Source organism: Streptomyces changchenzhani (assembly GCF_039766235.1).
In the GTDB taxonomy this organism is placed as follows: Bacteria; Actinomycetota; Actinomycetes; order Streptomycetales; family Streptomycetaceae; genus Streptomyces.
The window spans coordinates 1-57,671 of the sequence record NZ_JBDHNH010000021.1 but is presented as its reverse complement, the minus strand read 5'-3'; the positions used below and the strand labels follow the sequence as shown (position 1 = coordinate 57,671).

Here is a 57,671-nt window from a genome sequence, read left to right as displayed (position 1 = left end):
GGTAGTGCCTCGCCGGATTCGGTGCGACGGCGTACCGCGCTGCTGCTCCAGGAACGGCAGCACGTGCGTCAGCCCCTGGGGCAGGCCGCCATACGCCAGCACCAGCCCCTCGCCGTCCGGCCAGGACAGCGTGACCCGGGGCCGTGCGGTGACGGCGGCATCGGCCAAGGTGTGGGCCCGTACGATGCGCGGGTCGGCGCTGTTGTTCCAGACGTACCGCCAGGTCGGGGGAATCACCCCTCCTCCACCGTGTCCCCGGCGGTCAGTCCGTAGCCGGCGGGAGCGGAGGCGAGGGCGGAGGCGAGGTGCACGACCCGGTTGTGCTCGTCCACGAACACCACGTTGGGAGCTAGCTTGGCCGCGTCGCCGTCGGGCACCGTCGCGTAGGCGATGATGATGACGAGGTCGCCGTTTTGGACGAGGCGGGCCGCGGCGCCGTTGACACCAATGACACCGCTGCCGCGGGGACCCTCGATCACATAGGTCTCGAACCGGTTGCTGTTGTTGATGTCCACCAGGTGGATAAGTTCGCCGGGGAGCAGATCGGCGGCGTCCATGAGATCAGCATCGATGGTGAGGGAGCCGACGTAGTTCAGATCGCACTGGGTGACCGTGGCGCGGTGGATCTTGGATTTCAGCATCGTACGGAACATGGATGTCCCCTCTCGGTGTGGTGGTCCTGTCGGGTCGGATCTACGCGTGGGCGGCCGCGAGCAAGGTCTTGGCAAGGTCGTCCGCCGTGGCGGCGCGCGTGATGTGCTCGTCCCGCAGGGGGGCGAGCAGTTCGTCGCTGTAGTAGCCGGAGGCGTGCACGATCACGTCGGTGTCCGCCGCGACCAGGCCGCGTTCACGGGCCACGAGCACACCGGTGATCGCCTTGACCACGGACCACTCGCGGATCAGGGCAGGGTCGGCGGCGATCGTGATGCGGGCCTCGGCGGCGAGCGAGCGCACCTCGTCGAACTTGTCGAGGCACTCGCGGCGGGACACCACGACACCGCCGCCGCCGTGCCGCGCGACGATCTCGTTGACCTGCGATCGCGTCGGCGGCTCCTTGGTGTAGAAGGTGGCGTCGATCACTTCCTGCGGGTGGTCCGTGACCGCGGGGAACTCGACCGCCGCGGACTGCCGCCAGACACCGGACTCCTCGTCGTGGGTGTACTCGGGAACCTTCGTGCCGAGCAGGCTGGTCACCATGTCAGCCGTGGCGAGCTGCTGGACTAGGAAGAAGCCGGGGTGCCAGGCGGGCGCCGGAAGTCCGGTCAGGCCCTCAGCAAGCAGCTGATGCCCGAGGTGGTAGCCGATCAGTCCGAAAGCGCTGGAGACGGCGTGGGCGTGTACGCGCGGTGCGGACCGCTCGGTGATGGACAGCAGTTCGGCCTCCACAAAGGCGCGCGTCGCATCCGCGATGCGGTAGTTGTCGAGGTCGAGGGTGTACCAGATGCGGAAGCCGGTGGTGTCAAAGATCTCCGCGGCATACCGCTCCACGACCTCGCTGCTGAGCAGCTTCACGTCGCCCGGCTGCTCGACATCGGCGAGGACCACGGGGTTCGCCGTCCGCAGCGACCGCTCGGCGGTCAGCGGGCAGTCGCGCAGCTTGGACTGCGACGCCTCGGGGGCGAGCATGACGATCCGCAGCTCGTCGGGTGTGGCAAGGCCGGTCTCGTAGGCGCGGGCCACGGCATCCCGCAGTGCCGTCCCCTTGTTACCGGACGTCGGCGTGACCAGCAGCACCCGCTCGCCGGTGCGGCGGATGTGCGCGGCGGCACGCGCGATCATCAGCAGTGATGCAACGGTCTTCGTCGTCCGCGCACCGGGATTGCGCATCAGGTCGAGGATGTACATCCGCGGTTGCACCTGAGTCAGGCCGACATCCGTGACCTCGGTGAACTTGGCGAACCCGGCCGGTTTCGCGTCGAGCTCCAGAGGTATCAGGGGTGATGCGGTGCGCGCGGCACTCGCCTTGCGCGCGGCCGCCTGGATCTCGTGGAAGTACCGGTCGAGCACGTTGCGCACGACGCGACCGGTATCGGCCGCCTGACCCACAGTGGACATGAGGGACTCACTCCTTTGGGAAGCTGTTGGTTTCGCAACGATGACGTCGTCCACGGCCCGTGCCGACCGCTGGCCGTAGGGGAGTCGAACAAAAGGACTCAGGCCGACAAGCCACATCGGGGACCTGGCGGGTGCGGCCTAGGACCTGAGGGAGCATCACCCGGATCAAGCTGCCGTCGGCATCGCCGGGCTTAATGTCCAGCCGCGGAGTGCAACCAGCCGTCCGGATCCGGAGCCAGTCCGTGGTGCAGATCGGTCAGCGCCGTGCGCAGTGCCAGAGTGACCGGCCCTGGCTTTCCGTTTCCGATGGTCCAGGCGTTGCCGCGGTCGACGACTCTGCTGATCGGGGTGACCACGGCGGCAGTTCCGCAGGCGAACGCCTCCGACATCAGGCCCGAATCGCACTCGGTGCGCCACTGGTCCAGGGAGATGCGCTCCTCCACCGCTTGGTAGCCGAGGCGCTCGGCCAGGATGAGGATCGTATTGCGCGTCACGCCAGGCAGCAGCGTGCCGGTCAGTTTGGGAGTGACCACCTGTGCCTGCATCCCCTGGCCACGGACCAGGAAGATGTTCATTCCTCCCATCTCCTCCAGGTAGCGCCGCTCTACGGCGTCCAGCCAGAGGACCTGCTGGCAACCTGCCGCTTCTGCCTCGCGCTGGGCCAGGAAGGAGGGGGCGTAGTTGGCGGCCACCTTGACGTCACCAGTGCCGCCGGGGAAGGCACGGCTGTAGTCGTGGCTTGCGTACACCGAGACCGACTCGACGTACTCGCCGAAGAACCCGCCGGCGACAAAGGCCATGACCAGGAACCGATAGGTCCTCGACGGGCGCAGCATGAGCGACGTGTCGGTTCCGAACATGATCGGCCGCACGTAGATGCTGTGTGCGGGATCGCCGGAAAGGCTGCCCTCGTCCGCATTGATCAGCTGATCGACGGCCGCCACGAACGTCTCCACGGGCAGCTCGGGCATGGCCAGTCGGCGGCACGAACGCTGAAAGCGCAAGGCGTGGTCGTACGGACGCCATACGCCCATCGAAGCGTCGGCGCGCCGGTGGGCCTTCAGCCCCTCGTAAGCGACCTGACCGTAGTGGAGGCCGATCACCCCAGGATGAAGGGACAGATTCTGCAGCGGAGTTATCCGGCCCTCGGACCAACCCTCGCCCTCGGTCCACTCCATGCTGATCATATGCTCGGTGAAAGACTCGCCATGGCCAGGGTGCCGCACGACACGGTCGCGTGCGGTGGCGCTGGGTTCGAAAATGGCGGACATGTGAGAGCTCCTTCGGAACGGTGGTCTCAGACCAGAGGGGCAAAAAAGTAGGTGTCGCGGCTGGAGAAGAGGCCGTCGGGACACACTGTGAAGCTGTCCGCGAAGCGCAGGTGCACCGGATTGCCGTCGTTGAGCTCGCCGTGGAACTCGCCGAACACGCCGACGGTGTGGCCGTCCGTAAGCAGAGTGGTCAAAGCGTGCTTGCCCACGCGAATCGTCCGGCCCCTGCCGTAGAAGTCCAGCAGGCCCTCGGGGCCAACCATGAGGTCGTAGCCGGGTCGACGGTATTCGGCGTCGAGGGCAAACAGAGCGGCAAGACCGTGCACGTCTCCGCTGTCGACCAGGTCGTAGAAGCGTCGAACCGTGCGAACCGCGAGCTGTTCCGAATCGGAGCCCTCGGGTGTGGTGGGTCGATCGGGGCCGGATGTCACTGTCTTACCTCCTCGATGCGGACGGGTGGTCATGAATAGGGGCTGCACGAGCCGATGGGAGCGAGCGGAACCCCACGTGTGCCAGGGCGGGGCACCACGCCGTCATGAGGCCCCTCTGCGCCGGGAGCTCAGTACGGGCCCAGCCGTGCGGTCCTTCGCGAGCCGGCCGACGAGATCGGCAACCGTGGGCGCTTCGAAGACGGCCTTGATGGACAACTCCGCCCCGAGCGCCGAGCGGACCCGGTTGACCAGTTTGGTGACGTGCAGGGAGTGGCCGCCGAGGTCGAAGAAGTTGTCGTCGATTCCGACGTGCTCGACTCGGAGGACCTCGGCGAACAAGTCGCAGAGGAACTTCTCTTGCTCGGTGCGCGGTTCCCGGCCGGCTTCGCGCGGCGTGAGGAGGGGAACCGGCAGGGCGCGGCGATCAAGCTTGCCGGTCGCCGTCATGGGGAGCGAGTCCAGCACGACCACCGCGGAAGGCACCAGATAGTGGGGCAGCCGTTCGGCCAGGAACGCACGAACCGCCGCGGGATCCACACTGCTGTCGTCCTTGGCCACGACATACCCGACCAGACGCTTGTCACCGGGTGCGTCCTCACGCACGACAACCGCTGTACGGACCAGTCCCGGGTGCTCAGCCAACGCCGACTGCACCTCGCCGGGTTCGATCCGGAAGCCGCGGATCTTCACCTGGTCGTCGGCACGACCCAGGTACTCCATGATCCCGTCGGCACGCCAACGCACCAGATCGCCGGTGCGGTACATACGCTCGCCTGGCGCACCGAACGGGCAGGCGATGAAACGCTCGGCAGTCAGGCCCGGCTGGCCGACATAGCCATGGGCGAGTCCCACACCGGACATGTAGAGCTCACCTACCACCCCCGGAGCTGCCATGGCGAGGTTGTCGTCCAGCACGTACAGGCCCTTGCCGCGAAGCGGCCGGCCTACCGGGATGGCAGGACGGGCACCGTCCTCGGCGGTGATCCGGTGGGTCAGGGTGAAAATCGTCGACTCGACCGGCGAGTAGCCGTTGACCAGTCGGATATGCGGGAACACACGCACCAGACGCATCACATGGTGCACCGATGCTGCCTCCCCGCCGGTCATCACCTGCTGGAGGCCGGTGAACGTCGCCGGGTGCTCGTCCAGCAGGAAGTTCAGCAGGCTCGCCGACACGTGCATTGTGGTGACGCCGTGCTCCCGCACGAGGGAGGCGATCAGTGCCGGTTCGGGTCGCTGTCCTGGTTGCAGCACACATACGCCTCCGGAGAACAGGGCACCGAACAGCTCGAGCGCGAAGGCGTCCCACGACACGGGCGAACACTGTAGCCACACCTGCGAGGGTTCCATGTCCGCGAAGTCCTGGCCTAGCATCGTGCCAACGATCGCGCGGTGCGGGGTCACTACACCCTTCGGCACACCCGTCGAACCTGACGTGAACATCACGCAAGCGGCGTCCTGCGGGCTGGCACGGTGCCCAAGCCCCTGAACCGGCCGCCCAGCGATCGCCTCCGCGTCGGTGTCGACGCACATCAGAAGATCCGGACGTCCGGACAGCCGCCCGGCGAGCTCAGTCCTGGTCACCACGGCCCGCGCGGAGGCGTGGGTGAGCAGTGCCTCCACTCGACCGACCGGCAGGTCCGGGTCGAGCATGGTGTAGGTTCCGTCGGCCTTGAGCACGGCCAGCACGGCGACCACCTGCTCGATGCCTCGCTCCAGGTACACACCGACCACCTCGCCTCGCCCCAGCCCGGCGGCGACGAGATGGTGCGCCAGCCGGTTGGCTCGCACATCCAGATCGCGATACGAAAGCCGCTCCCGCTCGAAGATCAGCGCGTCGGCGTCCGGCCGCTCAGCCGCCTGCTCCTCGAACAGCTCATGCACCAAACGATCCGTCGACTGCCGCGCCGGTGAGCCGTTCCAATCGACCAGGAGCGTTCGGCGCTCGGTGTCCGACAGCACCCCCACCCGGCTCACCGCGTGCTCCGCGTCGGCAAGCGCCGAATCCACGAAACGAACCAGCCGGGCCGTCAGGGCGACGATCGACTCCCGATCGAACAGATCGGTGGAGTATCTCACTGCGACATCGACACCGATCGCGGTCCCGTCCGCGCGGTGTCCCTCTGCGAGCTCCACGACGAGATCGACAGCGGCCGCGTTCAGGTCGAACACCCGCGCCTCGGCGGCCAGCCCGGCGAACTCGGCGCGAGCCGTGGTGCGGTCCTCCGACACCAGCATGACTTGGAAGAACGGGTGGCGGGACGGCATACGGGCAGGAGCCAGTTCCTCGACCAGACGCTCGAAGGGCACGTCCTGATGGGCGCAGGCCTCCAGGGTGGTCTCTCGCACCTGGGCGACGAGTTCCCGGAAGGTCGGGTCACCGGATAGGTCGGTTCGCAGCACAAGTATGTTGAGCGCGCTGACCGAAGCTCGTCCAGGAGCGGAGGTGCCCAGGGGAACGTCCGTGCCTGCGCCTAACCGGGACAGCAGTCCCGCCATGGCAGCCTGGAGCACCAGGAACACTGACACCTGGTGTTCCTGTGCGAAGGTGACGAGCCGTTCGTGCAGTCTGGCCCCGATCCGCGCCACATGAACCGCGCCGCGGTAGGACGGAGAGGCAGGGCGGGGCCGGTCGGTGGGTACCGCAAACTCTTCGGGAAGGTTGGCCAGTGCCCGGCGCCAGTGGGCGAGTTGCTCCGACATCAGGCCCAGCGAGTCTTCCGCCGAGGCCTCCCGTCGGAGAAAGCTCGGCTTCTCGTCAGGCACCTTGCCCTCACGCCGCGCGGCGTAGGCCGCGGCCACATCGCTCAGCACCTGACCCAATGCCCAGCCCGCACTGGCCATGCGATGCGTCACCAGCACCAACACATGGTCCTTGGTGCCTACCGAGAACAGACGAGACCGCACAGATGCCTCACTCGGCGGCACGACGTCACCAATGGCCTCTGTCAGCGCGTCGTGAAGTGTCTCCTCGGAGCAGTGGGTCACCGCCCAGGGGATCTGCGCCTCTTGTCCTTTGGAGAGGCCGTGGCGCCTGACAAGGTCGGTGACCGCGGCCTGTAGGGCGTCCACATTCAGTGATCCCCGAAGCCTGATGGTCAAGGAGACGGTGCCAAGGGAACGGGGCCCCTCCGGAAGGTTGTGCAGCCAGAGTCGTGCCTGATCAAAAGCGGGTGGAATCATCGAAACTTCCCAGAAGTCAACCGGTCGCGGGATCCGCTGCCGAACGAGGGGAAGGGCCACAGATCCTCAGGCCCCAGGGAACCGGGCGTGTACTTGCCCAACGCGCTGATCAACAGGCGCAGCTCGAGAGCGAGACAGGACAGCAGATTGACCAGTCCCGCTGCCGGATCTTCGTCGACAGCGACGAGCGCCGCGCGCCCGAGTCCGACCGCGGTGGCACCGAGAGCCAGACACTTGACGGCTCGGCTTCCTTCCCATATCCGCCCGGAGGCGAGGAGGCACGCATCGTGGTTCCCGATCCGGACCAGGCATTCGCCGAGCGGCAGGCCGACCTGGTCGATTGTGGCGACGGGTGCCCAGCCGGTGCCCCCCTCCGCGCCGTCGACGATGACGGCGTCCGCGCCGGCCTCCCAGGCAGTCGCCGCGGCAAGTGCGACATCTCGTCCCGGATGTAGCTTCACCCAGACCTTGACCCGAGGGAAGTTGTTGCGCATCAGCCGGATCTGCTGGCGCAGGATCTCTTCCGTGAAGGTCCCCGCGCTGCCACACCGCAGGACCTCTTCGGCGCCCTGACCGAAGATCTCGTCCAGCGCGAACTGCTGGTCCACCTGCGCAGCGGCCGAGCGGTTCAGCAACGTCATCCCGCCGAGGCCAGGCTTGGCCCCCTGACCGACCTTGAGCTCGAAGGCCAGCCGTCCGCTCTCCAGCAGCGGCTGCGCGGACGGGTCGCTGTAGACGAGGTTCCACACCTCGGCATCGGCGTCCTCGGTGCTCTGCTGAATCGCCAGCCCGCCGAACCCATCCAGGAGTTCCTCCTGGTAGGCGGCGAGACGGCCGAGGATAGTGCGCTGGGTCTGCTCACCGACCCTGCCATAGCCCGTCATGGGCACGATGTTTTCGCCGATGGTCATCGGGATTCCCAGACGGCCAGCCTGACGGCTGGCATTCAGCACCTGCTCCGTGCCAGCGGCCTTGGTCGATCCGAAGGCGGAGACGTAGAGCGGCAGCGTAGAGCGCAGACCACCAATCACCGTGTCGAGGATGACGTCGCTATGCAGGGGTTCCCTGCCGAGTTCGAGCAGTTTCTCCAGCCGCTGCGGCATGAACACGGGTGGAGTCAGCCGCATGCCGCCCAGGGGATCGCTGACGTCGGCCACGGCCGCGGTAGAGCCGTAGAGGACCTGCCCGTAGTTCTGCCGGTCGGGGAAGGCGGCCGCCATACCCTCACGGGCGCGTTCGCGGACGGCCTCCTCCGAGAAGCCATGGGCGTGCAGCGCGGTCACGGCGATACCACTCCCGGCACCTTCGGGAAGGCGGACGCCTGCCAGACACTGTCGAGTCCCGCAAGGTAGCGGGTGAACCGCTCCAAACCGATCCCGAATCCGGCGCTGGCTGGAATACCTTCGCGTAGCAGATCCAGGTACCAGCCGTACTTGGCAGGGTTCTCACCGGTTTCCCGGATCCGGCTGACGATGCGGGTGTAGTCGTACTCCCGCTCACTGCCGCTACATAGCTCGCCGTACCCTTCCGGGGCCAGCAGGTCGAAATTGCGCAGCAAACCTGGTTCCGTCTGGCTCTCCCGGTCGTAGAAGCCACGTGATCCCTTGGGATAATCGGTGACGAAGACCGGACGACCCAAGTGGCTGGACAGCAACGCCTCGCCCGCCCATTCGATCTCTGTGTCCGTGTTCTGCACATGTCCCAGTTCACGGAGCTTTTCCAATGCCTGAGCATGCGTCATGGTGGAGAAGGCCTGGTCCACCAGCGACTCGAAGGCCGAAGGATCGCGACCGAGCGTCTCCAGTTCCGCAGGCAGATCAGCGATCACCCGGCTCACGATCTGCCGGACGAGCCGCTCCAGCACACCGGTAATCTCCTGGCGTGAGGCACCGGCCATTTCCACGTCGATCTGATGGAACTCGGCTAGGTGACGGCTGGTGTTGGTGGTCTCGAGCGGCTCCAAGCGGACGTTGGGTGCGATGTAGAAGATCTTGTCGTAAGTCAGCAGGGAAGCCTGCTTGTAGAGAATCGCACTGGTCATCAGCTTGTACCGGTGGCCGTAGAAATCCACGTCCACCTGCTTCGAACCACGGGTGCCCGGGTCAGTCACCGGTCCGATGATCGGCGGCAGCATTTCCACGAAGCCGGCGTCGGTGAGGTGTTCACGGGCAACGCCCAGCAGGTGCCGCTGGATGGCCAGCACGGCCCGAGTGATATCCGAGGTGAGGTGGTGGCGGACACTGTCCGGGGACGACAGCGGCTGCTTGAGCAGAGTGGACTCGGGAACATGCGTCATGAGACGGATTCCTTCGCGTATCGGGTTAGATCGACGGCGTCGACCGGAGCGGTCAGAGCGGCGTGCCGAGCACCGTTCTCAGCGACTCGGGAGAACGTCGCGTCCGCCAGAGCTAGCTGGTCGTATTTGCGCTCGACATAGGAGAGCGAGCTCAGCAGGTCAGCCGACGAGAGCCGAACACGGTCGTGGACCGTTCGGCGAACCGGCATCGAGCCGACTTCGCACCAGTGCAGCCGTCCTTCGGAATCCAAGAAGCTTCGAGTGCGTCCGGCGTTGTCCGGATGCAGGCAGAACGGAACGTCCAGCAGCCCTGTTGCGAACGCCCGGACCAGCGCCCTTCCTATGTACGGGTCGAGAGCGAGAACGGCATCGATGATCGTCCGAGCCTCGTCGAGTATGCCGGTGTCCTGGCTGCCGGCCGCTCTGTGCTCCGCCGGCTGACTCGCGGCGGCTCGTGCGGCGAGCTCCAGGGCTGCAACGTTCTCCGCGATGTTCGGAATCCGATGTGCCTCAGCGGACGTCTTCACGACGAGTCGGGCCACGCCGGTGCGCACCGCCAAGCGAGCGGCTTCCTCCAAGAGCAGCTCGGATCCGGCTGATGTGCGGGGAAACACCCCCATGTAAGCGTAGAGAACGATGTGCCAGTCCATGGTGCTCAGCAGCTCGCCGGCGATTGTGGCCAGCGCCTTGATAGCCTCCTCATCCTGCACGGCATTCGTCTGCTGCGCATAGCTGAGTGAGACGCTGTGCAGCCCGTGGTGTTTGAAGAAGAGTGCTTCCAGCACCGCCAGAGCGACCAGCAGGCTGGGCGGGCACATCTGGCCCATCATGCAGCCGCCGAAAGTCTCCAAGTGCGGCTCGACACCCGTCTCTTCCAGACGCGCGAACATCTCACAGCAGCGCGCCCAGTCCAGTACGGACTGCTCCAAGGGGGTTCGGCTATACGGCAGACAGTAAGAAACCGGGCCGCCCTCGGTGGCAGCCAGGCCCGCAGCCACCAAGGCCTCGAATATCGCGTAGGGAGACGGCGAACCGTGCCGGACCTGGATCGGGAAATCAGGACTGGCGATCCCATCGGTGACACCGAGGGTGGTGGCGGTGCCGAGGGCCACGATGGGGTAGCCGTTGAGCGCCACCCCATCGGCCACCGCACGACGAGCGAGCTCGTGGGAACCCAGGCGGGTGTAGCTGTCCAACGTGATCGTGCCCACGGTGACCGCCTCCGCCTGCCGGGTGGCCTGCAATCCGGACCGCATCAGATGGGGATCGCTCATTCCCATCCGTGGCTGGACCACAAGATGACCGGCGCGCTGAGCGGCGCCGACGAAGGCTCCGAAGGACTCGACCGACGGACCGGTGACCGGACGGCCATCGAGGTGACGCACGAGCGATGAATGATTGCCTGCGCTCATTGCGTCACCTCTGACGGCAGCGACTGGATGAAGTCACGGAAGCTGACGATGCCGACACTCTCCTCGAAAACCGCATCGAAGCCGGCCTCGATCAACTCCCGGGCACCCCGCCCGTGCTCCCCGCCGCCGATGCCGAGCTTGCCGCCTATGACGATGGGCGTGTGGCGTAGTTCAGGGCAGCCACGCAGCGAGCTCACCACGCGTTTTCCGTCGACGAAACCGTGCCCGTTGACCGTCGAGATCACGATCAGGTCGGGACGCCGGGCACGACATTCGTCGACCACCAGTTGGTCGGGTACGCAGGCACCGAGGTTGGTCACCCGGTGACCCAGCTCTTCGAGGAGGAGTTGCAGATAGACCAGATTCCACGTGTGGGCATCTGAGGCCACGCTGGTGACAACGACGCCCAGGCCCGTAGTTTCGGGTGGATGCGCGTAGAAGTGCAATTCCACAGTCGGTTCCCGTCGAACGGCATTGACCTGAACTATTTACTGGCACCAACCAGGGCAGCGACGTTGCCCGGTGCCTGTACACCCTCAAGTAGATGCTGATGAGCCTGGCCGATCTCGTCGAACGTATAGGTATGCCCCAGGTGGGGAGCCAGGAGACCCATATCGACCAGACGTGTCACGGCATGACACTCTCGCGGATTGGCGAAATGAGACCCCTGAAGCCGCTTCTGCCGCATCCAGAGATATCTGAGGTCAACGTCTACGTTGAAGCCGGATGTGGCGCCGCAGATCACGATCATTCCGCCTGAAGCGCACATGAAAACCGACGTCGGAATGGTATCGCTGCCGGGATGTTCGAACACTATCTTGGGAGACACTTTTTCGCCAAGAATTTCCCAGATCTCGCGCCCGAAAGCCCGCAGATCGGCCGTCCTCGACTTGTGTTCCTCTGTGTCGGCCGGGGGCACGCGTCCCCAGTGGTTGTACTTGGTTCGATCAATGACTCCGGCGGCACCCAGCTCGAGGCAGTACTTGGCCTTCTCCGGAGACGACACAACGGCAATGGGCTTCCCTCCCATTTGGAGAGTCAGCGAGATCGCCATCGAACCGAGGCCGCCGGACCCACCCCAGATGAGAACCCCGTCCCCGGGCTGAACCGTGTTGGGCGGCCAGCCGGCGAGCTGCCGGTATGCCGTCGCACCGGTGAGCAGGTACCCCGCTGCCTCAGCCCAGCTCAGGCGGGCGGGCTTGGGCAGGCACTGAAGCTCGGCCACCAGGGCGAACTGAGCAAAGGAACCCCAGTTCAGTTCGTATCCCCACACCTGCTGCGACGCTGCCAGCATGGGATCGAGGCCGAGCCGCACATCAGGATCATCCTCGTCCCAACGACAGCCCGATAGTACGACCTCGTCGCCCACCTTGACTCTCCTTACGCCCGCGCCGACCTTCCAGACAATTCCGGATCCCTCTGAGCCGCCGATATGAAAAGGCTCGGTGCTTCCTTGACGCTGGCGCATCGCCACGACATCGACAGGCTTACCTTTGGCGGCCCATACGTTGTTGTAGTTGATACCGGCGGCCATGACCGCCACGAGAACGAAGCCCGGCGGAACCTCAGGTGTATCGACGACTTCCGTCCGGAACGCTGTTGCCGGTTCCCCATACCGTTCCGGGCGAATGACCGACGCATACATGGAGCATGGGACGGTGCCGAGCGGGGGGAAATCTCCAATGTCATACAGCGTGCTTGTGGTCGAGTCCAACGAAACCTCCAGTGTCGATATCAAGGATCTGGGTGGGCGAGTCGCTAGTTTCTGGTATTCGCCATGTGCATCGCGATGTCATCGGCTATCAGTCCGACGCTCGGAATTCGCATGATGGAGTAGTGATCTCCTGCCAGCTCCATCACTTTGATCTGGTTGGCGAACGGGCTCCAGACGGATTCCAGGGATTCCTTCCACCCGTTTTCGGTCGCGGTGTACAGGCGAAGGTCAGAATCGACGGGGCGCGGCTCGAACGCCGCCATCGCATGGAGCTGGGACTTCCTGATCCTGAGATGGGACTCCACCGCGTCGTGGCCCAGCAGAAGGATGTCGTCGGTCACCCCGACCTCACGGAGCGCGCTCAGCGCATCCGGGTTGATCCCGTTCTGCTCATCCGGGCTTCTCAGGCTGTCGACGTCGGCGACGAGACCGTCGATGACTTCGGCGTCCTTGCTGATCCGCTTGCGCAAGCTCCCCGAGGGAAGCACGGAGTCGACCACAGCCAGCATTCCGACCTCGAGGTTCGACACCCTGGCCTGCCTGGCCATCTCCAGTGCTACCAGCCCGCCGAACGACCAACCCGCCAGGAAGTACGGCCCGGTGGGCTCCACCTGGCGGATGGCCGCCAGGTATCGAGTGGCCTGCTCGGTGATGTCCCCAGCCAGAGCCGTTCCGCCCGCCGGAGCATTGATACCGAGCACGTTCACCTGCCCGTTGAGCTGATTCGCCAGGTGGGCATAGGCACCGGTGCCGCCGCCGATCTCGTGAACCCAGAACAGGCTCGGCCTGCCCGGCGCGTGCTCGTTCAAATGCACGATCTCCGGCGCCGACGGATCCGGCACCACTGACACCTCCACGGGCGTCCGCAAGCGGACGCTGAGACGGGCGACTGTCGGAGTCTTCAGGATGTCCTTGGGCGAAAGCTGGAAGCCCCGTGCCCGGGCGTCCACTACCACTCGGGTGGCGAGGAGGGAGTGTCCGCCGAGGTCGAAGAAGTTGTCGTGGATGCCGACCTGGTCGATGCCGAGTACTTGGGCCCAGATGTCGGCGATGATGGTTTCGGTGTCGTTTCGGGGTGCGACGTAGTGTGCGGCAAGGTCGGGGCGGTCAGTGTCGGGGGCGGGCAGGGCTCGTCTGTCGACCTTGCCGTTGGGGGTGAGGGGCAGTGCCTCCAGGATGATGAAGGCGCTGGGGACCATGAAGTCGGGCAGAGTGGTGGCACACCAGGGGCGCAGGGTCGATGCCATCGGGTGGGTGTCGTGTTGTGGTACGACGTAGGCGCCCAGGCGCTTGTCTCCGGGGGAATCTTCGCGAACGGTGACCACGACCTGCGCTACGTCCTCGTGGGCGGCCAGTCGTGATTCGATCTCGCCGAGTTCGATGCGGATGCCGCGTATCTTGACCTGGTCGTCGATGCGGCCGAGGAACTCCAGGTCGCCGGTGGGCAGCCAGCGGACGAGGTCGCCGGTGCGGTAGACGCGGCGGGTCTGGCCCGCGATCTCCACCTCGACGAACTTCTCGGCGGTCAGCTCCGGGCGGTTCAGATAACCCCGGGCCACGCCGGCGCCACCCACCAGCAGCTCACCGGGAACTCCGATCGGCACCAGCCCGTCGGCATCGTCCACCACGAACACCTCGGTATTCGCGATGGGACGACCGATCGGCACACCACCATGCGCAGAGTTGACGATCGCCGTCGTCGCGGTGACGGTGGTTTCCGTCGGACCGTAAGCGTTACAGAGCGGAACCGAGAACCGCTGAAACCACTTGGAAACAAGCGCCGCCGAGAGTGCCTCTCCTCCGAGAACCAGCTGCCGGAGCGATGTCAGACGTGAAGGCTCGAGGTAACTGAACATCTGCTCCCATACCGCGGGAGGCAGGTTCGTGGTGACGATCTTGTACCGCGCGATCATGTCGGCAAGCAGCTCAGGCGTCCACTCCGTGGCACGCACCACCAGCTTTCCGCCTGCCAGCAGTGTGGTGAACACGTTCTCCGTGCCGACGTCGAACGTCATGGAAGCGAACTGCAGGAATGCATCCCCTTGCTCGATGCGATAGTGCCGTCGCATCTCCCAAGCCTGAGCGCTGAGCGATCGGTGTTCGGTCATGACGCCTTTGGGGGTGCCGGTTGATCCGGAGGTGTAGATGACGTAGACAAGGTTGTCGGGGGTGGTGTGGTTGTCGGGGTTGGTGTGGGGCTGGGTGCTGATGGTGTCGGTGTCCCCGCAGACGACGGTGTGTGCCCCGGTGGGCAGCCGGTCGCGGAGGCTGTGCTGTGTGAGGAGGACGGGGGCGGCGGTGTCGGCCAGCATGAAGGCCAGGCGTTCGGTGGGGTAGTCGGGGTCGAGGGGGACGTAGGCGCCGCCGGCTTTGAGGACGGCGAGGAGGGACACGATTATGTCCAGGCCGCGCTCCAGGCAGACGCCCACCAGGGTTTCCGGCCCCACTCCAAGGCTTCGAAGGTGGTGGGCCAGTTGGTTGGCTCGTGTGTTCAGCTGTGCGTAGGTGAGTTCCTGGTCGCCGAAGACGACTGCCACCGCATCCGGCTGGGCGGCGACCTGTGCCTCGACGAGCTGGTGGACGCACAGGCCCTGAGGGAATTCCGCTGCTGTGTCGTTCCATTCCACGGCCAGCTGATGCTGTTCCGCCTGTGACAGCATCTTCAGTTCGCTGAGTCGCGTCTTGGGCTCGGCTACTGCGGACGCCAGTATGTTTCGGTAGTGCCCGGCCAGGCGTTCCATGGACGAGACATCGAACAGGTCTGTGCTGTAGACCAGATTGGCTTTCAGCGCGTCATCGGTCTCGTGAACCGAAAGAGTCAGGTCGAACTGGGAAACCCTGAACTCGTTGGGGTAGGAGTCAATATCCAGTGCGGTGAATTCCCAGGTCTCTTCGCCGGCGTTCTGGAGGATGAACATGACTTGGAAGAGGGGGGTGCGGGAGAGGTCTCGTTCGGGGGCGAGTTCTTCCACGAGCCGCTCGAAGGGCAAGTCCTGGTGGTCGTAGGCGGCGAGGGTCGTGTCTTTGACACGTGCCAGGAGGTCTTCGAAGGTGGGGTTGTTGGCGAGGTCGTTTCGGATGATGAGTGTGTTGACGAAGAATCCGATCAGGCCTTCGATCTCGGCGCGGTTGCGGCCGGCGATGGGGGTTCCAACCGCCACGTCGTCGCGCCGGCCGTACCTGGCGAGCAGGACATCGAACGCGGCCAGCAACACCATGTACAGGGAGGTGCCGGTGCTGTTGGCGAGGGCGCGCAGCTGGGTCACCAGAGCGTCGGGCACGTCGAACTCGAACGAGGAGCCATTGCCGGTGCGCTCGACCGGGCGTGGAAAGTCGGTGGGCAGTTCCAGGGGTTCCAGGCCAGCGAGCTGGTCGCGCCAATAGCCCAGCTGCCGCTCCAGGACCTCGCCCTGCAACCACTCCCGCTGCCACACGGCGAAGTCGGCGTACTGCACAGGAAGTTCCGGCAACTGCGGATCACGGCCCGCCACGGCGGCGGTGTACAGCTCGCCGAGCTCTCGTGTGAGTACGCCGATCGACCAGCCGTCGGACACGATGTGGTGCATGGCCAAGACGAGGACGTGGTCCTCGCCGGAGACACGAATCAAGGACACACGCAACAGCGCGTCCTTGGCAAGGTCGAATGGTCGCAGCGCCTCCGCATCGACCATCTCGCGCACCTGAGCCTCACGCGCCACCGGGTCCTGCACCGCGGACAAGTCGAAATGACGTACGCGCACCGGACCCGGCCCGTCGACTACCTGAACCGGCTCCCCACCAGCACCGATAACGAACCGCGTCCGCAGCACCTCATGCCGCGCCACCAACCCCGAGAACGCCGCCTCCAACGCCCCTACAACCAAACCACCCCGCAGCCGCCAAACCCCAGGAATCGCGAGATCCAGCCCGTCAAGTCCCAGTTGTTCGAGGAACCACAGGCGCTGCTGCGCGAAGGACAAGGGCAGCCCCTGATCACCACGCGGCACTGGGACCAGCTGCGCACTCTCCGGGGCTGTTGCGCTGGTGTGCTCGGACGCTCCTGAGGCCTTCTTTGTTTCGACGAGTTCGGCGAGTTCGGCGACCGTGGATGCGTGAAAGACCTCCCGGACCGACAGGGGGGCGGACAGCCGATCCCGCAACCGGGAAGTGAGCTGAGTCGCCAGCAGGGAGTCGCCGCCCAGCTTGAAGAAGTCATGCTGCCTGGCCGGCTGGGTGATTCCCAGCAATTCTTCGAAGACCTGTGCCACGGCCGCTTCGGTGGCCGTGGCGGGTGCCTCCAACGTTACTCCGGGATCGATGTCCTCCTCGGCGACCCGCTCGATAGACACCGGCCTCTCTGCCGTGGGATCCAGATGGAACCTGGTGCGCTGGAACGGGTACGTGGGCAGCGGAATACGCCGCCTGTCCGCTCCTGAGTGGACTCCGTACCAGTCCAGGTCATGTCCGGCGCACCACAGGAAGCCCGCAGAGCCATGAATGTGCTCCAGGTCGGACAACGGAGCCGAGGGGTGGGGCAAGCTCGAGACCACGAGGTGGTCTTTCCTGACCTTCGGGTGCCTACGGGCCAAAGTGGTTAGGCTTCGCCCCGGCCCAACTTCCAGGACGGTCCTGTCCTCGGCATCGAGCAGTGTCGAGATGACGTCACCGAAACGAACGGTTTTCCGCATGTGGTCAACCCAGTAATTCGGGTCTGTCACCCGCGGCGGCTCCAGGAGTCGGCCGTCACTGTCGGATACGAAGGGGATGACCGGTTCCCTGAACTCGATGCTCTGCATGTAGTCGGCGAAACTACCCGTGATCGAGTCCACCAACGAGGAGTGACCGGCGCCGGGGATGTGCAGTGGGCGAACGTTGGTTTCGCTGTGCTCCAGCCGCACGGTGAGATCGGCGATAGCGGCCTTCGGCCCGGACACCACGCACTGGTCTGGTCCGTTCACGGCGCCCAGCGACAGCTCTTCGGTCAAGAGCTTGGACACTTCCCCTTCCGCCATGGAAACCGCGATCATTCCCCCACTCGGAAGGGTGTCGAGTAGCCGGCTCCGGTAGGTCACCACCGCTGCCGCATCGCGAAGCGTGAAGACTCCCGCGACATAAGCTGCTGCGTAACTTCCGAGGCTCTGCCCAGCGACTACGTCGGGCACGACCCCCCACGACTCCCAAAGCCCGCAGAGAGCCAATTCCACGCTGAAGATCGCCGCGTGACTGACCGGCAGTTCGGCCAGCTTCGATTCAGCGCCCCCGGAAGCCTCGTCGAAGAGGATGTCAGCCAGGTCCACGCCGATGTGGGGAGCGAATGCCGCCGCGCATTCATCGAAGGATTCCCTGAAGACTCCTTCGTTGAGATAAAGCTCGCGTGCCATGCCCAGCTTTTGTCCGCCATGTCCGGGAAACACCATGGCTACGGAACGCTCAGCGCCGCTCACAGGATCGATCACGGCGGTGGAATCCGCGCTTGCGAGCTTCAGCGCCAGGCCAGGTGCGCTTGAGGCCACGAATGCCTGACGGTAGGCATGGCCCGGCCGACCCACCTGAGTGGTCCAGGCAACATCCGCCATATCGGTGTCGGGGTGATTTTTGAGGTGCTCTCCAAGTCGAGCTCGTGCGGCGAGAAGACCCGGACGGGATTTCGCCGAGACCACTACGAGCTGGGACCGCTTCGCCGCTTCGTGACGGTGAACTGGCGGCGCCTCTTCCAGAATGATGTGCGCATTGGTACCGCCGATGCCGAGGGCGTTCACTGCTGCCCGGCGAGGGGTGCCATCGGACTTCCACACGCGCAACACGGTGTTCACGCGGAACGGGGAGTTCTCAAAGTCGATTTCCGGGTTCGGCGTCACGAAGTTGAGGCTCGGCGGTATCTGGCGGTGGCGCATGGCAAGAATCGTCTTGATCAGGCCGGCGATCCCGGCAGCCGCATCGCTGTGGCCAACGTTGGTCTTGAGCGAACCGATCCAGGCCGGACCCTGCGGTCGGTCGTCAGTCTGTCCGGGTCCGTACGCCGCCGTGAGCGCGGCCACCTCGATGGGATCGCCCAATCGGGTGCCCGTGCCATGCGTCTCGACGTAGGAAATGGTGTCCGGACTGACCTCCGCCACCTTCAACGCGGCCTGCATTACCTCGGACTGGCCCGACACACTCGGGGCGGTGAAGCCGATCTTGGCTCTGCCGTCGTTGTTGACCGCAGTGCCGATCAGCACAGCGTGAATAGTGTTCCCGTCCGCTATGGCGTCCTCGAGAAGCTTGAGCACAACGATGCCCACGGCGTCACCGGCCACGGATCCACTGGCGGCGGCGTCGAATGCTCGACAATGTCCGTCGCCCGACATCGCGCCGTCCTCGGTGTACTCCGTCACGGGCGTAGGCAGATGGACGCTGGCGCCACCGGCCAGAGCCATGTCGCAATCACCCGCCAGCAATGCCTGTGCGGCTTGATGGACAGCCACCAGCGAAGTGGAACACGCAGTCTGAACCGTCACGGCAGGGCCCCGAAGACCCAGTTGGTAGGCGACGCGAGTGGTCAGAAAGCTCAGTCCAGTCCCGAGGCCGAGCAGCATCTCACTCGGGTTTCCCAGCTGCTCCCGCACAGCACGCAGCGATTCGAGATGGCTCGTCTGACTGCTGCCTGCGTACACGCCGATAGGCCCGGGGAAGCGAGACGGGTCTTCCCCCGCGTCTTCGAGAGCCTCGACCGCGCACTCCATGAAGAGTCGATGCTGCGGGTCGATGAGCATCGCTTCTCGTGGCGCGAAACCGAAATAGTCCGAATCAAAGCAGTCGGGATCTATGAGTGCGGCGAACACCGGTTGGTGCGACAGATCGTCGGCTACGTCCACCGGCTTGACCGACTCCACACCCCTGGCAAGGTTGTTCCAGAACCCGTCCAGGTCCTCCGCTTCCGGGAAGCGGCCCGCCATTCCGATGACGGCGATGTGTGGAGGGTTCTCCTCGAATTGTTCGCCGTTGTTCATCACTTGCCGCCCCTCGAGGACCTGCGGTTGCGCCGTTGGCTCAGTCGTGCCCTGCCGTTTCGCCGGGCGCGTACGAGCGCTGTTGTGTCCAGTTCTGCTGTGCTGGTGTCAGACAGATATCGCGACAAGGCACGCACCGAGGTGTGCTGGAACAATGCGACCATTGGCAGCGTCACGCCCAATTTGTCGGTGACAAGACTCCGCACCTGTGTCAGGAGGAGGGAGTGTCCGCCGAGGTCGAAGAAGTTGTCGTGGATGCCGACCTGGTCGATGCCGAGTACTTGGGCCCAGATGTCGGCGATGATGGTTTCGGTGTCGTTTCGGGGTGCGACGTAGTGTGCGGCAAGGTCGGGGCGGTCAGTGTCGGGGGCGGGCAGGGCTCGTCTGTCGACCTTGCCGTTGGGGGTGAGGGGCAGTGCCTCCAGGATGATGAAGGCGCTGGGGACCATGAAGTCGGGCAGAGTGGTGGCACACCAGGGGCGCAGGGTCGATGCCATCGGGTGGGTGTCGTGTTGTGGTACGACGTAGGCGCCCAGGCGCTTGTCTCCGGGGGAATCTTCGCGAACGGTGACCACGACCTGCGCTACGTCCTCGTGGGCGGCCAGTCGTGATTCGATCTCGCCGAGTTCGATGCGGATGCCGCGTATCTTGACCTGGTCGTCGATGCGGCCGAGGAACTCCAGGTCGCCGGTGGGCAGCCAGCGGACGAGGTCGCCGGTGCGGTAGACGCGGCGGGTCTGGCCCGCGATCTCCACCTCGACGAACTTCTCGGCGGTCAGCTCCGGGCGGTTCAGATAACCCCGGGCCACGCCGGCGCCACCCACCAGCAGCTCACCGGGAACTCCGATCGGCACCAGCCCGTCGGCATCGTCCACCACGAACACCTCGGTATTCGCGATGGGACGACCGATCGGCACACCACCAACAGGAGCCTCCTTCGCGCCGTAGGTGGTAGCACACACGGTTATCTCTGTTGGGCCGTAGCCATTGATCAGGAACTGCCCCTGAGACCATGCGAGCCAGGACTGCGCATTCGATGCTTCGCCCGCGACGATCAGCGTTTCCAGTTGCGTCAGGAAACTCAGATCGGCCTGCTCCTGAACCGAAGGGGGGAGGGTGAGCGTGTTGATGGCGTATTTGCGGATGGTGGTCTCGAGGCTGCCTCCGGGTATCAGCTGGGTCCTCGGGGCGAGAATGACGGTTCCGCCTGCACCGAGATTGGAGAAAATTTCGGCAGCTGAAGCGTCGAAAGCGAAGGATGCGAACTGCAGAACCCGACTCCCGTTGTGCAGCCGGTGTGCCTTCCTCAGCGCCTGGGCCATATTTGCGGCCCCAGCGTGCCGGATCATGACGCCTTTGGGGGTGCCGGTTGATCCGGAGGTGTAGATGACGTAGACAAGGTTGTCGGGGGTGGTGTGGTTGTCGGGGTTGGTGTGGGGCTGGGTGCTGATGGTGTCGGTGTCCCCGCAGACGACGGTGTGTGCCCCGGTGGGCAGCCGGTCGCGGAGGCTGTGCTGTGTGAGGAGGACGGGGGCGGCGGTGTCGGCCAGCATGAAGGCCAGGCGTTCGGTGGGGTAGTCGGGGTCGAGGGGGACGTAGGCGCCGCCGGCTTTGAGGACGGCGAGGAGGGACACGATTATGTCCAGGCCGCGCTCCAGGCAGACGCCCACCAGGGTTTCCGGCCCCACTCCAAGGCTTCGAAGGTGGTGGGCCAGTTGGTTGGCTCGTGTGTTCAGCTGTGCGTAGGTGAGTTCCTGGTCGCCGAAGACGACTGCCACCGCATCCGGCTGGGCGGCGACCTGTGCCTCGACGAGCTGGTGGACGCACAGGCCCTGAGGGAATTCCGCTGCTGTGTCGTTCCATTCCACGGCCAGCTGATGCTGTTCCGCCTGTGACAGCATCTTCAGTTCGCTGAGTCGCGTCTTGGGCTCGGCTACTGCGGACGCCAGTATGTTTCGGTAGTGCCCGGCCAGGCGTTCCATGGACGAGACATCGAACAGGTCTGTGCTGTAGACCAGATTGGCTTTCAGCGCGTCATCGGTCTCGTGAACCGAAAGAGTCAGGTCGAACTGGGAAACCCTGAACTCGTTGGGGTAGGAGTCAATATCCAGTGCGGTGAATTCCCAGGTCTCTTCGCCGGCGTTCTGGAGGATGAACATGACTTGGAAGAGGGGGGTGCGGGAGAGGTCTCGTTCGGGGGCGAGTTCTTCCACGAGCCGCTCGAAGGGCAAGTCCTGGTGGTCGTAGGCGGCGAGGGTCGTGTCTTTGACACGTGCCAGGAGGTCTTCGAAGGTGGGGTTGTTGGCGAGGTCGTTTCGGATGATGAGTGTGTTGACGAAGAATCCGATCAGGCCTTCGATCTCGGCGCGGTTGCGGCCGGCGATGGGGGTTCCAACCGCCACGTCGTCGCGCCGGCCGTACCTGGCGAGCAGGACATCGAACGCGGCCAGCAACACCATGTACAGGGAGGTGCCGGTGCTGTTGGCGAGGGCGCGCAGCTGGGTCACCAGAGCGTCGGGCACGTCGAACTCGAACGAGGAGCCATTGCCGGTGCGCTCGACCGGGCGTGGAAAGTCGGTGGGCAGTTCCAGGGGTTCCAGGCCAGCGAGCTGGTCGCGCCAATAGCCCAGCTGCCGCTCCAGGACCTCGCCCTGCAACCACTCCCGCTGCCACACGGCGAAGTCGGCGTACTGCACAGGAAGTTCCGGCAACTGCGGATCACGGCCCGCCACGGCGGCGGTGTACAGCTCGCCGAGCTCTCGTGTGAGTACGCCGATCGACCAGCCGTCGGACACGATGTGGTGCATGGCCAAGACGAGGACGTGGTCCTCGCCGGAGACACGAATCAAGGACACACGCAACAGCGCGTCCTTGGCAAGGTCGAATGGTCGCAGCGCCTCCGCATCGACCATCTCGCGCACCTGAGCCTCACGCGCCACCGGGTCCTGCACCGCGGACAAGTCGAAATGACGTACGCGCACCGGACCCGGCCCGTCGACTACCTGAACCGGCTCCCCACCAGCACCGATAACGAACCGCGTCCGCAGCACCTCATGCCGCGCCACCAACCCCGAGAACGCCGCCTCCAACGCCCCTACAACCAAACCACCCCGCAGCCGCAAGACATACGACAGGTGGTTCACACCGAGCTCCAGTTGTTCGAGGAACCACAGGCGCTGCTGCGCAAACGACAGTGGTGTCCCACCCTCAGTACGAGGCACCGGCACCGGCACCGGCACCGGCCTCACACTGTCTGTGGCGGAGTTGGTCGTGCCGATCGCCTGGACCAGCTGCGCGACGGTGGGAGAGGTGAACAACTCCCGCACCGAGACTTCCCGTCGCAGGTCTCGCCGTACAAGCGAAACCACTCGGGTGGCGAGGAGGGAGTGTCCGCCGAGGTCGAAGAAGTTGTCGTGGATGCCGACCTGGTCGATGCCGAGTACTTGGGCCCAGATGTCGGCGATGATGGTTTCGGTGTCGTTTCGGGGTGCGACGTAGTGTGCGGCAAGGTCGGGGCGGTCAGTGTCGGGGGCGGGCAGGGCTCGTCTGTCGACCTTGCCGTTGGGGGTGAGGGGCAGTGCCTCCAGGATGATGAAGGCGCTGGGGACCATGAAGTCGGGCAGAGTGGTGGCACACCAGGGGCGCAGGGTCGATGCCATCGGGTGGGTGTCGTGTTGTGGTACGACGTAGGCGCCCAGGCGCTTGTCTCCGGGGGAATCTTCGCGAACGGTGACCACGACCTGCGCTACGTCCTCGTGGGCGGCCAGTCGTGATTCGATCTCGCCGAGTTCGATGCGGATGCCGCGTATCTTGACCTGGTCGTCGATGCGGCCGAGGAACTCCAGGTCGCCGGTGGGCAGCCAGCGGACGAGGTCGCCGGTGCGGTAGACGCGGCGGGTCTGGCCCGCGATCTCCACCTCGACGAACTTCTCGGCGGTCAGCTCCGGGCGGTTCAGATAACCCCGGGCCACGCCGGCGCCACCCACCAGCAGCTCACCGGGAACTCCGATCGGCACCAGCCCGTCGGCATCGTCCACCACGAACACCTCGGTATTCGGTGCAGAACTGCCGACCGGCATGGATAAGGTTTTCGGGCTTTCAGGATGCACTCGGAAGAGAGTCGTGTCCCCCCAGTTTTCCGTCGGGCCATAGGCTTGTATCAGGAACTCAGGTGCGTGCACGCTATTGATCAGGGAGTCGGCTTCGGCTCGCGTGACCTTTTCACCGCTGTACTTGCCGAACCGTATGCCCTCAAGGATGTCCGGGCATGCCGAAACGTGATGGTTAAACACGGATGAGCTCAACTGTATCGCCGTTACGCCACGAGCGCGCGTAACCTCCCGGAGCAGGAACGGGTTGCGGATCTCGTCCCGCAGGAAGATGGCAAGTGTCGCCCCTGAAGTCAGAGCGCTCCAGCATTCCATCGCACATACATCCCAGGAGAAGCTGGCTATTTGCGCCACGCAGTCCTGAGAGGTCAGGGGTTCGATCCAGTTATAATTCACCTGCCTCGCCATGGAGTGGTGTTCGGTCATGACGCCTTTGGGGGTGCCGGTTGATCCGGAGGTGTAGATGACGTAGACAAGGTTGTCGGGGGTGGTGTGGTTGTCGGGGTTGGTGTGGGGCTGGGTGCTGATGGTGTCGGTGTCCCCGCAGACGACGGTGTGTGCCCCGGTGGGCAGCCGGTCGCGGAGGCTGTGCTGTGTGAGGAGGACGGGGGCGGCGGTGTCGGCCAGCATGAAGGCCAGGCGTTCGGTGGGGTAGTCGGGGTCGAGGGGGACGTAGGCGCCGCCGGCTTTGAGGACGGCGAGGAGGGACACGATTATGTCCAGGCCGCGCTCCAGGCAGACGCCCACCAGGGTTTCCGGCCCCACTCCAAGGCTTCGAAGGTGGTGGGCCAGTTGGTTGGCTCGTGTGTTCAGCTGTGCGTAGGTGAGTTCCTGGTCGCCGAAGACGACTGCCACCGCATCCGGCTGGGCGGCGACCTGTGCCTCGACGAGCTGGTGGACGCACAGGCCCTGAGGGAATTCCGCTGCTGTGTCGTTCCATTCCACGGCCAGCTGATGCTGTTCCGCCTGTGACAGCATCTTCAGTTCGCTGAGTCGCGTCTTGGGCTCGGCTACTGCGGACGCCAGTATGTTTCGGTAGTGCCCGGCCAGGCGTTCCATGGACGAGACATCGAACAGGTCTGTGCTGTACATCAACTCGACTTTCAACCCAGCGCTGACTTCCTGTGCAGACAGGACCAAGTCGAATGTAGCCACTACCTCGCTCGGCACACTGGGTTCCACGTCCAGTGCGGTGAATTCCCAGGTCTCTTCGCCGGCGTTCTGGAGGATGAACATGACTTGGAAGAGGGGGGTGCGGGAGAGGTCTCGTTCGGGGGCGAGTTCTTCCACGAGCCGCTCGAAGGGCAAGTCCTGGTGGTCGTAGGCGGCGAGGGTCGTGTCTTTGACACGTGCCAGGAGGTCTTCGAAGGTGGGGTTGTTGGCGAGGTCGTTTCGGATGATGAGTGTGTTGACGAAGAATCCGATCAGGCCTTCGATCTCGGCGCGGTTGCGGCCGGCGATGGGGGTTCCAACCGCCACGTCGTCGCGCCGGCCGTACCTGGCGAGCAGGACATCGAACGCGGCCAGCAACACCATGTACAGGGAGGTGCCGGTGCTGTTGGCGAGGGCGCGCAGCTGGGTCACCAGAGCGTCGGGCACGTCGAACTCGAACGAGGAGCCATTGCCGGTGCGCTCGACCGGGCGTGGAAAGTCGGTGGGCAGTTCCAGGGGTTCCAGGCCAGCGAGCTGGTCGCGCCAATAGCCCAGCTGCCGCTCCAGGACCTCGCCCTGCAACCACTCCCGCTGCCACACGGCGAAGTCGGCGTACTGCACAGGAAGTTCCGGCAACTGCGGATCACGGCCCGCCACGGCGGCGGTGTACAGCTCGCCGAGCTCTCGTGTGAGTACGCCGATCGACCAGCCGTCGGACACGATGTGGTGCATGGCCAAGACGAGGACGTGGTCCTCGCCGGAGACACGAATCAAGGACACACGCAACAGCGCGTCCTTGGCAAGGTCGAATGGTCGCAGCGCCTCCGCATCGACCATCTCGCGCACCTGAGCCTCACGCGCCACCGGGTCCTGCACCGCGGACAAGTCGAAATGACGTACGCGCACCGGACCCGGCCCGTCGACTACCTGAACCGGCTCCCCACCAGCACCGATAACGAACCGCGTCCGCAGCACCTCATGCCGCGCCACCAACCCCGAGAACGCCGCCTCCAACGCCCCTACAACCAAACCACCCCGCAGCCGCAGCACTCTGGGAACCAGATACTCCTGTTGATTCAGGCCCAATTGGCTCAGGAACCAGAGACGCTGCTGGGCAAACGAGAGAGGAAACTCAACCTCGTTACGAGCCGCCGGTACATTATGTTCATTGGAGTTCACTGCGGCTCAGGCCTTTCCGTGTAAGTACAGGGAATTTGATGATGGCGCGACCGCTTGGCCGACGGGGCGCGGATCACAAGGTCGAGCGCCTCCGGTGAGAACCGGGCAGGCGCCCTGCGTGCTCCGCAGCACTGGATCAGGCGGGATCCGCTAGAAATCCTTACGCGCTGCAAGCAGCTAGCGTGGACGCGGCTGGGGCGCATGCTGGCTAGAGGGTGAGCGCAGGGTGCGCCACCATGGCTATGACGTGGCTAGATGTGGCGACTTTTTGATCGGAGTGTGCAGGTTGGGGCCCTTAGTCATGGACCTGGAGGTAGGAGACCCCGTGGGTAAGCATCTCGATGGGGGAACGCGCACCGTCGACGTTGCAGATCGGCCTAGGCTCCGGCGTTGATGGCGGCAGACGCGACGCGAAAGAGTTGCCACCGGGATGGCTGGTCGAGCCTGGCTGGCAACACAGCAAATCCCCCGATCTGTTCCACACAAGCAGCTCTAGAATTACGTACGGTTACCCCGCGGTTGCCGAGGCGCTCACGGTACAGTCCATCCAGTCGGTTTCGCAATAGTCGTCGAGTTGGCCAGGCTCGGCCGAACCGCGGAGCGCAGGGTAGCTTTCGGGCCGATGGGTGACAAAGAGAGGCATTCATGACCAGCAAGATCCCCCCTCGCCGCCCGCGGGTGCAGCGGCGCTCGCAAGATACGCGCAGGCTGATCCTCGAAGCTGCTGGCACGGTCTTCGCCAATGAGGGTTACGCGGGCGCCACGCTGCAGAAAATCCAGGATGAAGCCGGGATCGCCAGGGGCACCCTCATCCACCACTTCCGTTCCAAAGAGGACCTGAGAACGGCTCTGCTGGACGCGCAGGTGGCGCTGGTGAGCGCCCCGCCTCGGGAGTGCAAAATCCAGGAAGTGGTGGACATGGCCTTCCTCTTCGCTGCAGGCCTGCAGAACGATCCACTGGTCAGGGGGAGTGCTCGACTGACCACGGATGGCCTGGCCGCTGGCCTCGACGTCAACGGAACGGTCCATATCTGGGTGGCGCACATCGAGGGCATGCTGACGCAAGCCAGCGAAGCTGGCCAGCTACTGCCCACGGTCACACCCCTCGAGGCAGCAGAGGCACTGGTTGGCGCATTTATCGGCACCCAGCAGACCTCGCAGCTGTTCGACAACCGCACCCGGCTGCATCACCGCATCTCCCGGATGTGGCGCCTGTTCCTACCCAGCATCGTGGTGCCAGGCATGCTCGCCAGCCTTGACTTCGCCCCGGACCGCCTTGCACGTATGGAACTGCCCCAGCCATCGGCGGAGCCTCCGCTCTGAAAGCCAGGGGGCTCTTCGCCGTCCCCATCTGGACGCTACGGAAGTGTGCTCCGAAATGAAACCGTCTAAATGGTCTGTATAAGCTGGCCGATGCAGGATACGGTGTGCGGCGCTGTCTCCACAGGTGACTTGCCGGTTGCATTGACCCGAGGGAACGGGCGTGAGCGCGCGGCACATCACCCGGGCAACGCCTCTGCCCCGGCATCGACATCATCTCTACCAGCACACGCAAGCCCGGGGAGTAACTTTGCGAAAACCACGGCTCGGAACTTGCTCGCTCAGGCGCGTGATGGAGGCGGTCGCCTCCTCGTCGGTGCTGACAACGGCGTGGGGAAAGCATGCGGCCAGTTCGAGCGCGACCTGCGGAGACCAGTCCGGCGCACCGCGCCGATCACATCCTGCGGATGCGCGTGATCGGCGACGCCCGCGCGAAACGCCTGACCGGGACGGTGCCCGCAGATCCAGGGCCTGTTGCCGGTAGCGGACACGTTGAGACGATCTCAATCGTGTTGATCGTCACCCTGAGCCGACTGATCGCTGACGCTATTGCCCGGCTACCGTCCAGTGCGTGACCTCACTACTGCCCTCTGACTCGACCTCTGCAGCGCTCGCCAAGATTGTCTTCGGTGGTCAGTTAGACCTCCACGAACCGTGGCGCCAGTTGTTCAGTACCGAGCCGTTTCGGGTCCGAGACGGGCTGACGCCCCAGGAGCGCACAGGGTTGTCCTACGAGCGCCTGCGTCTAGTCAACAATGCTCTCGACAATCCCGAGAGGTTTGTGGCCGACGTGGAGTCGCTCACCGCTCTGCACGAGTGGGCGGCACCCGCCGATGCGGGAATGGCAATCGTGGCGAGCATCCACTACAACCTCTTTCTGGGAAGCCTGCTCGACCACAACGGGCACGGACAGCGTGACCTCCGAGACTTCACCGAGCTACGGCGTACGGGCACTTTCCTGTGTATGGAAGTCGGGGATGACAACGAGGCTGCCCGAGTGGGGACTACCGCCACGTACGACCGGGTCCGGCGCGGCTTCATCCTGAACACGCCAACGCCGGCAGCATCCAAGTTCCTGGCGAACACGTCCTCCACCGGTGGCCCCAAGACGGGCATTGTCGCGGCGCGCCTGATCGCAGAAGAACAGGACCAGGGAGTCTTCCTCTTCCTCACTCCGCTGAGCGACGGCACCGGACAGCCCCTGCCAGGGGTAGAGATAAGCCACCTGCCTGAGACAATTAGCTCGGTTGATCACCGCCTCACTTCGTTCGACCACGTTCCCCTGCCCCACGACGCGCTCTTGCAGTCCGGACACGGGCGCCTCTCACCGGAAGGCGTTTTCACCAGCTCTATCAGCAGTCCACGCCAGCGGTTCCTGCCCTCTCTCAGCCGCATGACGACCGGGAAACTCTGCATGAGTGCCTACAGCCTCGGCGTCACCCGCCACGCCGTCGCCCTCGCCGTGCACCATGCCCACACCCAGCACACCGTCGGTGTAGCCGATCAGGACAGCGTTCCTCTCTTCGCTCACCGCAGCCATCACGCCCCGCTCATCGACGCCATCGTGACCACCTACGCAGCGACGCTGCTGCACCGCACTGCCGTGCGCCGGTGGTCGCGGGCGACGAGCCTCGACCGCGAGGACGCGCGACACTTGGTCACTGTTACCAAGGGGTGGATTATCTTGCGGAGTCGTGACGTGATGGCCGCGTGCGGCGAGCGGCCCGACCACGCATTGGCCTTCCAGCTGGCGGCCAATGGCGGCACGATCACGGCGGACGACGATAACCTGGCCACCTGGGTCAAGGCCGCCGGGGAGACGCTGCTGGGGCACTTCACTCCCGAGCCCGTCGGCACGCGCGCGTCTAACGAACACGACATCACCGACACGTTCTTCCTTCATGGTCTCCTGGCGGATATCGAGCGCATCTGGCACCAGCGCGCGACCACACGTCTGCACAGGGCGAAGCCCGGCACTGTCTTCGAGAGATGGAACGCCGCCGTGACCCCCGCGCTCGACCTCGTCGATGCTCACGCCTACCGCCGGGCCTCACAAGCGTTGCTCACGGGCGCCGCCAATGCCATTGACCCGGACGCCCAGCACCTCTTGCAGCTCATGCACCGTCACTTCGCGCTGCGCCGTGTAGCCGCTCACAGTGGAGACCTCCTCGCAGAAGGACATCTGACTGCGGACCAGGTTAGACAACTACCCGACGCGGCTGAAGCCATCGTCACCGCCCTCGAGCCGCACGCCATGGCCCTCATCCAGGGCTTTGCCCTCTCGGAGGCTGTTCTCCTCGACCACCCCATCGACCATCCTGGAGGTTGAGGCGACTGCGTCCCGGTCGCTGACCTGCACCTCGTTGCGACGCACGGTAGGTCGCCCCGGAGCCGGCTCGTATCGGTCTCGGCCCCGTTCACGCTGACGAAGTCACGAGCAGAGTGGTCGAGGGGCCTTAACGGTGGACTACCGGATCGGCACCGGGCCGGTTCCGCCGGCGTTGCGGGTCCGGCGGGTCGCTGCGGCGACCGAGGCCATGAGCTCCGCGTCCAGGAGTGACGGGTCGGCGAGGCGGGTCGCGGCGGCGTACGAGTTGAGCAGTGCCTTGGTGACGCGCAGGGCCGCCTCGGGGCGGCGGACGATCGGCTTCGACCAGGCGGTCACGGCGTCGTCGAGAGCGTCAGCGGGTACGACGCGTTGCAGGATCGACAGTTCGTACGCCTCGGCGGCATCAAAGGACCGTCCGGTGAGGATGAGTTCGCGGGCCCGCGCGGCGCCGACCTCGTGGATCAGCCGCGGCAGCACACCGCCCCAGGCGGTGGGCAGACCGAGTGCCAGCTCCGGCAGCCTGAATCCGGCGGTGTCGGCGCCGACGCGCAGGTCACAGGCGAGAGCGAGTGCCAGACCAGCGCCGATGGCCTTTCCCTGCACCCTGGCGATGGTGACGGCCCGGTTGGTGGAGATCGCCTCACAGACCCGGCGGGCTTTGTCGCCGGCGATGCGGATGCCGCGTCCGGTGGGGTTCTCGTCGAGCCAGTCGGCGAACTCGTTGCGGTCCCCGCCCAGGCAGAAGTCGTCCCCGGCGCCGCTGAGCACCAGCACCCTGACATCGGGGTCCTGTGAACTCAGGACTGTCAACAGGTCGTCCAGCATGTCCTCGGTGACGGCATTGCCGGTGGCGGGGGAGTCCAGTTCGACATGGAGGACCGACCCTGCGTCGATGGTCCGTACCGTGCTCGGCCGCCCGTAGGGGGGCAGGGGGGCGGGAAGGGAGAGACTCACAACGTCACGTTCAGCGAGGTCACACGCCGGAAGACCATGCGGGACGCGTACGTGGGTGGCGCGACGGCACGCAGGTCGGGGAAACGCTCAAGCAGTTGGGTCAGCAGGGTGCGCGCCTCCAGCCGGGCGAGTGCCGCGCCCAGGCAGTAGTGCGCGCCGCCCCCGAAGGTGAGGTGGTCGCCGCCACGCAGGATGTTGAAGGCGTCGGGGTCCTGATTGCGCCGTGGGTCGTGATTGGCGGCCCCGTGCATGACGTGGACCATGGAGTCCTTGGCAATCGGGACACCCGCCAGGATGGTGTCGGCCCCGGCTACACGGCTGTTGATATGGATGGGCGGGTCGTAGCGCAGCACCTCGTCGATGGCGGCGTCGATGTGCTCGGGATGTTCCCCGAGCCACGCCCAGCGGCCGGGCTCGCTCAACAAAAGCCACACCATGGCCGACAGCAGCGTCGCGGTGGTCTCCAAGCTGGCGATGGTGACGAACATGACGAGCCGGTAGAGCGTCTCGTCCGCCATCGCGCGGTCCGGCTCCAGTTCGTCCCAGGTCCGTATCCACTTGGACAGCACGTCGTCGCCGGGCTGCGCGCGGCGTTGCTCGATCAGGTCGGTGAAGTACGCGCGGAGCTGGACAGTGGCCTCGGCGGACACATCGAGCTCGCTTTTGGTGGGGATCAGCTCCTGGGCGTGCACCTGACGGTGCGTGATGTCCAAGATGCGCGCGTAGTCTCCCTGTGGGAGGCTCAGCCAGGAGCCGATGGTGCTGATCGGCAGCTGCTCGCTGATGGTGCTGACGAAGTCGGCCTCGCCCCAGCGCAGTTTGTCGGCCAACTCGTCCAGGAGCCGGGTGACGTCCCGTTCCACCTGGGGCGTCAGCTCCGAGATGGTGGACCTGTCGAAAAGATTCCCGAGACTGCGCCGCTGGCACGTGTGCTCGGGCGCGTTGAGGCGAGCGAGCGTCCTGGTCATCTCCCGGGTGGCGGGGGCATCCCAGTGCCCGACGTCCGCCCGCCGCTCCTGCCAGGCGAAGTCGGGTGCCAGCCAGGTGCGGCCGCGTAACACCTGGCTGCAGGCGTCGAAGCCGGTGACGAAGTACGCGCCCCAGGGGGCGCGTACGACGTCGCCCATAGCCCTCAGGTCACCCAGCAGGCCGTAGGGCTCGGCCTGCCCCTCTGGCGTTTTCAGCCGTCGGAGCAGAGAGATGAGGGCGCGGCGGTTGAGGGGTCTGGCTATGCCAGCTGTAGCGCTCACGCAGAGTTCCTTGCCCTCGACCCATGGATGCCGACCAGAACCTACCCTTCCGCATATGCCTGCCATGCGTAGATAACTGTTGGCCCCGTCACAGCGAAACATCCCAAATGCGCCTTGTTGTATACGGAAAGCTTCTAGCGGTGGTTTGTTGACTGCGGGGCAGGCTGGCGCTATGCCGGGTAGCAGGGGATGTGTTGCCTCGCCGCTGGGGGGGGCTTGTGATGACCGCTCGTGTGCTGTGTCCGCCCACTCCGGGCCCGCTGGAGGACTACGCTTCCCGTTTTGATGACCTGTTTTCCAATCTGGGACGGCGGCGAGGGTTCCGTGAGCACCTGGCCGGGTTGCTGCTGCCGCGGGACCGTAACAAGACGCTGAGTGCCTGGCGGGTACTGAGCCGGTGGTCGGTGCCCAGCATCCGGCGGTGCAGCGGCCGCTCCCCCGGGCCTGGGCCGATGCGCTCGGCCTGGAAAGACCCCACGTCGAGGAGTACCGGCAGGAAGTCGACTGGTTCGGGCATCATTCGGGTTCATCGAACTGGTCGTCCCTGAGATCCAGAAGGCCCAGGCGTGAGGGCCCCGCCCGCCGACGCAGTACTCGCCAGCGCCGTGCTACGCCACCGGCTGGATGAGCTGCCACTCGCGGCGAAGGATCGTGTGCACGACCGAGTCGCGCCATTGTCCAGCTTTTTGGATGTGCTCGCGGATCGTGTAGTCCTCGCGCATTCCAGCCGTGAGCATCGTCTTGGCCGAAGCGGAGTTGAGCGGGGAGCGGGCGCCCCAGATGCGGTGCAGCTCCAGCTCGTCGAAGCCGACTTCGAGCAGAAGCTGCACCGTTTCAACCCCGTAGCCGACACCCCACGCGTCAGGACACAGCGCGAAGCCGATCGTGGCTCCCTGCGGCTGGTGCGGGTCAAGGGCAAGGCGGGCGAACCCGATCAGTCCGGCCGTCTCCTGCTCGACGACGGCCAGCGCGTACTCGTCGCGCGGAGTCTTGCTGGCTGCTGCAATCGACCGGGCGACGATCTGTCCCACCTGGTCACGCGAGCGCGGCTCGAAGGACAGGTGCTCGGTCGCTTCCGCGTTGCCGTAGATCGCGTGCACAGCATCCACGTCGTCAACGGTGAGCTCACGGAGCGCCAGGCGGGGGCTGTATCGGCTGATCGGGTACATGGTGGCGGACTCTACCTGCGCTCAACTCCGCAGGGCAGGGCGCGCAGGACGGTACATCTCGATCTCGGCGCGCAGGTCGCGGGCTACCACCGCATCGCGGACAGAGCCTCGGGCCAGGGCGGCTCGGACGCGGTCGGCCGAGACGATGATGCCGCTGTTTCGGTGGCTGGGTGCAAGGTCCAGGACGGGGCGGACGGCTTCGGCGGCACCGTCGAGGTCCTCGCCGAAGAGGCGCACCAAAGCGAGGTTGCACTGGGCCCCGGCCTGGTCTCCGAAGGCCCAGTTGGGGTCGGAAGGGTCGCTGAATCCGCGCACGGCCTCCTCAGCGGCGCTGGCGACGCGAGCATCGCCCTGCCCCAGTAGGACGGCGGCCTCGACGGCGTAGTACCGCTGCTTGACCTCGGGGTAGGTGAAGAGTCCGCCAAGTGCGTCCAGCTCATCGGGCGCAACCTGCTCACGCAAGGTGGCTGCCCGCTGATTGGCTGCTCGGACAGTGTCCTCGTCGCCCAGCAGGGCCGCAGCACGGGCCTGAAGTCCGTACAGCCACGGCGTCACTGTGCCCCGCAGTACATCGGCCGTTGCTGCGCCTTGCTGGGCGTAGTGCAGGGCATCTTCGGGCCGGTTGGCCCAGTAGGAGATGAGGGACTTGAGACCGTCGGTCAAGGCGGTCAGACCGGTGTGCTCGGCCTGCCGGGCGAGAAAGTTCGCCGTACGGGCCTGCATCAGGGCGGCCTTTGGGTCCCCGATGTCGTGCGAACCCTTGGCCATCATGAAGCTGAGTGCGCCGGCCATGAACAGCAGATCGCGGGACTGAGAGGGCCGGGCACGCCCGCTCTCCAGGAGCCGGAAGGCTTCCTCCTGGCTCAGCGCCAGGTCGTCCCAGATGTCCGACAGCGGGACCTTGGGGTAGGCCGCCGCCAGCCGGGTCACCTCGTCACCGAGGAAACCGATGGTGTCCTCGCCCACCTGCTCGCGTTCCGCCCCCATGGCGAAATCCATTGCACGCCTTGCGGCCATAGCGCCCGTCCTTCTCATCTCGTGCAGATCCACGCCGAGTTCGGCATGGGCAGCGGCCGTACCGAACCGCAAGGCCGGTTCCTGGGCTCCCAGGTCTTCGGGTGCCGGAGTCCACAGCTGCTTGATGGTGCAGCCCAGCAGGTGTACCAAGACGCGTCGCGCATCAACGTTGGGCTGGCGATCGCCGTAGTACCACCCCTGAAAGGTCCGCTTCCGGGGCTCCAACCGCGCCAGGGATTCAGGGCCCTCACGCTCGGCAAGCTCCCGCGCCGCCTGCTGGAAACGAGACAAGAACACGTCGTAGTCGTGCCACTCGCGCTCGTCGAGCAGGTGCCGGAGCAGTGTGCGCATGGTGCTCCCCTTTTCCCTGACTTTCGGTACGTCGCTACCGCCGACCGTAGAGCGCCGTCTGGTTCAACTTGCCCCGAATCGAAGCTACTTAGCGAACCTCGCGCCAACCCGGCGAACCGGCGGCGAAGGTCCGGCGCACGGCGCCCCGATCCGGCGAAAGTCCGGCATCGAGATGGGGCTAGGTATGACCGGGTTCCGCTTGTCAGGCTCATAGCACTCCTCGCTGAGAGTGCACAAACGACCACAGAAGTGCCAACTGCGCCGCTCTAGCAGGCGTCAGGAGGGCATCCCCCACACACTTCGGCCATTTGAGAGGCACACGATGAGCCCCGCCACATCTGCGGTTGTCGCTGCCGCCGCCGAGTTGCAGCAGGGCATCGGCCCCGGGTTCGCGGTGGCCTTCACCCCGGGCAAGTCCCGCGTCGCACACATGCGCAAGATCACCGCAGCTCACCTGCGCCTGTGGCGGGTGCCTCAGTCGATCGCGGAGAACGTCGTGCTCGCGGTGTCGGAACTGGTGACCAACGGCATCCAGCATGGCCACGGCGCTGTCGGGCTGAAGGCCATCTGCTCCGATGGCGTGCTGCGGGTGGAGGTCACGGACGGCAACCCGAGCCCTGCCCAGCTAATAGCAGCAGATGACGACGACATCTCCGGGCGTGGCCTTTTCCTCGTCGCTGTCCTTGCCCACACCTGGGGGGTCAGCAAGGACGGCCACACCACGTGGTGTGCCTTCCGACTTCCTCCGGGGACGCCCTGATGACCGCCGTCATCTACGAGACCGCTGCGCCGCTGCGCGTTGGGGCGTACGCGAACGACGACGTGACAGCCAGCAGGGTCGACCTTGGCCTGCGCCGGTTCCTTGCCTCCGACGCAGTCACCAACGACTTGTACGACGACTTGGAGACCGTCCTTGGCCAGGACGCTGTCCGTCTCTCCCCGGAGGACATCGCGGCCATCGCAGACCGGCTGAGAAAAGTGACGCCGACGCTCGAATACGTGGTCGAGCGCCTGTTGAAGCCCTACCCCGCCCAGATGGACGCCGCGATGGCCCTGAGTAGCGAAATGCCCGGCCAGCAGGGCGTCCACGGGCATCTGGTGCGCTTCGCCAGCACGATCCTCACCGTCCTCGACTTGATGGGGGAGATCGCCGAGTTGAGGGAGGACGACACCTCATGACGCATTCCCCCACCACAGACGTCGGGCTGCTTCTGGCGGCCCGACCCTCCGCCCGGCGCTGCGAAAACACGGCTCTGCACGTCCCCCGCAGGGAGCCGAAGCGCCTCAGCGCTGGGCGGAACACCCGCCGCATCACCCTCGCTGCGATCCTCTGTGCGCTCATCTCCGCCAGGCTGCTGCGCTCCCCGCGCCGCCGACCAGAGCCCGCCATACGCGCCTTGGTAGCCCCTGACGAGGCTCGTTTCGCCGAGCTGTGCCTTCGGATCGCTCGTACCCGTCAGAGAGGAATCCAGCAATGACCACGATCGCGAGGATCACCCTCGCCCCCAGGGAGCGACAGATCATCGAGGGGCTGTGCAATGGCAGCACGCTCGCCGTCGTCGCTCAGGACTTGACGATCCGGGGTGGCACGGCCGCTGGCTACCTCAAACTGGCCAAGCGGAAGCTGCACGGAGTGAGCGACAACGCCGCCGCTATTGCCGTCGGCTACGCCACCGAAGCCATCGACCGTCCGGCGCTGCTGGACCCGGCAGGGATGTGCCTGTCCCTTGAGCAGCGTCAACTCGTGCCATTCATCGCGAGGGGAATGCGCTCCGCGCAGATGGCCACCGAGCTGAAGCGGCCGGTCAACATCGTTCGCCGAGACGGTCGGGACCTGATGACGAACCTCGGAGCGAAGAACCCGGCTCACATCGTCACGCGGGCCTGGCAGTACCAGATCCTCACGGCAGGTCAGGTGATCTCATGGCTCCGCTGATTCCACGAAGCGATGGACCGCCTGTAGCCCTCCGGCATGGCGAGGCCCAGCACCTCGACGGCGGTGAAGAGTCCGATCTCCCGGTGTTCGTGGCTGATCACCGAGACCGCTTGCGGAGTGAGAACCAGACACCCGTACGTGATGATCACGACGCGCCGGTCGGGAAGGGTCTGCGGGAGCGGTTGGTAGATCCAGACGTCCAGAAGCAGCCCCGCCTTCACGGTCCAGCCGGACTCTTCCTGCAGTTCCCTCTCGACGGTGTGCTCCGGACTGCTGTCAGCTGCCTCCAGTTGGCCGCCGGGAAGCTCCCACTCCTCACGCTCGTTCTTCAACAGCAGCACCCTGCCGCGGGCGTCCAGGGCGACACCTTTGACGGAGACAGGCCAGGTCGGGGGCGTGTACGTCATGAGATCCCTCGCAGTGCCGGGCGGTGCCAGAGTTCGCGGACCGTAGCACGGGACGCTCAAATCGCCCTGTGCTCCTTGAGCTTGTCGTCACTGAGAACTGAGAGTCCGGGGATTTCTGTGGTGTCGGGCGAAGCACACGAAGATACGACCTCACGTCCCTCCGCTGTTCCCAACAAGGTCGAGGTCCTGGCCCTCGTCGAAGCAGCGTTGTCCTGGGACGTGGACAGCCCCGAACTTCCGGCGGTCAAGGACGCTCTGGCCATGGCACAGCAGTTCACGGACTTCGGCCGGATCGTGGCCGAGGACTTGGAAGCCCAGATGCTCAGCCTCCCCGCGGACTCAGAACTCTGCCTCGGTGGGCGGGCAACCCTCGTCGAAGCCAGCAGGCGCCTCTACCTGAGACCTCTCGCCCAGACCGCTGCCCCCCGATCGGCCGCCCACCGTGCACAGAATCTTGCCCGCCTCGTCCAGACCCTGGACCGCGCGTTCGGCGAGGTCTGCTACGAGCAAGTCCGCTCTCGCTCAATCCAGGCACCACAACGGGAGTGACCCCCAAGATTGGGGCCCCCTCCCGGTCGTGTGGACCTCCGTGCCCGTGCACGAGGACCCGAGATCGTCACGAGGAGGAGGCGGCGTCGGGCAACCGCGCCCCGGCCGCGTTCCGTGGGGGAGCTAGCGGCCGGCCCGTGAACTACCTGGCCACCGAAGGAGGGTTCACGACCCGATCGGTGGGCGGGTGCACCACCCGGCAGCCGGGCCTGGAAAAGGGCCGGTGCCGGACGAAGCGTGTGGGGAGGGACCCCTCCCAAAGGGCTCCTCCCCATGCCAACCGAATCGACGAAAGGGGGCCAGCGATGGCGATACCCGAGACCGCATTTCTGCCAAACCCGACGGCCGACTACCCCACCGGCGCGGCCCCGCCACCCGCGCATGGCGGCCTGGCTACCGTCGCCGACGGCTACCAGCCCGCGCAGCCGCGCGACCGCGCAGACACCACGTAAGGAACCCTCTGTGACCGATGTGACGACCGTAGAGCCCGACGAGGCCACGCGCCTGCGCCACAAGACCATCGACCAGTTGCGGGACGAAGACTGGATCACCTCGGCCGCGGTCGAGGCAGCCATGAAGAAGGTGCCCCGAGACCGCTTCACCCCGCCGGGCACGCCGCTGGAAGAGGTGTACGACCCGTACTCAGCCGTCATCACCAAGACCGACGAGCACGGCGTGCAGATCAGCAGCGTCTCCGCCCCGCAGATCCAGGCCATCCAGCTGGAGCAGTGCCAGCTCCAGCCGCGAATGCGTGTCCTGGAGATCGGCTCGGGCGGCCTCAACGCCACCTACCTGGCCGAACTCGTCGGACCTGAAGGCCACGTGACCACGGTCGACATCGACTCGGAAGTCACCGAACGCGCCGAACGCCTCCTCGCCGAGAACGACTACGACCAGGTGCGCGTGGTCACCGCGGACGCCGCCCAACCGATCCCCGACCTCGGCGCAGTGGACGTCATCCTCGTCACCGTCGGGGCTTGGGACATCCCACCGGCTTGGACCGATCAGTTGGAGCCGGGCGGTCGCCTCGTCGTGCCGCTGCGGATGCGCGGCCTGACCCGCTCCGTCGCCTTCACTCGGGTCGGCGATCACCTGGAGTCGGTGTCGGCGAAGATCTGCGGGTTCGTGCCCATGCAGGGCACCACCGAGCACGACGAACAGCTCCTGCTCGTCAACGGAACCCCGGAGATCGGCCTGCGCTTCGACGACGGGCTCCCCGCCAAACCCAGCAAGCTCGACAACGCCGTCACCACGCCGCGCCACGAGCTGTGGACCGGCGTCACCATCGGCCTGTCCGAACTCCTCGACACCTTCCAGATGCACCTGGCAATCAGCCTGCCGGGCTTCTGCACCATGGCCGTCGATGAGGACCTGGACACCGGCCTGGTCGCCCCGGTGAACAAGCGGTACGCCCTCGCCGCCGTCGAAGAGGACACCTTCGCCTACCTCGTCACCCGCCGCACCGAGGACAACAAGCACGTCGAGTACGGCGTGCACGCCCTGGGCCCCAACGCCGAGCAGTTCGCCGCGAAGATCGCCGATGTCCTGCGCAACTGGGAGGCCCATCGGCGCGGCGGGCCCAGCCCGAGCATCCGGGTCTATCCGGCCGGCACCCCCGATGACCAGATCCCCGCAGACCGAGTCATCGACAAGGTCCACAGCCGGATCTCGCTCTCCTGGCCCGCGGCCTAACCACCGTGAGCCAGGTCCACCAGGTACCACCCCGTCAACCAGGAGGATCGATATGAGCCCCAACGCTGCCGTTCTGGAAGCGCCCCAGGCCACCTTCGGCGAGGACGACGACTTCGCCCCGCTGAACGTCAAGGTGGTCGTCGCTGCCCACCCCATCGGGAAGCTGATGTGCTCCACCGGCGACGGATGTGGCGGAACCTGCGCCGGCGCCGCCTCGTCCTGCAACAGCTTCGTCGAGGACCCGGCCTGACCTGACCCTCTACCGGTCAAGCGGGGGCGTCGAGCAGCATCGTTCGGCGCCCCCGCGCCCGCCCCTACCGCCATCCCCCACCGGAAGGAACGAGGTCTCATGGCCGATGCCATCAGCTACCAGTGGACAGGCGTAGCCATGCTCCGCGCCACCACCGACCCGAGCCCCGCCGACATCCCCCAGGGCCTCAACCTGGACGATCCGGTGAGCACCCGTACCTGGCTGGTGAGGATCTGGCAGCGCCCCGACATCCGCAACGCCCTCCTCAGCGCGAGTCCCGTGCTTTCGGCGACGGTGGAGGGCATCATTCGCGGCACGCCCCCAGCGCCCCGGCAGATTCGCCGGGCCGCCCTGTCCGTCATCTCCTACCTTCTGCGCTGGCGACACCGGCCCACTCCCTTTGGCCTGTTCGCCGGCGCCGCCCCGCTCACGGTCGGCATGGCACCGCAAGTGAGCTGGGGCCGCGACCACCCCGTCCGGTTACGTGCCGACGGCGAGTGGATCAGCGACGTCATCCAGCACCTGGAGAGCGATGTCGAACTCCTCGAACGTCTCCCGGTCCTTGCCAACAACACCGCCTACATCCGCGGTGACCGTCTCGCCGCGCCAGGTCCGCCCGCCGACGGGCACGCCCGCCTCATGGCACCGGTCGAGATATCCCTGCGGCTCACCCGCCCGGTGAAAGCGGCGATGAAAGCCGCCCAGTCCCCGATCCTCTACCAAGACCTCCGCGAGCACCTGACGGCCCTCTTCCCGGCCGGAGACGGGGGAAAGATCGACGGAGTCCTGCGCGAACTGCTGACGCAGAACCTCCTCATCAGCAGCCTGCGCCCGTCTATGACGGCCCTCGACGCCCTCGACCACGTGTGCACCGAGCTGAAGAAGGTCGACGCGCATTCGCTTCCCACCATGGGGGCCTATGCCCGCAGCCTCTACGACCTACACGACGACCTGGCCTCACACAACGAGAGCGCCGCGACAACCAATCTCCAGGCGCTCACCACGCGCATGGCCGCCAAGTCGTCCATCGCGCCAGTGCCGGTCCTCGTGGACACCGCCCTGAACGGGGCGGTCCAGCTGCCCACCAAGGTCATCACCGAAGCGCAGGAGGCCGTCACCCTCCTGCACCGTCTCAGCCCGCACCCCTACGGCTATCACCACTGGCGCGACTACCACCGGCGCTTCCGCGCCCAGTACGGCGTCGGCGTGACCGTCCCTGTCCTGGATCTGGTCGCCGACAGCGGCCTGGGCTGGCCCGCCGGATACACCGGCTCCGAGCGCCGCAAGGCACCCACCCTGCTGACCGACCGCGACGCGGTGATGCTCAAGCTCCTCCAGCAGACCGGGCACGGTGACCTCGACCTCGACGAGCCCACGATCGCCGAACTGGTTGAGGCCGGCGGCATCGACGAACCGCTGTTCGCAGACCGCTGCGAAGTCGGCTTCGAGGTCCACGCTCCCTCGACACGCGACCTGGTCCAGGGCGCATTCACCCTCGAAATCACAGCCGTTCCCCGCCCCGGCAGCAGCATGTTCGGGCGCTTCGCCCACCTGCTGCCCGCTGACCAGCAACGCTTGATCGCCGACTCGTACACGACCCGGCCCGACGCGATCACGGCGCAGCTCTCCTTCGGCCCACGCCGTCGCCGCAACGAGAACGTCGCCCGAACTCCCCAGCTCCTGCCCCGCGTTATTCCGCTCGCCGAGCACCCCGCCGAGGGCGCCACCTCGATCGCCGTGGACGACATCGGCGTGACCGCGGACGCCCGCAGTCTCCACCTCGTACAGCTCTCCACCGGCCGCCCCATCGACGCACGCGTACCCCACGCCCTGGAAGCCGGTATCCAGACCCCGCCCCTGGCCCGGTTCCTGGCCGAGGTCGCGGGCGCCCGGCACGCGGCCTACAAGCCCTTCGACTTCGGGGCCGCCGCCTCCCGTCTGCCCTACCTGCCCCGTGTCCGCTACGGCCGCACCACCCTGACCGCCGCACGCTGGCTCCTGGAAAACCGGGGTATGCCCACCCGCACGGCACCGCATCACGAGTGGGAGAAGGCGTTCACCACTTGGCGGATGCGGATGAACGTCCCGCGCTACATCTGTCTGATGGAGTACGACCAGCGCCTTCCGCTTGACCTCGACCACCCGGTGCATCGCCGCCTCGTGCGGTCCCGGATGTACGAGGGCCCCGGGCTGGAGCTGCGCCATGGTACGGACCCGGACGCCCACGGGTGGATCGGCCGCGCACACGACGTCATCCTCCCGTTCACCCGCACCACCCCGACCGTCCGGAGCCTGCCGGCGCTTCACCCCTCCACGAATGTGCAGGCGCCCGTTCAGTTCCCGGGGGCGGGCTCGGTTCTCCAGATGCACCTGTACGGGCACCCCGACCGGTTCGACGAGATCTTGGACCGCCACCTCCCCCGGCTGTTGGCCGCGCTCGACACCGAGCCGACGTGGTGGTTCACCCGCCACCGGCAACTCGCCCGCCCGGAGATCGGACAGCACCTTCAGCTCAACCTGCACGTCGCAGCAGCGGACCACGCGGCCGTGGCAGAGGCCCTGAATCAGTGGGCGACCGAGCTGCACCATCAGCGTCTCCTCGCGCGCCTGACCCTGGAGCCCTATCGGCCCCAGACCGGGCGCTTCGGCGCGCGGACGGCGATGGAGGCCGCGCACGTCCTGTTCGCCGCGGACTCTGCGGCAGCTCTCGCACAGATCCGCCTCACCTCGCGCTCGCCCATCTCCCGGCGAGCGGTGACGGCCGCGAGCCTGGTCGACCTCGCCACCCACTTCCTGCCCTCCGCCGAGGACGGCTGGCGATGGCTGATCGAGAACACGCCCGCCCACGGCCGCCCCGACCGGGCCGACCGCACCGAAGCCCTCCAGCTCTACGCAGCCGCAGGCGGCGACCTGAGCGGAGCATGGGCGGAGCGCGCCAGGGCTCTGACCGCCTACCGGCACGCCCTTGGTGTGGAAGGGCATGACCCCGGCACCGTGCTGCGCTCGTTGCTGCACCAGCACCACGTCCGGGCCCTCGGCGTCGACCCCACCGCCGAAGCCGCCACCCTGCACCTTGCCCGCACCGTGGCCCTGCGTCACCAGCCCAGCAAGGCGGGCCGATGACCGCGGTAATGGAACAGGCACAAGCACTCGTCGAAGAACTCACTGCCGTCCTCGCCCAGCCCTCCGCACCCCCGGCAGATGAGCCGTGGGCCGGACAATCCCTCGCCACCGGCGCGGCCGGCATCACGCTTTTCCATATCGAACAGGCCGCCGTCGGCCGGGCAACCTGGCACGCCGCGCACCGCTGGATCGGCCAGGCCGCGGCCGGGGACATCACCGCCACGGACAGCACCGGCTTGTACCTCGGTGCGCCTGCGGTCGCGTACGTCCTGCAGAGCGTCCCGCCCTCCGTGGAACACCTCTACCGGGACGCCCACGCCGCCCTCCATGCACATGTCGTGAACCTGGCACACCGCCGCGTCGACAGCGCGCTCGCCCGCATATACCGGGGCGCACACCCCACCTTCGCCGAATACGACACCTTCTACGGGCTCACCGGAATCGGCGCCTACCTCCTACGCGCCGCCCCTCACGGCAGCGCGATGGAGAAGGTCCTGCGCTACCTCGTGTCGCTGACCCACCCCCTCGACAGCGACGGCCTCAGCACTCCCGGCTGGTGGGTCGATCACGACCCCCGCCGTAAGGACAGCCTTCCCGGGGGGCACGGTAACCTCGGCGCCGCTCACGGCATCACCGGGCCGCTCCTGCTCCTCGCTCAAGCTCATCGCCGCGGCGTCCAGGTCGACGGCCAGAGCGAAGCCATCCACGCCATCTGCGCCCACCTCGACGCATGGCGGCAAGAGAGTGACACCGGCCCATGGTGGCCCGAACACCTCACGCTCACCGACCTCAAGACGGGCCGACCACATCAGCACGGCCCCGCCCGCCCTTCCTGGTGCTACGGCACACCCGGCATCGCCCGCGCCGGACAGCTCGCAGCCATCGCGCTCGACGACCGCACCCTCCAGCTCAGATACGAGGTCGCCCTGCACCAGTGCCTGAGTGATCCCGTACAGCTTGGCCGGATCACCGACAACAGCCTGTGTCACGGATGGGCGGGCCTCTACCAGACGGTCTACCGCGCCGCCCAGGATGCCCGCACCCCTCACCTGGGCACCCGGCTTCCCGCCCTGGCCAAGAGCCTGATCACGCAGGCCCACTCGGAAATGCCAGGCCCGGGGTTCCTCGACGGCACAGCAGGTTGCGCTCTCGCCCTGACCACTATCGCGACTAACCAGGCCCCGACCACGGAGTGGGATACATGTCTGCTCCTCACCTGACAACCAGATCCCTCCCACCGAGCGACGAGGTGAGCCGGGCGGTCCGGTCCGTACTCGCCGGTGAACTCATCGACAACGCCGCAGGCCGGATCGGTATGCATCCCACCGCCCTTATGGACGCAGTCCACGTCTTCACCCAGGCCGGCACCGAAGCCCTGCGCCGCCAGGACCGGCGCACCGAGTGGGCTCAGTTCTACGTCGAGTTCACCGACTGGGCCGCGGCCGAGCAGATCACTGGCGCCCATCTCGTCCCGATCCTGAACAAGGTGAAGGGCAGCGAGACGACAGCGCTGTGGTGGTTCATCCGTAAGCACCCCTGCTGGCGGCTGCGCGTCCATGGCGGCCCTGCCGATCTGATCCGCACCGAACTGGACAAGCTCGTCCAGGCAGGGCACCTGCGCCGCTGGTGGCCGGGCAACTACGAGCCGGAGACCGCTGCGTTCGGCGGAACCTCGGGGATGCTGTCGGCCCATCTCCTGTTCGCTGCGGACAGCTCCCACATCCTGAACCATGCCGATGTACCCCTCGGCCGCCGGGAACTGTCCGTCGTCCTCTGCACGATCATGATCCGAGCGGCGGGCCTTGAGTGGTACGAACAGGGCGACGTCTGGGGGCGGGTCGTCAACGAGGAGCAGCGCTCCGACACCAGCGCCGTTTCGGCAGAACAACTTGACGGGCTGACGCGACAAATTCGCCAGCTCCTGGTCAGTGATGTCTCCCACGAGGGCCCGCTCTTTGGGCCCGGTGCGCCCTTGCAGCCGGTTGTCTCCTGGGCCGATGCCTTTCGCCGCACCGGTAGCGCGCTGAAGGCAGACGTGCAGGCGGGCACTCTGGAGCGTGGGCTCCGCCGCGTCCTCGCCTATCAGGTGATCTTCCACTGGAACCGGCTCGGTCTCTCCCTTGGAGCGCAGAGCGCCATGGCGCTCGCCGCGCGGAACGCGGTTCTCGATCCACCGACGGAGGTGTAGTTCCGGCAAGGGCTCAGCTGTAAGGCGCGTCAGCTGGTCTGGACAACGTGCTTAGTGAAGATCACGGCGTGAGCTCATCTGGCGCATCGTCGAACGTCTGCGATACATCGTCGTGGTGCAGCTGTGAGGCGTAGGGGGCTACGGTCAGTGGCTCGGATACAGGTGTACTCGTCAGCTCGTCGGCGTTGGGCTGAATGCCCGTATGAGCCCTTGAAGCCAACTCATTGCGCAGACCCGTCACCCGGTAGGCGGAGCCTTGAGCGGTACTTCGCGCCTTATCCGCCTCCGTCCGAAGTCGCTTGGCTGTTTCGTTGTCCTCGCCCATGGCATGGCGCAGGAGTACGGCGTTGTCCTGCTGTGACAAGTCCGCTTCGGTGAGCACGACTTCGTGTTCAACAACGGGTCCGGCCAGCTGGACAACAGCCTCCAGTCGCACTTTCATCTGCTCCAGATCCCGACCGGTCTCCTCGCGGGTGCGAAGCAGTCCTTCGCGATCTGTCTGTGCTGCGGCTCGACCGTCCCCACGGAGTGCCGGACGCCCGAAACGGCCCGTCGCGGCCAGCTGCTGTTCGAGTCCTTCGATACAGGTCTGCGTGTCGTGGAGCCGGTCCGTGCGTTCAGCGATCGTGCCGTCCAGTGCTCGAACTTCGCGGATGGCCACGGCCCGCTCGGCGATGTCCTGATGACGGCGGTGGAGCGCGAGCGAGTTCGGGCCAGATCCGGCAGCAGCCTCCCGTTCGGCACGGTTGGCGGCGGCCTCAGCCTTCTCGGCCGCCGCGTCGGCGGCGCGCGCTGCCGTGGCTGCCTTGCGCGCAGCGTCGCGCAGGGCCGAATTACTGAGGTGGACGTACGGACGGTCAGCCGACGGCGCGGATTCTGGGGGCGCACTCAGCTCCTCGCGTCGCCTGGCCGTGGCCGGAGTGGATCGGATCTCCGGCTCTGCATCCTCTTCGGGGCCGCTCGCGTCACGCAGTTCTCCCATACCGGGAGCACGCGGGATCGGCAGGTCCGCGACGGCTTGGCGAACATGGGCGGGCATTGCGCTCTTGGGGAGGTCAGTGAGGATCATGCGTTCCTCGGTGCCGCTCTCAATCTCGCGGATGAGGCCGGCGACGGCGCGGTCAAGCTGTTCCTGCTCGGTGAATGCGTCGCCGCTGCGGGCGCGGTCGGCGTCGGACTCGTAAACGGAGAGCGGCAGGAAGAGGTGGGACTCCTTCTTGTCGCGGCTCATCATCGTATAGAGCGCGTTCGCCTGGGCTCTGGGGCCGTAGACCAGGGCCTCTTGGACGCTGAGTCCCTGCGACTTGTGGCCGGTGATCGCGTATCCGAGGCTGAGTCCGCCCTGTGCGATGTAATCGGCGTCGACCCATTCGGCAACGTCACGGTGGCCGTCTGCGGTCTTCGCTCGCCACTCGATCAACACCCGGCGTTCCTCGTCCACGGCTCGCACGATTCCGCGGAGGCCGTTCAACACGTCCTCGTTCTCACCCTGGCTCCGCTTGCCCCGGTAGTCGTTGATGCGAAGGAGGACCTGGTCCCCGACGGACAGCGTCAGCTCGCCGCCACCGGGCAGCGCGTAGGCGTGCTCGGGGCCGGTGAGGTCGCCGCTGGCCTTGCGCAGGGCGCGGGCTCCCATGTTCAGTTCTTCCACGATCTCGTTGGTGGTGGCCAGCATGATGAGCTGCTGCACAGCGGTGTGGTCGTCGGTGTGCGCGGCGCGCTTGTCTGCCCAGATGGTCAGCATCGCGGCGAGGGTGGTGTCCTTGTCTGCGAGCGCGTGCACGCGGCCAGCCCCGGCGAAGATACGGAGGGCTTCCACGCGGTTGTCGTCTCGCCACAGTTCCAGTGCTCGACGCTCGATCGCGTCCTTCTGGCGGAAGTTCTCGCTGAGGCTGAGCCCTCCAACGATGTGGTGCACGGCGGCGAAGCTGCCGCCGATGCCGGGTGAGTGCAGCTGCTTGGGGTCGCCGATACCGACGACCTTCGTGCCGGTTTCCGCCGCGTGGGTGAGGAGTTCGGCGATGTCGCGGTCATCGCACATGGCGGCCTCATCCACGACCAGGACGTCAACACCCGTAAGGCCGGGGCCGCCGTTGCGGATGCCGGTGAGCCAAGACGCGAGGGTGCGGGACTCAATGCCCGCTTCGGCCTTCAGGTTCGCGGCGGCGACGGCGGCCGTGCTCGCACCGGCGATGACGAGACCGTGGGACTCCCATGCCGCACGCGCGGTGTTCATGATCGTGGTCTTGCCCGATCCGGCGATGCCCTCCACCGCATCGATTCCGTGGCCGACAGTGAGGAGCCGTTCGAGGACGGCACGCTGTTCGTCGGAGAGCGCGAAGGTGCCACCGTGCTGAGCTTCGACGGTGGACAGGGTCATGTCGACCGTGTCGCGGCTGACGACGGCGGCCTGTTCGTTGAGGCGCTTCTCCGCCTCGGAGACGATCAGCGTTTCCGCAGCCACGACGTCTGCCGTCGTGTACCGGTCGGCGTGCGTGAAGTGCTGGGCACCGCGCGGGTTGAGCTGGACCGCGTATCCGGCATGACGGAGAACGGAGTTGGTGAGCTGCTCGGCCTCGTCCGCATCTGCGACTCCGTACGGCAGGGCGTCCAGCACGGCGGCGATGGCGGCGGCGTGAGTGAACTCCTTGGAGTGGCTGGTCAGGCCAGTCTCCGGGTCGAAGACCTGGGCGCACAGCTCGCCCATAGAGGGGTTCTGGTTAGCTCGGTCCTGTTCCATCGCGCTGACTGCGATGGCGTCGGGGTCATCCCCGGCGGCACGACCTTCGGCCTGCCAGTGGGCGCGCAGTACATCGTCCTCGACTCCGGCGGCTTCGCCGTTCTTCGCGGCCTTGGACGCGGTGGAGGCAGCAGTGCGCTCTCGGGTCGTGGCGCTGTCGTAGTCGATGCCGAGTTTCGTCAGCAGGTCCCGGACCTGACTGTCGCGCTTGCTGAACAAACGGATCGTGGCCTCGGGAATCGCTGCGATCTCCCACGCACCGGTTCGCTCCTCTCGACGGAAGCTGATGCCGAACGTGTCGGTCAGCTCCCGGCGGATACGGGCGTTCATTAGGGACTGGGTCGCGCGGGTGTGCCGGTGGAGGTCGCGGCCCCCGCTGGCCATCGTGGACCACTTGCCGTCGGTGCCCTTGACCATGTTCGCCAAGGTGAAGTGCAGGTGGAAGTGAGGGTCACCGTAAAGGGCGCCGCCCACCGGCCGGGCGGCGCGGTGGACCATCATCCAGCCGGAGAACCCGCTCGTCTTCACGGTCTCCGCTTCGTCGCCGTCGCCGTGGTGGCCGCGCATGGCGTACGCGGTCCACCGCTCCAGGGCACCGATGGACTCGCGCCCGGCGGCCATGTAGATGCCCTCGACCTGAGCCGCGATCTCCTCGGGCGCATAGGCGAGGAACGCGGACTTCGACTTCGCCAGGTCCAAGGTGACGTCAGCACCGAAGTTGCCGACCTGGACTCGGCCTTCGAGGAGAGCGGCCTTGATCTCCTCGGCGTCCCACACATCCTCGGGCGCGAGACCCGCCGCCTTGGCCATGGCGACGGCTTCGCGCACGTCCATCGGTAGATCCCGAAGACGACGTTCGCCTTCACCTTCAGTCTGGTCGTAACGGCGCTTCATGGACGCGGCGGCGAACAGGTCGCCGGGCTGTTGTCCGGTCTCGGCTGCGCGGGCCTCGATGGCGCGCAGGAGTGCACGGGCGTCCAAGTGGCCGCCCGCCTCGGCGGCCACGGCCTTCTCCACTATGTCCTCGCCGTAGAGGTCGACGGCGTCGATGCCGACGGCATCGGCAAGCTTCAGCACCGTCGAGACGGGGACGCGGTGCGACTCCCCGAATCGCTGGATCTGGTTCTCCATCCGGCGGAAGGCGTCTTGCTTGCGCTTGGAGTCCAGCAGGGAGACGGGGTTCACGCTGCGTTCGGCAGCGGCGCGGCGGATGGCACGGGCCAGCGGCGCGGCGGGGAGCTTGGCGGCCGGCGCGATGGCCAGCTTGGGTTCCACGAGGGTCTGCCCAGTACGGGGGTCCTCACCGTGCATGAGGCGTCGCGCGGCCTGGAAGCGCTCGGGAACGAGGACGCTGCCGGGGCTGAGGTCGAACTCGGTGAGGCCGTTCCCGATCCAGATCAGAGGGCGTTCGCTGGCGTCCAAGTGGTAGTCCACCTGTCCGTCGGCTGGTCGCGGGGGAAGGGCCTGTTCGCTGTAGAGCTCGCGGGCCTCAAGTCCGGCTGCGACAGCCACTTCGACGGCGTCGAACCTGGTGAACCGCGCGGTGCCCTTACTACGGATGAGCCCGCGGGCGCGGAAGAAGGCGCGCTTGGCCTCGCGGTTGGCGAGTAGGGAGGCGACGGGGGTACCGGCGGCTTCGGCCTTGGCCTCGATGGCGGCAACGAGAGGGGCAGCGTCGACCGATACCGCCTTTCCGCAGCCGTGGCCACCGGTAAGGCGGTACTCAACCTGCTCGTCGGAGGGACCGATCATGGTCACCCACCCCATCGGCCCGCTCACCCCCCGCTCTCACTCGGTCAGTTTCGGTCGTCTTGGCTGATTGTATCGTCACGAAGTGACGATACCTTGGTCCTTGAATTTCAAGATCGGCTGCACGGTGGTGCTCTGACGGCGGGATCGGGCGGGGAAGGGCCTCCGGTTTCGCTGTTACCGGGCGGCTCTGCAGTCCGGTTGTCAGTGGCGGGTGATTTCCTCATCGGCAGGGTGCTGTTGAGGAAATCAGGCATCCACCGACTTAAGGAGATCGCCGTGTCAGCCGAACCGGCATCGGCCCGACGTGAGGCTCAGCCCTCCCTCTGGCGGCTGTGGGCCGCTGCATCCGGTATCGCCGGGACAGCGGTCCTCGCAAGCGTGGCAGTCAGCAGTACCTCAGTGGCGCTGTTCCGCGGCTCGGCCGCCGTCGCAGCCGTTCTCCTGCTCGTCGCGTACCTGGTCGTGAAGCCGTGGTTCGTGGCTCGCTCCGAGCGCTGGCACCGCGTGATCACCTTTCTACCAATGACGGCGTATGCCTGGGCTGTTGGCCTCGTCGTCGTTGCCGCGGTCAGTCTCCTCCCGGACCGACCCATGGAAGCCAGCTTCGGCCTGCTCATGGTCTGGTGCTTCCACATCGGTGGCGGGGTATCGGAACCGACGTCCTTCGCCTTCGAACGCCTGCGGGGCCGGTTCACGTGGGCGGCTGCCCTCCACGTGAACGCGATGGTCTATGGAACCCTGGGGGCCGTCTGCCTGGTCCGTGCGTTGCCGGTTCCGGAGCGCTACGCGACCCCGGTCTTCGGCGCGTCCGTGAGCGTGGTGCTCGGCGTCGCGGGGGTGTCGGCGTTGAGGGTGTTCCAGCGCGTGCGGAAGCTCGCCACGGAACTGGATACCCGAGCGCAGAAGGTAGAGCGGTGCTTGGTGAGGCTGTCGCGCTGCCCGGCCGAGGAACGCGGCCAGCGTCGCGAGTCCGCCGAAGACGCCTGGGACGACCTGCACCGGACACTCCACAACAAGGTAGAGACCGGGTTCCACCTGTACGGGACCTTCGTCATCCCGCCCGAAACGACGAAGGAGCTGGAAAGGTTGGTGGAGGAGGTCATCACCGATCCTGGGGCACCGACGTACCGCGATGTGGCTGCGCGGTTGTCTGCGCTGCGGACGGCGTGCAAACCCAAGATCGACACGGTGGCATGAGCAGACGTGGCGGCGGCGCAACGACCTCGTAGTTGCTCTTACGACGGCGTTCCTCCTCTACGCCGCCAACGGCAACCTGCTCGTCGCGTTGGACACAAGAGGCGACGCTTTCAGCACCACGATGGCCCCGGCCCTTGGGGGTGTACTCGCTGTTCCTCCCGCGAGAAGCGGAGCAGCGATGTCTGAAGGGCGGGCTGTTGGGCCCGCCCCTCACACCACGGCACGGCAGAAGTACCAGGCCATGGCGTACGCAGTCATCGGACTCTGAGGGGCCAGCCATCGAAGGGGATCGGCGGCTCTTTCCTAGCGTCACGGACGCTTTCGTCCGTTCCGCAAGGCGCGCAGACCCGAACGTCACGGTCGAGTGTGATCCGCGACCGGGCCGGCCGTTCGCCGAGCGGGCCGCCGCAGCGCGGACAGCGGGTGTCGGGCACCGGTCACTCCTCGGGGTGCTCGCGGGCGGACTTGATGATGTTGTTCCAGGTCGGGCGGGAGTACGTCTTCTCCGTCAGCTCCAGGAGCTGGGGGATCAGCTCGGCGTTCGTGGCCCTGGGGTTCGCCGCGATGGCCTGCCGGGCAAGGTTCAGCCGCCCGTCTCCCTGGTACGGATAGGCCAGGCCGCGGCGGCCGGTGGGCCGTCCGCCGGCGTGCCCGCGGCCCTTCCGGTCCGCGAGGTACTGCCACAGCCTCCAGCGCTTCCACTTCGGACGGCGCCGGGTCGGAAGCTCGTCCCAGTCGTCTGGTGCCGGCCACCCCTCGGGCGGGTTCTTGACGTAGTGGGAGACGGTGGTGGAGTCGGCGAAGCCGCAGACCTTCGCGGCTTCTGCGGGGCCGACCATCTCTTCGGGGTCGCCGTCGAGCTTCGGCGGGTTGGTGGTGCTGGCTGCGGCGCGCTGTCGCTGAAGCTCGTGGTGCCACTCCGCCCAAACGTCGCCGTCCCAGTGCATGACGCCGTCGATGGTGTCCGCGACGGGCGGGTGACCGTTGTTCTTCCGGTCGGTCCAGAGGTTCTGAAGGGTCGACTCGCTGATGTCGTGAGCTTGGCGCAGGTCTGCGCGTGAGTAGAGCGTGCGGCCGGTCTTGCGGGACACGGTCGTCTCCTGTCTTTGGTCGGGGTCGTGACCGCTCGGCACGGTCACTGGATGCCGTCCGGGTCCGGGGTCGGCGCCCACGTACGGCTGCCTGCCGGTTCGAGCCGGGTGAGGGTGGCTATGTCGGCCAAGGGGACGGCGGCGGCCCAGTCGGGGTGGCTGGGGTGATCGACGGGCAGGTTGAGCACGAGGTGGCGGCCGGTCGGCGGGAAGTCCTCGACGATGACGAAGCTGTCGCCGGTGGGATCAGCGGCGATGCTGTTATCCCTTGTGAGCTGGGCGATGTCGCCGGGCTGGGGACAGTCGGGGTGTCGGTCACATAGCATGGTGTGGTCTTTCTGGTGAGAGAGACACCGACGGCCAGCGCCTTGTTGCCCTTGTGCGCTGGCCGTCATCTGTTGTCTGGGGTGTGTGGCGCCGGTGGGGCGCGCGGCCGGTCGGAGGTTGCCCGCTCCGCTGATGGCTGAGTAATTAAACCACCTTTGATTTGAGCAGGTGTGGCCCTGGTCCGGAGGACGGCGGCCATCAGAAGAGGGTCCTCTGATCTGCGGGGCGGCTGCCCCGGCTGCTCGGTGGACGGACGATGCGCAGTTCATAGCGGGGACGTCCCGCATGCGGCGGAGCATGGGCTTCGCGGCGGTACCGGCTCCAGACCAGGACAGGCGCGCCCTGGTCGATCCAACCTGGCGGGTACTGGGCGGTGAGCTGAGCCCAGCGACTCCGGCTCTGCGGAACGGCCCACCGATCCTCGACAGTGGTGATCGGCGGCAGTGTCCGCCAGCCCGGGGAAAGCGTGGTCGTGGGCGTCCTCGATTGCGCAGTTGTCGCCGTCGCCGTACCCGCTTCCGCGGTGGAGGGGACCTTCCCAGTCGCAGGTGAGGCATCCGCCCCGGAACTCCTGCTCCTCCCCCCGGCGGCCGGTCGGCCGGCTGCGGGAGAGCAGGGTCGGCGCGTGGTGTCCGGGCGGGTCCAGCTCGTGGCCGAGGTCGCAGTACGCGCCGCCGGGGTGCCCGGGCTGGATGTGCCACGCCTGCCAGGCGCTCGCGGGCGACTGGGGCGTCCGCGCGTTGCGCACCGGCCAGTAGTACGTCTGCCGCGCCCGTGCTCCAGTCCGCTCGGCGACGGTGGCGGTCACAACTTCCTGCTTCCGGCGGCGAGCACTTCGCGGAGCGGGTCAGCGAGCACGGCCTGTTCGTCGGGGGCGTCGAGGAACCGGGCCCCGTATGCGCGGCGCACCGCGCGGCGGGCGCCCTGGTGGCGGTCGAGCTCCGGGTAGTACGGCGACCGGTCGAGCACGTCATAGCCGTGCTGGGTGAGCACGTCGGCGATGAGCGACCGGACCCGTATCGGGTCGAGGGCGGAGAGGTCGTTCTCCCTCGGGGCCGCGAGGAGCATGCGGATCAGCTCGGTCGCACTGAGCCGGGGGTGGAGGGGAACGCTGAGCCGGTGGACGCCGTCCCGGCTGGGGGTGGCGGCTCCTCGGCGGCTCGGCGTCCTGGTGGTGCTGCGGGCTTCTGTCGTCTCGTCCATCGTGTGGGCCTTCGATGACTCGGGGTGCTGGTGGGCGGCGGGGTTCAGAACAGGGCGTGTTCGGCGCGGGCCGCGGCGCTCGGGGACGCGCAGGCGGCGTCGGCGGCGGTACGGCCGGGCTCGGCGCTCCACCGGTCGATGACCTCGCGGTGCAGGGCCCTGGCGGCGGCGGCCTCGTCAGCGCCCATGGGGTGACCGGCGAGGGTTTCCGCGAGGACGGCGAACGCCTGGTCGCGGGCATGGTTGATGCGATCCCAGTCATACGTACGGCCGGCGGCTCCCCGCCCCTGGCCGGTGGCGACTTCGAGGGCGCCGCGCGGCCAGCACGGCAAAGTGGCCGTACGGCCCGGACCGGCGAACAGACGGGGACCCAGGTGGATACCGACGTGTTCGATGTGGCGGGCGGCCCATTCCAGGATCGCGGCGGGGGTGTCCGCGATGACGACGCTCTCGGGGATGTGGCGGGTCGGCACGGTGCTGTCCTTCGGGAAAGCGGGGGCGGCGGCACGCTGCCGCCGCCCCTCGGTCGGTCTGTTAGTGGTAGGCGGGGATCAAGCGGCGGACCTTGTCCTCTCCGATGCACCCGCCCTTGTGACGGCGCGCGCTCGGCGGCTCTCCGTTGCGCCCGCGCAGGTGCGACCAGAACTTCGGGCCTTCCCACGGGCACAGTTCACAGCTGAGGAACCAGTGGTTATCGCTACCGGGAAACCCGGTGAGGGCTGCCCGCCAGTGGTGGGCCGCGAGTCCCGCGAACGCGATCTGCGCGCCCTCGATGTTGCGATCGTTGACCGGCATCCGCGGGTGCAGGAGAGGCACCGGCCCGCACAACGGCGTGGAGGCCTCGGCGAGCACCTGGTCGAGCGGGACGGCACCGATCCGACCGGCGCCGTACTCCTCTGCGAGATGGGCGGCGGCCATGTCGGTGCCCGGCGTCCCCTTCGGGGGGCGGCGGAGGTTGAGTTCACCCGCGGTGGTGAGGACGAGCCAATCCCGGTGCCACCTGAAGGCGCGGCCGATTACCTGGTCTTCGCCAACGATCACGGGGTATCGGCACTGGATGTCGGGGGAACCGACGCGGTACTTCGGGACAGTGGTGGAGCCCTCGGTCGCGGGGACGATGAGCCTGCCCGCTTCAGTGTCGGGGACTGTGACGGTCGCGGGTCGTTCGATGAGTTGCGTGGTCATGGTGTTGCCCTGTTCTGGTGAGAGAGGGGCCCGCCCCGGCGCGCTCGGCCGCCGGGGCGGGCGGGGCGTGGTTACGCGGCCTCGGCGGGGGCCTGCGGGGCGGCGGACCATTCACGGCGCGGGGTGACGCCCAAGTCCGAAAGGACCGGGGCGAGACTCCCGTTGTCGGGCACCCATTCCCAGTCGGCGCCTTCGACGCCGGGCCGGTCGGTCCAGGTGAGCATGTAGGAGCGGCCGGAGGTGCGGGGGTCGCCGCACACGGACTGTGCCTCGCGACGGGGCAGCGCCCACAAAGCGCGCTTGCGGGAGTGGCGGGAGTTCTTCGAGGCGATGAGCACCAGCACCATGCCCTCCTGCCGGTCCGCCCCTGCGGCGGGGACCGACGCGGGGGTCGGCTTCCTCTCGGGGGTGTGGTGGCAGTGAGCACAGCGCCGTACTTCCGCGTGCCACTGGCTGGATTGGCACATGGGGCACGTCTCGGCTGCCGGTACCGGCTCCACGACCGTCGGGGACTGCTGGGCCCGCTCATGGCGCACGGCGGCCTCGGTCTGCGGCGGCTGCTGCATCTCGTCGGCGCTCTTGCGCCCGGATACGTCGTCGTAGGGGGCGGTCCACGTCCAGTCGTCGTGCCGGTTGCCCGTGGCGCGGACGATGCGCTTACCGGTGCCGTTGTGGATGTGCGGGATGGTGACCGACTTCGGGTTGCCGCGCAGGACCTCGTACCAGGTGCCGCGGTAGAGAACGAAGTCACCGCGCGTGAAGTCTGCCCGCGACCAGACCTTGACGCCTTCGGCCTCGGCGTCCTTGATGATCTGCTCCCAGTGCTCGATCTCTTCGGTCAGTTCCTCGTGCCGGATCGTCAGTTCCGGGTCGTCGGGGTTACGGGAGTAGCCCTTGGCGGACTCGCCGCGCTGCCACTTCTCGACCGCGCGGAGGTCGGCCCGCAACGTGTCGAGACGGCGGAGGGTGCGGCCGGGGTCCTTCTTGAACCGCTCGTAGTTCGCGGCGGCCTGTGCCCGGCCGGTCCAGTGGTCAGCGCGGTCACGCTCGCCGATGCTCTTGCGCATCGCGTTGTCCATCCGCGCGTGATCACGGCGGGCACGGCCCTCGGAGTGGTGTCCGACGAGGATGGGCTGACCGAAGGCGAACCGCTCGGATATCTCGTGGCTCGACTTCCACGCGGCCTCGGAATTCCGGGCGGCGCTGGCGGCGTATCCGCCGAACCTCTCCGCCCGGCCTTCGGCCTTCTCTTCCCGCTCGTCCTCGGCTTCGGAGAACGACCGGCGGTCGGCGTTGTCGATGGTCAGCGTGACCTCGAAGCCCACGTCTCGGAGTCGCCGCGTGAGGAGTTCGAGTGAGGAGGTGTAGGTGGCGTGGTCGCGGCTGTGAGGGAGGTACCAGCAGTCAAGGTTCCTGCTCCAGCGGAAGGGCTGGCGCTGGGTGCGGCCGTACTCGCGCAGTCGCAGGATCTCGGCCGATCCGTCGCCCCGGCTCGTGCCCTCGATCAGGGTTCCTTCTCGGCGGGTGTGGGTGATCTCGATAGTCACTGAACTGGTCTTTTCTGGTGAGAGTTTGTGGTCCGGCCGCAGGGCGGACCGTGCGTTGGCAGCGGCGCAGCACCACCGGCGCGGGCCGTGAGGGACGATCGGCTCGCGGGTCGTCGCGCCTGCGCGACGACAGGGGCTGTCGCGCCCCCGCGGGGCGCGTCCGCTGCGGTCCGGTGCCCGTCGTCGGTCAGCGGAGCCGCCTGCGGCGGAGTCGACCGGCGGCGGTGAACGCACCGGACCTGTCCTGCCGCCCCGAAGGGGTGTCCGCTGGGGCGCTGGGGGCCTGCCGGTCCGGAGGTGTTGCCCTCCCCCGGACCGGCGGGGTCTTGGTCAGCTGCGGTGGAGCGTGTGCCGGGCGACCGGGTCGGCGTCGGCCAGTCCGGCTCGCTCGCGCCATGCCTGGCGGACTGCGGCGCGGAAGTTACCCCCGTCGTCGTAGGCGAACCGTCCCCGGCGCAGGCTGCGGACGATGTCGCGGAACGTGTCCTGGTGCATCGTGGTCAGCGTGTCGTCAAGCGGGGTCAGCTCGTGCGGGAACATCGCCTGGACGCTGTCGCCCGGCGCCGGGGCACCGAGGGTGAAGAACCAGACCACGGACATGGTGGCCTCGTCTGCGAACTCCGGCCCGCCGAACGGGCCGACGACGACGGCGGGGCGGGTGTCGAGCTGGTGGCCACGGAACCAGGGTCCGCCGATCACGAGCGTCGCGGTGGGGAAGTCCTGGACGGTGGGCTTCTTGTCGGTGGTGAGCATGTCGTGTCCCGTCTGGTGAGAGATTCCGCCGAGGCCGGTCGGCCCCGGCGAGGGTGTCGGTCGGGGGGTTGCCCTCCCCCTTCTGACATCATTAATTAAACCATGTTCCTAAGTCTGGGTCAACCGGCCACGGCAAGTTCGCGGCGGTGCTCGGCGGCCGTGGTGACGGCGCGGGCGACGGCGCGGCCGGTCTCGATGACCCGGACGGCGGACTCATGTACCGGGGGCTTCTTGCCCTGGGTGATGATGCCCGCGAGCGGCGGCAAGACGGCGGGGCCCGGAGCGACGTTCAGGATGAGCGCGGCGACGTTGGCGGCTGAGGCGACTTCGGCGGCGCGCCGGCCTGGAAGGGGGGCGTCCGCCTCGTTGATGCGTCGCCACGCGTGGCCGTACAGCAGGATGCGGACGGCGTGGTCGGGGGCGTCCTGGGTGAAGTCGAACCCTCCGACCTGCTCGGGGTCCTCGTGGTACTGGTCGCGGTACTGGTTCACCAGGACATCGCGGATGACCTCGGCGGCGAGCGGGGCGGCGGCGGGCGGATCGTAGGCTTCGCCGTCGGTCTGGCTGATGTCGAAAACCGGCCCGGCCTTGAAGCCGGACACCTTGCGCGTCTCGCCCTCGGCGGCCTCGTTGGCGGCGTCTCGCTGCCCGCCGTCGGCGGCTGCGGCCGTGGCCTCCTGAGCCCCCTCGGGCCGCCGCTTGATCGGCGTCCAGATGCGGAGGGAGGTGGACCCCTTGGCCGGGAAGCGTCCAGCCTTCCGCCAGTCTCCGGAGCTGAGTACGTGGGTGGCGTTGGGGTGCTGGGCGGCGATGGCGATGCAGTTGGTCGGGCTGCGGTCATCGCGGTCCGGGTGGGTCAGGTTCGCGGCCGTGCGCATGACGGCGGCCCAGAAGTCTTCGCTGCCGACCATCGCGCCGTACGCGCGATCCATGACGGCTTCGAGTTCGCCGCGCATCTTGGTGGAGTAGGCCCGGCGCTCTTCGTCGGTCATCTTCGGCTTACGGGGCATGTCTCGGTCCTGTGGTGAGAGATCGGCGTCCGGGGCCGGCTGGCCTCACGGTGTCGGTCGGGAGGGTGCCCCCCTTCCGGTATCATTAATTAAACCATGTTCTAGGGGTTGGGTCAACCCGGGTAGGTGCTCTGACCTGGCCTTTTCTCACCACCACCGACCCGCACCCACCCGGCCGGACCCGGCCACAACGCGCCTGGGCGGGGTTCCCTCCTCGGTCGGACAGCTCCGCCGCGCCCGGGTTCCTGGTACGCCCCTTGGGGGTCCGGCCGAGGAGGGAACCCCGCCTTCACCACCCGCACCACAACAACGCCGCACCCAACCAACCCGCCCCCACCCCTCCGAGAGAGGACCCGCCGGAGGCAAGAAGCCTTTCCGGTCGACACCAAGAACGCTTCCTACACGTCCGCAGGGACGCCCTTTGCACGGGGGCCGGTGCGCGGGCCGGCCGCCGACGCACGGACGCCCGCTCGGCGGTGGGCGGAGTGTGGTGTGGGCGGCTCGATGCCGTCCGCACCACGGCCCGGCGGACGGGGTCCGGCCGGGCGGCGACCTATTCGC

39 protein-coding genes and 3 pseudogenes (1 of these 42 running past the window's edge) are annotated in these 57,671 nt (G+C 66.8%); 13 read left to right on the top strand and 29 right to left on the bottom strand.

All coding sequences use genetic code 11. The features are described 5' to 3' along the window. The 13 genes from ABCR94_RS37510 to ABCR94_RS37450 form a co-directional block, all read right to left on the bottom strand. Nucleotides 1-237 carry the beginning of a GNAT family N-acetyltransferase gene (locus ABCR94_RS37510; RefSeq protein WP_347125850.1) on the bottom strand. It extends 909 nt beyond the left edge of the window, so only the first 237 of its 1,146 coding nucleotides appear in the window; the start codon lies at nucleotides 235-237; its stop codon lies off the left edge, out of view. Further along, nucleotides 234-653 carry an aspartate 1-decarboxylase gene (gene panD, locus ABCR94_RS37505; RefSeq protein ID WP_347125848.1) on the bottom strand — a complete coding sequence of 140 codons (420 nt, stop codon included), beginning with the start codon at nucleotides 651-653 and terminating at the stop codon, nucleotides 234-236. The genes ABCR94_RS37510 and panD overlap by 4 nt, the downstream gene beginning before the upstream one ends. A 40-nt stretch (nucleotides 654-693) precedes the next feature. Continuing rightward, complete coding sequence (locus ABCR94_RS37500; RefSeq protein ID WP_347125846.1) at nucleotides 694-2,055, bottom strand: DUF6002 family protein; 1,362 nt, start codon at nucleotides 2,053-2,055, stop codon at nucleotides 694-696. A 191-nt stretch (nucleotides 2,056-2,246) separates the two neighbouring features. Beyond that, nucleotides 2,247-3,326 (bottom strand): branched-chain amino acid aminotransferase, encoded by a 1,080-nt coding sequence (locus tag ABCR94_RS37495; RefSeq protein ID WP_347125845.1) that lies wholly within the window; start codon nucleotides 3,324-3,326, stop codon nucleotides 2,247-2,249. Between the two features lie 26 nt (nucleotides 3,327-3,352). After that, nucleotides 3,353-3,757, bottom strand: a complete 405-nt coding sequence (locus tag ABCR94_RS37490) for a nuclear transport factor 2 family protein (protein WP_347125843.1) — start codon at nucleotides 3,755-3,757, stop codon at nucleotides 3,353-3,355. A gap of 102 nt (nucleotides 3,758-3,859) precedes the next feature. Next, complete coding sequence (locus ABCR94_RS37485) at nucleotides 3,860-6,829, bottom strand: non-ribosomal peptide synthetase (RefSeq protein WP_347125842.1); 2,970 nt, start codon at nucleotides 6,827-6,829, stop codon at nucleotides 3,860-3,862. Nucleotides 6,830-6,936: 107 nt separating this feature from the next. Further along, nucleotides 6,937-8,223 (bottom strand): glutamate synthase-related protein, encoded by a 1,287-nt coding sequence (locus ABCR94_RS37480; RefSeq protein ID WP_347125840.1) that lies wholly within the window; start codon nucleotides 8,221-8,223, stop codon nucleotides 6,937-6,939. Further along, on the bottom strand, nucleotides 8,220-9,236 hold the full coding sequence (locus tag ABCR94_RS37475) for an asparagine synthetase A (RefSeq protein WP_347125839.1): 1,017 nt from the start codon (nucleotides 9,234-9,236) through the stop codon (nucleotides 8,220-8,222). The genes ABCR94_RS37480 and ABCR94_RS37475 overlap by 4 nt, the downstream gene beginning before the upstream one ends. After that, entirely contained in the window at nucleotides 9,233-10,648 is a 1,416-nt protein-coding gene (locus tag ABCR94_RS37470; protein WP_347125838.1) for a methylaspartate mutase, read from the bottom strand. The genes ABCR94_RS37475 and ABCR94_RS37470 overlap by 4 nt, the downstream gene beginning before the upstream one ends. Further along, on the bottom strand, nucleotides 10,645-11,100 hold the full coding sequence (locus ABCR94_RS37465) for a cobalamin B12-binding domain-containing protein (protein ID WP_347125837.1): 456 nt from the start codon (nucleotides 11,098-11,100) through the stop codon (nucleotides 10,645-10,647). Before ABCR94_RS37465 ends, ABCR94_RS37470 begins: the two co-directional genes overlap by 4 nt. Nucleotides 11,101-11,132: 32 nt before the next feature. After that, nucleotides 11,133-12,293: a crotonyl-CoA carboxylase/reductase gene (gene ccrA, locus ABCR94_RS37460; protein ID WP_347125874.1), complete on the bottom strand. Its 1,161-nt coding sequence runs from the start codon at nucleotides 12,291-12,293 to the stop codon at nucleotides 11,133-11,135. 113 nt (nucleotides 12,294-12,406) lie between these two features. Then, nucleotides 12,407-19,330 carry a non-ribosomal peptide synthetase/type I polyketide synthase gene (locus tag ABCR94_RS37455; protein ID WP_347125835.1) on the bottom strand — a complete coding sequence of 2,308 codons (6,924 nt, stop codon included), beginning with the start codon at nucleotides 19,328-19,330 and terminating at the stop codon, nucleotides 12,407-12,409. After that, nucleotides 19,330-25,770 (bottom strand): non-ribosomal peptide synthetase, encoded by a 6,441-nt coding sequence (locus ABCR94_RS37450; protein ID WP_347125834.1) that lies wholly within the window; start codon nucleotides 25,768-25,770, stop codon nucleotides 19,330-19,332. Before ABCR94_RS37450 ends, ABCR94_RS37455 begins: the two co-directional genes overlap by 1 nt. 645 nt (nucleotides 25,771-26,415) lie before the next feature. Between ABCR94_RS37450 and ABCR94_RS37445 the strand changes: the two genes are divergently transcribed. Together ABCR94_RS37445 and ABCR94_RS37440 are read left to right on the top strand one after the other, a co-directional pair. Further along, nucleotides 26,416-27,093: a ScbR family autoregulator-binding transcription factor gene (locus tag ABCR94_RS37445; protein WP_347125833.1), complete on the top strand. Its 678-nt coding sequence runs from the start codon at nucleotides 26,416-26,418 to the stop codon at nucleotides 27,091-27,093. Nucleotides 27,094-27,661: 568 nt separating this feature from the next. Then, nucleotides 27,662-29,419 (top strand): acyl-CoA dehydrogenase, encoded by a 1,758-nt coding sequence (locus tag ABCR94_RS37440; protein WP_347125832.1) that lies wholly within the window; start codon nucleotides 27,662-27,664, stop codon nucleotides 29,417-29,419. Nucleotides 29,420-29,557: 138 nt separating this feature from the next. Here the strand turns inward: ABCR94_RS37440 and ABCR94_RS37435 are convergent, their stop codons facing one another. Continuing rightward, entirely contained in the window at nucleotides 29,558-30,373 is an 816-nt protein-coding gene (locus ABCR94_RS37435) for an enoyl-CoA hydratase/isomerase family protein (RefSeq protein ID WP_347124463.1), read from the bottom strand. Further along, nucleotides 30,370-31,500 (bottom strand): cytochrome P450, encoded by a 1,131-nt coding sequence (locus ABCR94_RS37430; protein ID WP_347124559.1) that lies wholly within the window; start codon nucleotides 31,498-31,500, stop codon nucleotides 30,370-30,372. The genes ABCR94_RS37435 and ABCR94_RS37430 overlap by 4 nt, the downstream gene beginning before the upstream one ends. Before the next feature lie 344 nt (nucleotides 31,501-31,844). On the opposite strand from ABCR94_RS37430, the pseudogene ABCR94_RS39345 reads away from it, so the two are divergent. Continuing rightward, nucleotides 31,845-32,053, top strand: a pseudogene (locus ABCR94_RS39345) (IS701 family transposase); the annotation flags it as partial. A 178-nt stretch (nucleotides 32,054-32,231) separates the two neighbouring features. Here ABCR94_RS39345 and ABCR94_RS37425 read toward each other — a convergent pair. Next, nucleotides 32,232-32,792 carry a GNAT family N-acetyltransferase gene (locus ABCR94_RS37425; protein WP_347125830.1) on the bottom strand — a complete coding sequence of 187 codons (561 nt, stop codon included), beginning with the start codon at nucleotides 32,790-32,792 and terminating at the stop codon, nucleotides 32,232-32,234. A 21-nt stretch (nucleotides 32,793-32,813) separates the two neighbouring features. After that, nucleotides 32,814-34,160, bottom strand: coding sequence for an NsdA family TPR-like regulatory protein (locus ABCR94_RS37420; RefSeq protein ID WP_347125829.1), 1,347 nt, complete (start codon nucleotides 34,158-34,160; stop codon nucleotides 32,814-32,816). Between the two features lie 322 nt (nucleotides 34,161-34,482). Between ABCR94_RS37420 and ABCR94_RS37415 the strand changes: the two genes are divergently transcribed. From ABCR94_RS37415 to ABCR94_RS37405, 3 genes are all read left to right on the top strand, one after another. Then, nucleotides 34,483-34,920 carry an ATP-binding protein gene (locus tag ABCR94_RS37415; protein WP_347125828.1) on the top strand — a complete coding sequence of 146 codons (438 nt, stop codon included), beginning with the start codon at nucleotides 34,483-34,485 and terminating at the stop codon, nucleotides 34,918-34,920. Further along, complete coding sequence (locus ABCR94_RS37410) at nucleotides 34,920-35,339, top strand: DUF6415 family natural product biosynthesis protein (protein WP_347125827.1); 420 nt, start codon at nucleotides 34,920-34,922, stop codon at nucleotides 35,337-35,339. The genes ABCR94_RS37415 and ABCR94_RS37410 overlap by 1 nt, the downstream gene beginning before the upstream one ends. 295 nt (nucleotides 35,340-35,634) lie before the next feature. Further along, nucleotides 35,635-36,096, top strand: a complete 462-nt coding sequence (locus ABCR94_RS37405) for a helix-turn-helix domain-containing protein (protein ID WP_347125825.1) — start codon at nucleotides 35,635-35,637, stop codon at nucleotides 36,094-36,096. On the opposite strand, the gene ABCR94_RS37400 is transcribed toward ABCR94_RS37405, so the two are convergent. Beyond that, nucleotides 36,072-36,503, bottom strand: a complete 432-nt coding sequence (locus ABCR94_RS37400; RefSeq protein WP_347125824.1) for an NUDIX hydrolase — start codon at nucleotides 36,501-36,503, stop codon at nucleotides 36,072-36,074. The genes ABCR94_RS37405 and ABCR94_RS37400 overlap by 25 nt on opposite strands. 120 nt (nucleotides 36,504-36,623) lie before the next feature. Here ABCR94_RS37400 and ABCR94_RS37395 point away from each other — a divergent pair, with 120 nt between their 5' ends. From ABCR94_RS37395 to ABCR94_RS37370, 6 genes are all read left to right on the top strand, one after another. Next, nucleotides 36,624-37,052, top strand: a complete 429-nt coding sequence (locus ABCR94_RS37395) for a hypothetical protein (protein WP_347125823.1) — start codon at nucleotides 36,624-36,626, stop codon at nucleotides 37,050-37,052. 462 nt (nucleotides 37,053-37,514) lie between these two features. Then, the gene (gene fxlM / locus ABCR94_RS37390; protein WP_347125822.1) at nucleotides 37,515-38,744 is read left to right on the top strand and encodes a methyltransferase, FxLD system; all 1,230 of its coding nucleotides are present in this window, start codon (nucleotides 37,515-37,517) and stop codon (nucleotides 38,742-38,744) included. A gap of 52 nt (nucleotides 38,745-38,796) precedes the next feature. Further along, a complete protein-coding gene (locus ABCR94_RS37385) occupies nucleotides 38,797-38,994 on the top strand; it encodes an FxLD family lanthipeptide (protein ID WP_347125821.1) in 198 nt (65 codons plus the stop codon). A gap of 99 nt (nucleotides 38,995-39,093) precedes the next feature. Further along, nucleotides 39,094-42,117 carry a lantibiotic dehydratase gene (locus tag ABCR94_RS37380; RefSeq protein WP_347125820.1) on the top strand — a complete coding sequence of 1,008 codons (3,024 nt, stop codon included), beginning with the start codon at nucleotides 39,094-39,096 and terminating at the stop codon, nucleotides 42,115-42,117. Next, complete coding sequence (locus ABCR94_RS37375) at nucleotides 42,114-43,337, top strand: lanthionine synthetase C family protein (RefSeq protein ID WP_347125818.1); 1,224 nt, start codon at nucleotides 42,114-42,116, stop codon at nucleotides 43,335-43,337. Before ABCR94_RS37380 ends, ABCR94_RS37375 begins: the two co-directional genes overlap by 4 nt. Continuing rightward, the gene (locus ABCR94_RS37370; protein ID WP_347125816.1) at nucleotides 43,319-44,305 is read left to right on the top strand and encodes a thiopeptide-type bacteriocin biosynthesis protein; all 987 of its coding nucleotides are present in this window, start codon (nucleotides 43,319-43,321) and stop codon (nucleotides 44,303-44,305) included. Before ABCR94_RS37375 ends, ABCR94_RS37370 begins: the two co-directional genes overlap by 19 nt. A 61-nt stretch (nucleotides 44,306-44,366) precedes the next feature. Here the strand turns inward: ABCR94_RS37370 and mobF are convergent, their stop codons facing one another. After that, nucleotides 44,367-48,797, bottom strand: coding sequence for a MobF family relaxase (gene mobF / locus ABCR94_RS37365; protein ID WP_347125815.1), 4,431 nt, complete (start codon nucleotides 48,795-48,797; stop codon nucleotides 44,367-44,369). 204 nt (nucleotides 48,798-49,001) lie between these two features. Between mobF and ABCR94_RS37360 the strand changes: the two genes are divergently transcribed. Beyond that, nucleotides 49,002-49,994, top strand: a complete 993-nt coding sequence (locus ABCR94_RS37360) for a hypothetical protein (protein ID WP_347125813.1) — start codon at nucleotides 49,002-49,004, stop codon at nucleotides 49,992-49,994. A 437-nt stretch (nucleotides 49,995-50,431) separates the two neighbouring features. Here the strand turns inward: ABCR94_RS37360 and ABCR94_RS37355 are convergent, their stop codons facing one another. From ABCR94_RS37355 to ABCR94_RS37320, 10 genes and pseudogenes are all read right to left on the bottom strand, one after another. After that, nucleotides 50,432-51,085 (bottom strand): hypothetical protein, encoded by a 654-nt coding sequence (locus ABCR94_RS37355; protein WP_347125812.1) that lies wholly within the window; start codon nucleotides 51,083-51,085, stop codon nucleotides 50,432-50,434. Between the two features lie 44 nt (nucleotides 51,086-51,129). Beyond that, the gene (locus tag ABCR94_RS37350) at nucleotides 51,130-51,411 is read right to left on the bottom strand and encodes a DUF6211 family protein (RefSeq protein WP_347125811.1); all 282 of its coding nucleotides are present in this window, start codon (nucleotides 51,409-51,411) and stop codon (nucleotides 51,130-51,132) included. A gap of 199 nt (nucleotides 51,412-51,610) precedes the next feature. Continuing rightward, nucleotides 51,611-51,862, bottom strand: a pseudogene (locus ABCR94_RS39340) (DUF6349 family protein); the annotation flags it as partial. A 25-nt stretch (nucleotides 51,863-51,887) separates the two neighbouring features. Beyond that, a pseudogene (locus ABCR94_RS39335) lies at nucleotides 51,888-52,220 on the bottom strand (DUF6349 family protein); the annotation flags it as partial. Continuing rightward, nucleotides 52,217-52,615, bottom strand: a complete 399-nt coding sequence (locus ABCR94_RS37345; RefSeq protein WP_347125809.1) for a DUF6181 family protein — start codon at nucleotides 52,613-52,615, stop codon at nucleotides 52,217-52,219. The gene ABCR94_RS37345 and the pseudogene ABCR94_RS39335, both read right to left, overlap by 4 nt. Before the next feature lie 44 nt (nucleotides 52,616-52,659). Continuing rightward, nucleotides 52,660-53,088, bottom strand: a complete 429-nt coding sequence (locus tag ABCR94_RS37340; protein ID WP_347125807.1) for a DUF6197 family protein — start codon at nucleotides 53,086-53,088, stop codon at nucleotides 52,660-52,662. A gap of 61 nt (nucleotides 53,089-53,149) precedes the next feature. Then, the gene (locus ABCR94_RS37335; RefSeq protein WP_347125805.1) at nucleotides 53,150-53,800 is read right to left on the bottom strand and encodes a hypothetical protein; all 651 of its coding nucleotides are present in this window, start codon (nucleotides 53,798-53,800) and stop codon (nucleotides 53,150-53,152) included. Nucleotides 53,801-53,871: 71 nt separating this feature from the next. After that, nucleotides 53,872-55,347 carry a DUF3560 domain-containing protein gene (locus ABCR94_RS37330; protein ID WP_347125804.1) on the bottom strand — a complete coding sequence of 492 codons (1,476 nt, stop codon included), beginning with the start codon at nucleotides 55,345-55,347 and terminating at the stop codon, nucleotides 53,872-53,874. Nucleotides 55,348-55,677: 330 nt separating this feature from the next. After that, nucleotides 55,678-56,100 carry a DUF6409 family protein gene (locus ABCR94_RS37325; protein ID WP_347125802.1) on the bottom strand — a complete coding sequence of 141 codons (423 nt, stop codon included), beginning with the start codon at nucleotides 56,098-56,100 and terminating at the stop codon, nucleotides 55,678-55,680. A 119-nt stretch (nucleotides 56,101-56,219) separates the two neighbouring features. Further along, nucleotides 56,220-57,110 carry a hypothetical protein gene (locus ABCR94_RS37320; RefSeq protein ID WP_347125801.1) on the bottom strand — a complete coding sequence of 297 codons (891 nt, stop codon included), beginning with the start codon at nucleotides 57,108-57,110 and terminating at the stop codon, nucleotides 56,220-56,222. Between the last annotated feature and the right edge of the window lie 561 nt (nucleotides 57,111-57,671).

What these genes read in the sequence shown, in the direction of transcription:
- ccrA (WP_347125874.1), bottom strand. Translation starts at nt 12,293, where the DNA reads ATGTATGCGTCGGTCATTCGCCCGGAACGGTATGGGGAACCGGCAACA.
- panD (WP_347125848.1), bottom strand. Translation starts at nt 653, where the DNA reads ATGTTCCGTACGATGCTGAAATCCAAGATCCACCGCGCCACGGTCACC.
- ABCR94_RS37400 (WP_347125824.1), bottom strand. Translation starts at nt 36,503, where the DNA reads ATGACGTACACGCCCCCGACCTGGCCTGTCTCCGTCAAAGGTGTCGCC.
- ABCR94_RS37475 (WP_347125839.1), bottom strand. Translation starts at nt 9,236, where the DNA reads ATGACGCATGTTCCCGAGTCCACTCTGCTCAAGCAGCCGCTGTCGTCC.
- ABCR94_RS37455 (WP_347125835.1), bottom strand. Translation starts at nt 19,330, where the DNA reads ATGAACAACGGCGAACAATTCGAGGAGAACCCTCCACACATCGCCGTC.
- ABCR94_RS37430 (WP_347124559.1), bottom strand. Translation starts at nt 31,500, where the DNA reads ATGGGCGACGTCGTACGCGCCCCCTGGGGCGCGTACTTCGTCACCGGC.
- mobF (WP_347125815.1), bottom strand. Translation starts at nt 48,797, where the DNA reads ATGATCGGTCCCTCCGACGAGCAGGTTGAGTACCGCCTTACCGGTGGC.
- ABCR94_RS37410 (WP_347125827.1), top strand. Translation starts at nt 34,920, where the DNA reads ATGACCGCCGTCATCTACGAGACCGCTGCGCCGCTGCGCGTTGGGGCG.
- ABCR94_RS37425 (WP_347125830.1), bottom strand. Translation starts at nt 32,792, where the DNA reads ATGTACCCGATCAGCCGATACAGCCCCCGCCTGGCGCTCCGTGAGCTC.
- ABCR94_RS37470 (WP_347125838.1), bottom strand. Translation starts at nt 10,648, where the DNA reads ATGAGCGCAGGCAATCATTCATCGCTCGTGCGTCACCTCGATGGCCGT.
- ABCR94_RS37380 (WP_347125820.1), top strand. Translation starts at nt 39,094, where the DNA reads ATGGCCGATGCCATCAGCTACCAGTGGACAGGCGTAGCCATGCTCCGC.
- ABCR94_RS37335 (WP_347125805.1), bottom strand. Translation starts at nt 53,800, where the DNA reads ATGACCACGCAACTCATCGAACGACCCGCGACCGTCACAGTCCCCGAC.
- ABCR94_RS37370 (WP_347125816.1), top strand. Translation starts at nt 43,319, where the DNA reads ATGTCTGCTCCTCACCTGACAACCAGATCCCTCCCACCGAGCGACGAG.
- ABCR94_RS37325 (WP_347125802.1), bottom strand. Translation starts at nt 56,100, where the DNA reads ATGCTCACCACCGACAAGAAGCCCACCGTCCAGGACTTCCCCACCGCG.
- ABCR94_RS37345 (WP_347125809.1), bottom strand. Translation starts at nt 52,615, where the DNA reads ATGGACGAGACGACAGAAGCCCGCAGCACCACCAGGACGCCGAGCCGC.
- ABCR94_RS37350 (WP_347125811.1), bottom strand. Translation starts at nt 51,411, where the DNA reads ATGCTATGTGACCGACACCCCGACTGTCCCCAGCCCGGCGACATCGCC.
- ABCR94_RS37420 (WP_347125829.1), bottom strand. Translation starts at nt 34,160, where the DNA reads ATGCGCACACTGCTCCGGCACCTGCTCGACGAGCGCGAGTGGCACGAC.
- ABCR94_RS37500 (WP_347125846.1), bottom strand. Translation starts at nt 2,055, where the DNA reads ATGTCCACTGTGGGTCAGGCGGCCGATACCGGTCGCGTCGTGCGCAAC.
- ABCR94_RS37415 (WP_347125828.1), top strand. Translation starts at nt 34,483, where the DNA reads ATGAGCCCCGCCACATCTGCGGTTGTCGCTGCCGCCGCCGAGTTGCAG.
- ABCR94_RS37320 (WP_347125801.1), bottom strand. Translation starts at nt 57,110, where the DNA reads ATGCCCCGTAAGCCGAAGATGACCGACGAAGAGCGCCGGGCCTACTCC.
- ABCR94_RS37445 (WP_347125833.1), top strand. Translation starts at nt 26,416, where the DNA reads ATGACCAGCAAGATCCCCCCTCGCCGCCCGCGGGTGCAGCGGCGCTCG.
- ABCR94_RS37405 (WP_347125825.1), top strand. Translation starts at nt 35,635, where the DNA reads ATGACCACGATCGCGAGGATCACCCTCGCCCCCAGGGAGCGACAGATC.
- ABCR94_RS37375 (WP_347125818.1), top strand. Translation starts at nt 42,114, where the DNA reads ATGACCGCGGTAATGGAACAGGCACAAGCACTCGTCGAAGAACTCACT.
- ABCR94_RS37495 (WP_347125845.1), bottom strand. Translation starts at nt 3,326, where the DNA reads ATGTCCGCCATTTTCGAACCCAGCGCCACCGCACGCGACCGTGTCGTG.
- ABCR94_RS37385 (WP_347125821.1), top strand. Translation starts at nt 38,797, where the DNA reads ATGAGCCCCAACGCTGCCGTTCTGGAAGCGCCCCAGGCCACCTTCGGC.